At 69.6% G+C, this 54,302-nt stretch carries 59 protein-coding genes and 2 pseudogenes (1 of these 61 running past the window's edge); 33 read left to right on the top strand and 28 right to left on the bottom strand.

The window, feature by feature from the left end; all coding sequences use genetic code 11:
- Nucleotides 1-1,168: sensor histidine kinase (locus IFT89_RS05905; protein WP_202938489.1), on the bottom strand; the 1,168-nt coding region annotated here is incomplete at its 3' end.
- A gap of 166 nt (nt 1,169-1,334) precedes the next feature.
- Between IFT89_RS05905 and IFT89_RS05910 the strand changes: the two genes are divergently transcribed.
- The gene (locus IFT89_RS05910) at nt 1,335-2,042 is read left to right on the top strand and encodes an ABC transporter ATP-binding protein (protein WP_085511157.1); all 708 of its coding nucleotides are present in this window, start codon (nt 1,335-1,337) and stop codon (nt 2,040-2,042) included.
- Nucleotides 2,039-3,349, top strand: a complete 1,311-nt coding sequence (locus IFT89_RS05915; protein WP_194643299.1) for an ABC transporter permease — start codon at nt 2,039-2,041, stop codon at nt 3,347-3,349. The genes IFT89_RS05910 and IFT89_RS05915 overlap by 4 nt, the downstream gene beginning before the upstream one ends.
- 129 nt (nt 3,350-3,478) lie before the next feature.
- Here the strand turns inward: IFT89_RS05915 and IFT89_RS05920 are convergent, their stop codons facing one another.
- The gene (locus IFT89_RS05920; protein WP_202938490.1) at nt 3,479-4,822 is read right to left on the bottom strand and encodes an FAD-dependent oxidoreductase; all 1,344 of its coding nucleotides are present in this window, start codon (nt 4,820-4,822) and stop codon (nt 3,479-3,481) included.
- Between the two features lie 67 nt (nt 4,823-4,889).
- On the opposite strand from IFT89_RS05920, the gene IFT89_RS05925 reads away from it, so the two are divergent.
- The 3 genes from IFT89_RS05925 (at nt 4,890) to IFT89_RS05935 (ending at nt 8,032) form a co-directional block, all read left to right on the top strand.
- Entirely contained in the window at nt 4,890-5,486 is a 597-nt protein-coding gene (locus tag IFT89_RS05925; RefSeq protein WP_202938491.1) for a hypothetical protein, read from the top strand.
- A gap of 445 nt (nt 5,487-5,931) precedes the next feature.
- Nucleotides 5,932-7,200, top strand: coding sequence for an HNH endonuclease signature motif containing protein (locus IFT89_RS05930; protein WP_202938492.1), 1,269 nt, complete (start codon nt 5,932-5,934; stop codon nt 7,198-7,200).
- 388 nt (nt 7,201-7,588) lie between these two features.
- The gene (locus tag IFT89_RS05935; protein WP_307783450.1) at nt 7,589-8,032 is read left to right on the top strand and encodes a BLUF domain-containing protein; all 444 of its coding nucleotides are present in this window, start codon (nt 7,589-7,591) and stop codon (nt 8,030-8,032) included.
- Nucleotides 8,033-8,063: 31 nt separating this feature from the next.
- Here the strand turns inward: IFT89_RS05935 and IFT89_RS05940 are convergent, their stop codons facing one another.
- Together IFT89_RS05940 and IFT89_RS05945 are read right to left on the bottom strand one after the other, a co-directional pair.
- A complete protein-coding gene (locus tag IFT89_RS05940; RefSeq protein WP_202938493.1) occupies nt 8,064-8,777 on the bottom strand; it encodes an HAD family hydrolase in 714 nt (237 codons plus the stop codon).
- 90 nt (nt 8,778-8,867) lie between these two features.
- Entirely contained in the window at nt 8,868-9,422 is a 555-nt protein-coding gene (locus IFT89_RS05945) for a hypothetical protein (protein WP_202938494.1), read from the bottom strand.
- A 99-nt stretch (nt 9,423-9,521) separates the two neighbouring features.
- Between IFT89_RS05945 and IFT89_RS05950 the strand changes: the two genes are divergently transcribed.
- From IFT89_RS05950 to IFT89_RS05970, 5 genes are all read left to right on the top strand, one after another.
- A complete protein-coding gene (locus IFT89_RS05950) occupies nt 9,522-10,268 on the top strand; it encodes an ABC transporter ATP-binding protein (RefSeq protein ID WP_202938495.1) in 747 nt (248 codons plus the stop codon).
- Nucleotides 10,268-11,092: a hypothetical protein gene (locus IFT89_RS05955; RefSeq protein ID WP_137242640.1), complete on the top strand. Its 825-nt coding sequence runs from the start codon at nt 10,268-10,270 to the stop codon at nt 11,090-11,092. The genes IFT89_RS05950 and IFT89_RS05955 overlap by 1 nt, the downstream gene beginning before the upstream one ends.
- A gap of 14 nt (nt 11,093-11,106) precedes the next feature.
- Entirely contained in the window at nt 11,107-12,333 is a 1,227-nt protein-coding gene (locus tag IFT89_RS05960) for a serine hydrolase domain-containing protein (RefSeq protein ID WP_137242639.1), read from the top strand.
- A gap of 68 nt (nt 12,334-12,401) precedes the next feature.
- On the top strand, nt 12,402-13,673 hold the full coding sequence (locus tag IFT89_RS05965) for a sensor histidine kinase (RefSeq protein ID WP_202938496.1): 1,272 nt from the start codon (nt 12,402-12,404) through the stop codon (nt 13,671-13,673).
- Complete coding sequence (locus IFT89_RS05970; protein ID WP_202938497.1) at nt 13,670-14,332, top strand: response regulator; 663 nt, start codon at nt 13,670-13,672, stop codon at nt 14,330-14,332. Before IFT89_RS05965 ends, IFT89_RS05970 begins: the two co-directional genes overlap by 4 nt.
- A 350-nt stretch (nt 14,333-14,682) precedes the next feature.
- Here the strand turns inward: IFT89_RS05970 and IFT89_RS05975 are convergent, their stop codons facing one another.
- Nucleotides 14,683-15,528 carry an NmrA family NAD(P)-binding protein gene (locus IFT89_RS05975; RefSeq protein ID WP_137242636.1) on the bottom strand — a complete coding sequence of 282 codons (846 nt, stop codon included), beginning with the start codon at nt 15,526-15,528 and terminating at the stop codon, nt 14,683-14,685.
- A gap of 55 nt (nt 15,529-15,583) precedes the next feature.
- On the opposite strand from IFT89_RS05975, the gene IFT89_RS05980 reads away from it, so the two are divergent.
- Nucleotides 15,584-15,979: a winged helix-turn-helix transcriptional regulator gene (locus IFT89_RS05980; protein WP_137242635.1), complete on the top strand. Its 396-nt coding sequence runs from the start codon at nt 15,584-15,586 to the stop codon at nt 15,977-15,979.
- A 126-nt stretch (nt 15,980-16,105) separates the two neighbouring features.
- On the opposite strand, the gene IFT89_RS05985 is transcribed toward IFT89_RS05980, so the two are convergent.
- Nucleotides 16,106-17,101, bottom strand: a complete 996-nt coding sequence (locus IFT89_RS05985) for a bile acid:sodium symporter (RefSeq protein ID WP_307783452.1) — start codon at nt 17,099-17,101, stop codon at nt 16,106-16,108.
- Nucleotides 17,102-17,168: 67 nt separating this feature from the next.
- Between IFT89_RS05985 and IFT89_RS05990 the strand changes: the two genes are divergently transcribed.
- Nucleotides 17,169-17,615: a MerR family transcriptional regulator gene (locus tag IFT89_RS05990; protein WP_202938499.1), complete on the top strand. Its 447-nt coding sequence runs from the start codon at nt 17,169-17,171 to the stop codon at nt 17,613-17,615.
- Nucleotides 17,616-17,646: 31 nt separating this feature from the next.
- Here the strand turns inward: IFT89_RS05990 and IFT89_RS20910 are convergent.
- Nucleotides 17,647-17,748: pseudogene (locus IFT89_RS20910) on the bottom strand (recombinase family protein); the annotation flags it as partial.
- 16 nt (nt 17,749-17,764) lie between these two features.
- The gene (locus tag IFT89_RS05995) at nt 17,765-18,493 is read right to left on the bottom strand and encodes a potassium channel family protein (RefSeq protein WP_137242632.1); all 729 of its coding nucleotides are present in this window, start codon (nt 18,491-18,493) and stop codon (nt 17,765-17,767) included.
- A gap of 235 nt (nt 18,494-18,728) precedes the next feature.
- Here IFT89_RS05995 and IFT89_RS06000 point away from each other — a divergent pair, with 235 nt between their 5' ends.
- The 5 genes and pseudogenes from IFT89_RS06000 (at nt 18,729) to IFT89_RS06015 (ending at nt 22,014) form a co-directional block, all read left to right on the top strand.
- Nucleotides 18,729-18,950, top strand: a complete 222-nt coding sequence (locus IFT89_RS06000) for a hypothetical protein (protein WP_137242631.1) — start codon at nt 18,729-18,731, stop codon at nt 18,948-18,950.
- Nucleotides 18,951-19,107: 157 nt separating this feature from the next.
- Nucleotides 19,108-19,716 (top strand): ABC transporter substrate-binding protein, encoded by a 609-nt coding sequence (locus tag IFT89_RS20720; RefSeq protein WP_307783453.1) that lies wholly within the window; start codon nt 19,108-19,110, stop codon nt 19,714-19,716.
- A pseudogene (locus IFT89_RS20500) lies at nt 19,713-20,003 on the top strand (ABC transporter substrate-binding protein); the annotation flags it as partial. The gene IFT89_RS20720 and the pseudogene IFT89_RS20500, both read left to right, overlap by 4 nt.
- A gap of 197 nt (nt 20,004-20,200) precedes the next feature.
- Nucleotides 20,201-21,256: a FecCD family ABC transporter permease gene (locus IFT89_RS06010; RefSeq protein ID WP_202938534.1), complete on the top strand. Its 1,056-nt coding sequence runs from the start codon at nt 20,201-20,203 to the stop codon at nt 21,254-21,256.
- Nucleotides 21,253-22,014, top strand: a complete 762-nt coding sequence (locus tag IFT89_RS06015) for an ABC transporter ATP-binding protein (protein WP_202938500.1) — start codon at nt 21,253-21,255, stop codon at nt 22,012-22,014. Before IFT89_RS06010 ends, IFT89_RS06015 begins: the two co-directional genes overlap by 4 nt.
- A gap of 46 nt (nt 22,015-22,060) precedes the next feature.
- Here the strand turns inward: IFT89_RS06015 and IFT89_RS06020 are convergent, their stop codons facing one another.
- Together IFT89_RS06020 and IFT89_RS06025 are read right to left on the bottom strand one after the other, a co-directional pair.
- Nucleotides 22,061-22,504 carry an META domain-containing protein gene (locus IFT89_RS06020; RefSeq protein WP_202938501.1) on the bottom strand — a complete coding sequence of 148 codons (444 nt, stop codon included), beginning with the start codon at nt 22,502-22,504 and terminating at the stop codon, nt 22,061-22,063.
- A gap of 47 nt (nt 22,505-22,551) precedes the next feature.
- On the bottom strand, nt 22,552-23,469 hold the full coding sequence (locus tag IFT89_RS06025) for a PhzF family phenazine biosynthesis protein (protein ID WP_086472807.1): 918 nt from the start codon (nt 23,467-23,469) through the stop codon (nt 22,552-22,554).
- 64 nt (nt 23,470-23,533) lie between these two features.
- On the opposite strand from IFT89_RS06025, the gene IFT89_RS06030 reads away from it, so the two are divergent.
- Entirely contained in the window at nt 23,534-23,878 is a 345-nt protein-coding gene (locus tag IFT89_RS06030) for a cupin domain-containing protein (RefSeq protein ID WP_086472808.1), read from the top strand.
- A 62-nt stretch (nt 23,879-23,940) separates the two neighbouring features.
- Here the strand turns inward: IFT89_RS06030 and IFT89_RS06035 are convergent, their stop codons facing one another.
- Together IFT89_RS06035 and IFT89_RS06040 are read right to left on the bottom strand one after the other, a co-directional pair.
- Nucleotides 23,941-26,793, bottom strand: coding sequence for a hypothetical protein (locus tag IFT89_RS06035; protein WP_202938502.1), 2,853 nt, complete (start codon nt 26,791-26,793; stop codon nt 23,941-23,943).
- A gap of 67 nt (nt 26,794-26,860) precedes the next feature.
- Nucleotides 26,861-28,354 (bottom strand): purine-cytosine permease family protein, encoded by a 1,494-nt coding sequence (locus IFT89_RS06040; RefSeq protein ID WP_202938503.1) that lies wholly within the window; start codon nt 28,352-28,354, stop codon nt 26,861-26,863.
- Between the two features lie 186 nt (nt 28,355-28,540).
- On the opposite strand from IFT89_RS06040, the gene IFT89_RS06045 reads away from it, so the two are divergent.
- The 3 genes from IFT89_RS06045 (at nt 28,541) to hisD (ending at nt 31,767) form a co-directional block, all read left to right on the top strand.
- Entirely contained in the window at nt 28,541-29,419 is an 879-nt protein-coding gene (locus tag IFT89_RS06045; RefSeq protein WP_202938504.1) for a nitrilase-related carbon-nitrogen hydrolase, read from the top strand.
- Nucleotides 29,420-29,423: 4 nt separating this feature from the next.
- Nucleotides 29,424-30,356: a LysR family transcriptional regulator gene (locus tag IFT89_RS06050; RefSeq protein ID WP_079704685.1), complete on the top strand. Its 933-nt coding sequence runs from the start codon at nt 29,424-29,426 to the stop codon at nt 30,354-30,356.
- A gap of 94 nt (nt 30,357-30,450) precedes the next feature.
- Nucleotides 30,451-31,767 (top strand): histidinol dehydrogenase, encoded by a 1,317-nt coding sequence (gene hisD / locus IFT89_RS06055; protein ID WP_202938505.1) that lies wholly within the window; start codon nt 30,451-30,453, stop codon nt 31,765-31,767.
- A gap of 75 nt (nt 31,768-31,842) precedes the next feature.
- On the opposite strand, the gene IFT89_RS06060 is transcribed toward hisD, so the two are convergent.
- Nucleotides 31,843-32,502 (bottom strand): HEAT repeat domain-containing protein, encoded by a 660-nt coding sequence (locus IFT89_RS06060; protein ID WP_202938506.1) that lies wholly within the window; start codon nt 32,500-32,502, stop codon nt 31,843-31,845.
- A 106-nt stretch (nt 32,503-32,608) separates the two neighbouring features.
- Between IFT89_RS06060 and IFT89_RS06065 the strand changes: the two genes are divergently transcribed.
- Both IFT89_RS06065 and IFT89_RS06070 read left to right on the top strand, forming a co-directional pair.
- The gene (locus tag IFT89_RS06065; protein WP_137242618.1) at nt 32,609-32,941 is read left to right on the top strand and encodes an NIPSNAP family protein; all 333 of its coding nucleotides are present in this window, start codon (nt 32,609-32,611) and stop codon (nt 32,939-32,941) included.
- Nucleotides 32,938-33,513: a GNAT family N-acetyltransferase gene (locus IFT89_RS06070; RefSeq protein ID WP_137242617.1), complete on the top strand. Its 576-nt coding sequence runs from the start codon at nt 32,938-32,940 to the stop codon at nt 33,511-33,513. Before IFT89_RS06065 ends, IFT89_RS06070 begins: the two co-directional genes overlap by 4 nt.
- Before the next feature lie 18 nt (nt 33,514-33,531).
- Here IFT89_RS06070 and IFT89_RS20505 read toward each other — a convergent pair whose 3' ends face one another.
- Both IFT89_RS20505 and IFT89_RS06080 read right to left on the bottom strand, forming a co-directional pair.
- Entirely contained in the window at nt 33,532-34,614 is a 1,083-nt protein-coding gene (locus IFT89_RS20505; RefSeq protein WP_202938507.1) for a sensor histidine kinase, read from the bottom strand.
- Nucleotides 34,611-35,267 (bottom strand): response regulator, encoded by a 657-nt coding sequence (locus IFT89_RS06080; RefSeq protein ID WP_124768339.1) that lies wholly within the window; start codon nt 35,265-35,267, stop codon nt 34,611-34,613. Before IFT89_RS06080 ends, IFT89_RS20505 begins: the two co-directional genes overlap by 4 nt.
- 236 nt (nt 35,268-35,503) lie before the next feature.
- Here IFT89_RS06080 and rffA point away from each other — a divergent pair, with 236 nt between their 5' ends.
- Nucleotides 35,504-36,718 carry a dTDP-4-amino-4,6-dideoxygalactose transaminase gene (gene rffA, locus IFT89_RS06085; RefSeq protein ID WP_202938508.1) on the top strand — a complete coding sequence of 405 codons (1,215 nt, stop codon included), beginning with the start codon at nt 35,504-35,506 and terminating at the stop codon, nt 36,716-36,718.
- Nucleotides 36,715-37,941 (top strand): rhamnosyltransferase WsaF family glycosyltransferase, encoded by a 1,227-nt coding sequence (locus IFT89_RS06090; RefSeq protein WP_213014185.1) that lies wholly within the window; start codon nt 36,715-36,717, stop codon nt 37,939-37,941. The genes rffA and IFT89_RS06090 overlap by 4 nt, the downstream gene beginning before the upstream one ends.
- Nucleotides 37,942-37,974: 33 nt before the next feature.
- Here IFT89_RS06090 and IFT89_RS06095 read toward each other — a convergent pair whose 3' ends face one another.
- The 4 genes from IFT89_RS06095 to IFT89_RS06110 all read right to left on the bottom strand — a co-directional run bounded on the left by IFT89_RS06095 (nt 37,975) and on the right by IFT89_RS06110 (nt 42,005).
- The gene (locus tag IFT89_RS06095) at nt 37,975-38,481 is read right to left on the bottom strand and encodes a hypothetical protein (protein WP_124768347.1); all 507 of its coding nucleotides are present in this window, start codon (nt 38,479-38,481) and stop codon (nt 37,975-37,977) included.
- Nucleotides 38,482-38,608: 127 nt separating this feature from the next.
- On the bottom strand, nt 38,609-39,937 hold the full coding sequence (locus IFT89_RS06100) for an MFS transporter (RefSeq protein ID WP_159877108.1): 1,329 nt from the start codon (nt 39,935-39,937) through the stop codon (nt 38,609-38,611).
- A complete protein-coding gene (locus IFT89_RS06105; protein WP_202938510.1) occupies nt 39,937-40,959 on the bottom strand; it encodes an alpha/beta hydrolase in 1,023 nt (340 codons plus the stop codon). The genes IFT89_RS06100 and IFT89_RS06105 overlap by 1 nt, the downstream gene beginning before the upstream one ends.
- On the bottom strand, nt 40,959-42,005 hold the full coding sequence (locus IFT89_RS06110; RefSeq protein ID WP_202938511.1) for an alpha/beta hydrolase: 1,047 nt from the start codon (nt 42,003-42,005) through the stop codon (nt 40,959-40,961). Before IFT89_RS06110 ends, IFT89_RS06105 begins: the two co-directional genes overlap by 1 nt.
- A 110-nt stretch (nt 42,006-42,115) precedes the next feature.
- Here IFT89_RS06110 and IFT89_RS06115 point away from each other — a divergent pair, with 110 nt between their 5' ends.
- The 3 genes from IFT89_RS06115 to IFT89_RS06125 all read left to right on the top strand — a co-directional run bounded on the left by IFT89_RS06115 (nt 42,116) and on the right by IFT89_RS06125 (nt 45,713).
- On the top strand, nt 42,116-43,123 hold the full coding sequence (locus IFT89_RS06115) for a LacI family DNA-binding transcriptional regulator (protein ID WP_202938512.1): 1,008 nt from the start codon (nt 42,116-42,118) through the stop codon (nt 43,121-43,123).
- Nucleotides 43,124-43,200: 77 nt separating this feature from the next.
- Entirely contained in the window at nt 43,201-45,522 is a 2,322-nt protein-coding gene (locus tag IFT89_RS06120) for a carbon starvation CstA family protein (RefSeq protein WP_202938513.1), read from the top strand.
- Complete coding sequence (locus IFT89_RS06125) at nt 45,522-45,713, top strand: YbdD/YjiX family protein (protein WP_202938514.1); 192 nt, start codon at nt 45,522-45,524, stop codon at nt 45,711-45,713. Before IFT89_RS06120 ends, IFT89_RS06125 begins: the two co-directional genes overlap by 1 nt.
- Before the next feature lie 28 nt (nt 45,714-45,741).
- On the opposite strand, the gene IFT89_RS06130 is transcribed toward IFT89_RS06125, so the two are convergent.
- Nucleotides 45,742-46,038: a hypothetical protein gene (locus tag IFT89_RS06130; RefSeq protein ID WP_079704698.1), complete on the bottom strand. Its 297-nt coding sequence runs from the start codon at nt 46,036-46,038 to the stop codon at nt 45,742-45,744.
- 143 nt (nt 46,039-46,181) lie between these two features.
- Complete coding sequence (locus tag IFT89_RS06135) at nt 46,182-46,850, bottom strand: NYN domain-containing protein (protein WP_124768354.1); 669 nt, start codon at nt 46,848-46,850, stop codon at nt 46,182-46,184.
- Nucleotides 46,851-47,032: 182 nt separating this feature from the next.
- Here IFT89_RS06135 and soxR point away from each other — a divergent pair, with 182 nt between their 5' ends.
- Nucleotides 47,033-47,476 carry a redox-sensitive transcriptional activator SoxR gene (gene soxR / locus IFT89_RS06140; RefSeq protein ID WP_255377972.1) on the top strand — a complete coding sequence of 148 codons (444 nt, stop codon included), beginning with the start codon at nt 47,033-47,035 and terminating at the stop codon, nt 47,474-47,476.
- A 20-nt stretch (nt 47,477-47,496) separates the two neighbouring features.
- Here the strand turns inward: soxR and IFT89_RS06145 are convergent, their stop codons facing one another.
- From IFT89_RS06145 to IFT89_RS06160, 4 genes are all read right to left on the bottom strand, one after another.
- On the bottom strand, nt 47,497-47,886 hold the full coding sequence (locus IFT89_RS06145; RefSeq protein ID WP_202938515.1) for an MmcQ/YjbR family DNA-binding protein: 390 nt from the start codon (nt 47,884-47,886) through the stop codon (nt 47,497-47,499).
- Between the two features lie 23 nt (nt 47,887-47,909).
- Nucleotides 47,910-48,446, bottom strand: coding sequence for a hypothetical protein (locus tag IFT89_RS06150; protein WP_244650624.1), 537 nt, complete (start codon nt 48,444-48,446; stop codon nt 47,910-47,912).
- Nucleotides 48,447-48,526: 80 nt separating this feature from the next.
- A complete protein-coding gene (locus IFT89_RS06155) occupies nt 48,527-49,312 on the bottom strand; it encodes an MBL fold metallo-hydrolase (protein WP_202938516.1) in 786 nt (261 codons plus the stop codon).
- Between the two features lie 59 nt (nt 49,313-49,371).
- Nucleotides 49,372-50,022 (bottom strand): TetR/AcrR family transcriptional regulator, encoded by a 651-nt coding sequence (locus tag IFT89_RS06160; RefSeq protein WP_064295974.1) that lies wholly within the window; start codon nt 50,020-50,022, stop codon nt 49,372-49,374.
- A 190-nt stretch (nt 50,023-50,212) separates the two neighbouring features.
- Between IFT89_RS06160 and IFT89_RS06165 the strand changes: the two genes are divergently transcribed.
- The 3 genes from IFT89_RS06165 (at nt 50,213) to IFT89_RS06175 (ending at nt 51,663) form a co-directional block, all read left to right on the top strand.
- The gene (locus tag IFT89_RS06165) at nt 50,213-50,419 is read left to right on the top strand and encodes a type II toxin-antitoxin system HicA family toxin (protein WP_124768358.1); all 207 of its coding nucleotides are present in this window, start codon (nt 50,213-50,215) and stop codon (nt 50,417-50,419) included.
- Nucleotides 50,416-50,784 carry an antitoxin HicB gene (locus IFT89_RS06170; RefSeq protein ID WP_192019714.1) on the top strand — a complete coding sequence of 123 codons (369 nt, stop codon included), beginning with the start codon at nt 50,416-50,418 and terminating at the stop codon, nt 50,782-50,784. The genes IFT89_RS06165 and IFT89_RS06170 overlap by 4 nt, the downstream gene beginning before the upstream one ends.
- Nucleotides 50,785-50,883: 99 nt before the next feature.
- Nucleotides 50,884-51,663 carry a CPBP family intramembrane glutamic endopeptidase gene (locus IFT89_RS06175; RefSeq protein ID WP_199862355.1) on the top strand — a complete coding sequence of 260 codons (780 nt, stop codon included), beginning with the start codon at nt 50,884-50,886 and terminating at the stop codon, nt 51,661-51,663.
- A 3-nt stretch (nt 51,664-51,666) separates the two neighbouring features.
- Here the strand turns inward: IFT89_RS06175 and IFT89_RS06180 are convergent, their stop codons facing one another.
- The 3 genes from IFT89_RS06180 to IFT89_RS06190 all read right to left on the bottom strand — a co-directional run bounded on the left by IFT89_RS06180 (nt 51,667) and on the right by IFT89_RS06190 (nt 53,316).
- Entirely contained in the window at nt 51,667-52,356 is a 690-nt protein-coding gene (locus IFT89_RS06180; protein ID WP_202938517.1) for an SOS response-associated peptidase, read from the bottom strand.
- Between the two features lie 91 nt (nt 52,357-52,447).
- Nucleotides 52,448-52,972: a GNAT family N-acetyltransferase gene (locus tag IFT89_RS06185; protein ID WP_202938518.1), complete on the bottom strand. Its 525-nt coding sequence runs from the start codon at nt 52,970-52,972 to the stop codon at nt 52,448-52,450.
- Nucleotides 52,969-53,316 (bottom strand): ArsR/SmtB family transcription factor, encoded by a 348-nt coding sequence (locus IFT89_RS06190; protein WP_202938519.1) that lies wholly within the window; start codon nt 53,314-53,316, stop codon nt 52,969-52,971. The genes IFT89_RS06185 and IFT89_RS06190 overlap by 4 nt, the downstream gene beginning before the upstream one ends.
- A gap of 84 nt (nt 53,317-53,400) precedes the next feature.
- On the opposite strand from IFT89_RS06190, the gene IFT89_RS06195 reads away from it, so the two are divergent.
- Nucleotides 53,401-54,302, top strand: partial view of an NAD(P)-binding domain-containing protein gene (locus tag IFT89_RS06195; protein WP_202938520.1) — the 5' portion only. Its footprint extends 418 nt past the window's final position; the window shows 902 of its 1,320 coding nt (coding positions 1-902); the start codon lies at nt 53,401-53,403; its stop codon lies beyond the right edge, outside the window.

Here is a 54,302-nt window from a genome sequence, read left to right on the forward strand (position 1 = left end):
ACAGCCGCCAGCCGCCCGGGGTCGCGCCGACGTCGACGGTCCCGCGAACGGCGGCGACGCGCTCGCGGATACCGAGGAGTCCGTGCCCGGTGGTCGGCGCCGCGTCGGCCTGCTCACGCGGGACCCCGGGTGTCGTCGGGTTGCTCACGCTGACGACGATCCTCCCGTTCTCGCCCTCCACGAGCACGTGCGCACGACGCTCAGGACCGTGCTTCAGCGCGTTCGTCAGCCCCTCCTGGAGGACGCGGTACGCGACCATGTCTGTGGCGGTCGACAGCTCCGGTGCGTCGGGGTCGATCCGTGTCGTGATGTCGAGGCCTGCGGCGGTGAACTCGGCGATCAATGCGTCGAGTCGGTCGAGTCCCGGCTGCGGCAGCGTTCCCCGGGAGCCTGCGCCAGCGCCGTCGCTGTCGCTGCGCAGGACCTCGAGCAGATCACCGATCTCGCCGAGCACCGTCCGGGACGCCCGGCGGATCGAGACGAGCGCCTCCTTCGCCTTCTCCGGCCGCGACTCCAGGGAGCTCGACGCCACCCCGGCGTTCAGGCTGATCACCGAGATCTGATGGGCGACGGTGTCGTGGAGGTCGCGCGCGATCCGGAGCCGCTCCTCGGTCACCCGACGCCTCGCCTCGGCCTCGCGGGTCTGTTCGGCCCGCTCCGCGCGCTCGGTGATCGCCAGGATGTACGCGCGGCGTGATCGTGTCCCGTCACCGGCTGCGGCGGCGAACGCGATCATCACCGCGAACTGGACCGTCCGCGGATCGAAGCTGCCGATCGACGCGAGCAGGCTGAGGAGGGCGACCGCGACCATCGTCGCGACGGCCGTGATGAGGGTCGTCCGCCGCGCGGAGCGCACGGCCACCCCGAACATCGCGATGGCGGCCGCGATCACGACACCGGGAGCGAGGGTCCCCGTGATCGCCGCCGCACCGTAACAGGCGATGACGGCAGCGAGCACCGGGATGGGCCAGCGCCGACGGAGCGGGAGGAGGAGCGCGGGCGCGACGACCAGGGCGACGACGAGCGGGCTGCCCGGCCGGAACTCCGCGTTGGGGAACGGGATGAACGCCGAGGCGATGATGAGGACCGCGGCGACCACATCGCCCACCCACGCCGGGGGTCTCGGATGCGGATCGCGCACCCGGTGATCCTGCGTCGCGGAGGTCATGGGCCCAGTCTGCCGGGAACCGGCGCCCGGCGACTCCTCCGCACGTGGCATTCCGCGGTACCACGGACGCGGTACACGGGTGTCCGCCGGAGGGGGACGCGTCGGACGGGCGTCGCGGCGAGTCTGGAGTGGTGCCGGAGCACCCGGCCCCAGACGAGGAGACACCATGCAGAGCACCACAGCGCCGCCGATCATCTCGGTCCGGGACGTCCGGCGTTCCTACGGTCGCGGTCAGAACCGGTTCGATGCACTGAAGGGGGTGAGCTTCGACATCCACGCCGGCGAGAGCGTCGCGATCGTCGGGAAGAGCGGCTCCGGCAAGTCCACGCTCATGCACGTGCTCGCGCTCCTCGACGCACCGAGTTCCGGCACCGTCGAGCTCGAGGGCGTCGACACGAGCACCCTCCGCGGTCGCCGCCTCAACACGACCAGGAACAAGACCTTCGGGTTCGTGTTCCAACAGTTCTTCCTCACCGCCAACGCGACGGTGCTCGAGAACGTCCTGCTCCCCATGAAGATCGCCGGCGTCCGCCGTGGTGACCGACGTCGCCGGGCGCTCGCCGCACTCGCGCAGCTCCAGCTCGAGGACAAGGCGCGGAACCGCGCGGTGAACCTCTCCGGCGGGCAGAAGCAGCGGACGGTGATCGCCCGCGCGCTCGTCAACAACCCGCGGATCATCTTCGCCGACGAACCGACCGGCAACCTCGACACGGCGACCGGCGCCGTCGTGGAGGACATCCTGTTCTCCCTCAACCGGGAGAGCGGCATCACCCTCATCGTCGTCACACACGACGAGGAGCTGGCGGCACGCTGCGATCGGCGGATCCTCATCCGCGACGGACTGCTCGTCGAGGACGAGGCGGTGGCCGCATGAGAACCGTCGACCTCATCGGGACCGCCGTCGCGAACACGTTCCGGTCCAAGACCCGGACCATCCTGACCATCCTGGCGATCTTCGTCGGAGCGTTCACCCTCACCCTCACCAACGGGCTCGGCACCGGCATCAACGCCTACATCGACGACACGGTCTCGAGCGTCGGCGCGTCCGACACGATGACCGTCACCAAGACGGCCGACACCGGCGGCGGGTTGGGTGCGGCGACGAGCGGACCGAAGGAGTACGACCCGGACGCGGTCGCCTCCACCGGTGCCGGCGCGCCGGGATCGACCGTCGTCGCACTGACACCGACCGATCTCGACGAGCTCGGCGGGATCGACGGGGTCCTCGACGTGCAGGCCGTGAAGTCGATCTCGACCGACTACATCGAGGCGGGCGGCGGCACGAAGTACGTCGTCGGTGTCGGTGGACTCATCTCCGGGCAGAGCGTCACGCTGCTGGACGGTGCACAGCCCGACGACGACACCGACACACTCCAGCTCGTGCTCCCCACGTCCTATGTGGAGCCGCTCGGCTTCGGAAGCGACGCCGACGCGGTCGGGCAGACGGTCACGGTCGCGATCACGGATGCGCAGCGCACGCAGCACACCGTGGACGCGACCGTCGTCGGAGTCGCCGAGGAGAGCCTCGCCTCGCCCACCGGTGCCTCGATCGTGCCGAACGCCGCGCTCACCGACCTCCTCTACGAGACCCAGAACATCGGCGTCCCGTCCGACCAGGTCGAGCGGTACGCGCAGGCGTCCATCCGGTTCGGCGCGGACGCCACCGACGAGCAGGTCACGGCGTTGAAAGACCGACTGGCCGACGCGGGCTACACCGGCACGACCGTCGCGGACCAGCTCGGCACCATCAAGACGGTGATCGACGGGATCGTCCTCGTCCTCAACGCCTTCGCGATCATCGCCCTCCTCGCGGCCAGCTTCGGAATCGTGAACACCCTCCTCATGTCCGTGCAGGAGCGCACCCGCGAGATCGGGTTGATGAAGGCCATGGGGATGGGGAGCGGGAAGGTCTTCGGGTTGTTCAGCCTCGAGGCCGCGTTCATCGGCTTCCTCGGCAGTGCGATCGGCGTCGGCATCGCGGTGCTCGCCGGTACCGGCATCAGTGCCGCGCTGTCCGGATCGCTCCTCGCCGACCTGCCGGGCCTCGACCTCATCGCGTTCGACCCGGTGTCACTCGGGATCATCGTCCTGGTCGTCATGGTGATCGCATTCCTCGCCGGAACGCTGCCCGCCGCCCGTGCCGCCAAGGCCGATCCGGTGGAGTCGCTCCGCTACGAGTGAGGTGCAGCGTTCGGGAATGCCGGGTGGCGGCTGTGGGGCGTGGCGGAAGCGGCGCCCCACAGCCGCGCCGGCGCCAGGTTGAGGAGCAGCGCCGGCGCAGACGCTCAGGTCGCGTCTGCGGCGTCCACGTTACGACAAGCGGCCGTCCCGTCGTCGGAGGTTGAGGCTCCGTGCCCGCTTCTTCTCCGCTTCGCGCCGTGGGGTGGTGACGTGCTCGGGTCTGAGCCCGATCCCGATGAACCTCGCTGCAAGCGGTCGGACGAGGGAGCTGGCGAGCCGCATCAGCCGGATCACCCACCGCGGCGCGATGTGGGCGCCCGTGGTCGTGCGGGAGATCACCCGATGCCCCGCCCGCTGGATGCGCTGCATGATCCTGACCGGCTGCTCGCGTCGACGCTGGACGGCCGCGAGGACCTCGGACGGTGCGTCTCCCGCGGCGAGCTCGCCGGCGATCGCGTTGGACAGGGCGACCGCATCCTGGATCGCGTAGTTGACCCCGACACCGAACATCGGTGACATCGCGTGCGCGGCGTCGCCGATGGCGATGAAGCCCGGGCGGTACCAGCGGTCGAGGCGGTTGAGCTGGACCGAGAGGAGCTTGACCTGGTCCCAGTCCGTCAGGGTGTCGACCACCGGACGCAGGACGGGTGCGGCATCGACGATCCGCTGCCGGAGCGACGGCAGGCCTTCGGCTCGGAGCAATTCCGCGCCGCCCTTCCGGATGACCATGCCGGACTGGTATCGGTCACCCCGGTCGATCGTGAGCACCACGCCGCGCGGCGAGAGGTAGGCGAGGGTCGGCGGCGGTGGGTCGGCGGGCTTCGGCAGGCTGAACCATAGGACGTCGATCGGGACGCCGCTCTCGTCGGGGATGAGTCCGGCCGCGTCGCGGAGCGTCGAGGTGCGTCCGTCCGCCGCGACCGTGAGGGTGGCTCGGATCTCGATGTCGGTGGAGGTGCTGGTCGCTGGGTCGGTTTCGGTCGCTGGGGCGTCGGCGGTCGTCGTGGTCGCGCGCAGGCCGCGGACCCGGCCCTGCTCCACGATCAGGCCGGTCGCCTCGGTGCGGAGGCGGAGCTCGAAGTTCGGCAGTGCGGCGGCCTCCTCAGCGAGGAAGTTCAGGAAGTCCCATTGCGGCGCGAGGACGAGGAACCGGTCGGGTGCTGGCAGGGTGCGGAAGTCGACCATGGTCATCCGCAGGCCGTCGATCACGGCGTCCATCGTCTGCAACCGGTTGAGCGGCAGCCGCAGGAACCGCTCGCGCAGGCCGAGCTCGCCGAGCAACGTGATGGTCGACGGGTGGATCGTGTCGCCGCGGAAGTCGCGGAAGAAGTCGGCGTGTTTCTCGAGCACGGTCACGCGGAGGCCGGCCCGGGCGAGAAGGTAGCCGAGCACCATGCCGGCCGGGCCGCCACCTGCGATGACGCAGTCGCGATCGGTGGTGTGGTCGCCGTGATCACTGTCGGTGCGGGTCATCGGTTTCATCGCGCTGCTCCCCTCGGTCTCTTCCGGACACTACTCCGGAACCCATATCGTCGACATCATGCGTGTGTTGCAGCGGGCAGGACTGCCGCTTCTCGTGTCCGGAACGATCGTGCTCGCGCTGACGGCGTGTACTGGTGGGAGTGGGCCCGGTGGTGGCTCCGCCGGCAGTGCGTCGCCCGCTGCGTCGGTGCCGGCGGAGTCGTCGAGCGGGGGCTCGGGAGACGGATCGTCCGTGCAGGTCGACTGCGCGGCGGTGGAGGCGGCCGTCGCGCCGTACATCGAGGGGCTCGTCGCGCGGGAGGACAACGGGGCGGACGAGTACGGGACCATCTGCGGCTGGGAGGCGCCGGAGGGGACGATCGATGCGGCGGACATCCGGTCGGTGGAGGTCGTCGTCTCGCCCGAATCGAGCGAGGCGCTGTCGGCCGATGAGCTCGCCGCCGCCGGGCTCACGCCGATCCCGGATACGACCATCGAGGCTGCCGGAGGGACCGCTTACAGTGCGACGGTCGAGACCGGAGTCGCCGCGGTGATCGTCACGACGGTGGTGCTGCCGGAGACGGAGATATCCGTCACCGGTGGGCAGTGGGCGGGTCATCCGTCGCTCGACGGGCCTGCCGCGATCGCGGTCGTGAAGGCGCTCATGGGCCAGTGAACGCCCTGGGCGCCGCGGAGTCCCTCCGGTCCCCGAGCAACCCTCGCCCGTCCCTGAGCAACCCTCGCCGATCCCTGAGCAACCCTCGCCGGTCCCTGAGCCTGTCGAAGGGTACTCGCAGGCACTTCGACAAGCTCAGTGACCGGGAGAGGTGCACCCGCACTCACTCCGGTCCCCGAGCAACCCCATCCGGTCCCTGAGCTTGTCGAAGGGCGCACGAGGAAGCGTCCAAGACCAGCGACACCCATCCGGTCCCTGAGCCTGTCGAAGGGCACTCGTAGGCACTTCGACAAGCTCAGTGACCGGGAGAGGTGCACCCGCACTCACTCCGGTCCCCGAGCAACCCCATCCGGTCCCTGAGCCTGTCGAAGGGCACGCGAGGAGACTTCCACATCCGAGACCACTCAGCATCTAGAATGTCAGTGGTTCATGGTGGACTTGTTCCATGACCGAGACCACCACCGCGATCCGCGCGAGCGACGAGTACGCCGCGCGCCTCGCGGAGTTCTCGGACCACTACGCGGACATCCAGCGGCGTCGTGCCAACCTGGACGCCGAGCAGGCCCGCCTGCTCGCTCGATCTGCCGCTTACGCGGACGCCTTCGCAGACGTCACGGTTCCGGCGATCTTCCCTCCGGCGGAACGGCAGGCCCTCTCCCGCCGGTCGACCTGTGCAGTGCTTGCGATGGCGACGCGCACGCCTGAGCGGACGGTTCAGCGTGCGACCAACGATGCCGAACTGCTCGTGAACGAAGCGCCGGCTGTGCTTGCCTCACTTGAGGCCGGTCGTATCTCCGCCCGGCATGCGCAGACCATCACGGACCAGCTCTGCGACGTCCCGACCGCAGGGCGAGCGGTGTTCCTCGCCGAGGTCCTGCCGGTCGCCGAACAATCCACCAATGCGTACCTCCGGAAGCGTGCCCGCGTTCTGCGCGAGCGCCTCCACCCGGAATCGATCACCGCACGCGCAACCCGTTCGGAGGCTGACCGTCGGGTCGAGTTCGAACCTGCCGCAGACGGCATGGCGTGGGTGCACCTGTTCACGACGGCACCGATCGCGCAAGGCATCATCGAGCGCGTCGAGACGGCAGCTGCGGAATCGCGCAAGGCCGGCGACACCCGCACCTGCGCACAGCTCCAGGCCGACGCCCTCGCAGCCCTCGCACTCACCGGCGTCACACCCGACGACGTCATGTCCAGCGCGGTCCTCCCGCACCCGATCGAGGTGCAAGAACACATCAAGCCGACCGTGCAGATCACGGTCCCGGCGCTCACGATGGCCGGCGTGAGCGATGCCCCGGCGACGCTCGACGGCTACGGACCCATCGACCCGGAGACCGCCGCACGTATCGCCGTGAACGCACCAAGCTTCACTCGGATCCTCGTACAACCGGAAACCGGCGCGGTCCTTTCCGTCGGCCGCAATCAGTACCGGGTTCCAGCCGACCTGCAACGCGCGGTGCGGCTTCGGGACGGCACCTGTCGGGCACCGGGCTGCGGCAGGCGAGCCAGAGCGTGCGATCTCGACCATTCGGTCGCGTGGGAGGACGGCGGGACAACGGATGTCGGCAATCTGGCCTGCCTGTGTCGACATCACCACCGGATGAAGCATCTGTCCGGGTGGAACCTCGACGACGGTCCCGGCGGGGTCCTCGACTGGACGACACCTGACGGCAAACACCATCGCACTGAACCGGACCCCGCGCCGTTCTGACCTGCCTCGGCGTACTCGGATCGAAGGGGTCCTCGTGGGCACTTCGACAAGCTCAGTGACCGGAAGAGGTTCACCGTGAACGTTTCGGTCCCTGAGCTTGTCGAAGGGCACTCGGGTTGCGCTGCCTCAGTGACCGGGGAGAGGTGTGCCCGGAACGTTGAGGGGTCCTTGTGGGCACTTCGACAAGCTCAGCGACCGGGAGGGGTGTGCCCGGAACGTTGAGGGGTCCTGGTGGGCACTTCGACAGGCTCAGTGACCGGGGAGAACAGGCTCAGTGACCGGGAGAGGTGTGCTCGGATGCATTTCGGTCCCTGAGCCTGTCGAAGGGCAGGCAGCCCCGGAGCTGCTTCCGGGACCACCTCCGCACCCCGCCGGGTAGGCTCCAAACGTGGGCACCGACGAAGACCAGATGCTGTCACTCGTGTACGCGAGCACGGCGACACAGCCGTTCAGCGACGACGACCTCACCGCCTTGCTCGCCGTCTCCCGCGAGAACAACGCCCGCGCACAGCTCACCGGCATGCTCGTCCACCGTGACGGACGGTTCCTCCAGGTCCTCGAGGGCCCCGAGGCCGCCGTCCGCGAGCTGATGGTCACCCTCGCCGCCGATCCCCGTCACACCGGCATCCGCGTGATGTTCGAGGAGCCCATCCGCGAACGCCAGTTCGCCGCCTGGACCATGGGCTTCGAACGCGCCGACACCGGCTCCACCGCAGAGCTCGACGGCTACCGCGACACCTTCGACGACCTCGACCGCGACGACCCGACCGCCACCATGCGCGCCCTGCAGGAACTCGCCCGCTGGTTCCGCAGCCGCGCCACGCGGAGCTGAGCGGCGCTCAAGCCCTCGCTCACACCCGTAGTCAGCCCGCGAGCTTGCCGATCGGGCTGTCGCCGAGGTTCGCGAGCAGCTCGGCGACATCACCGTAGACCGCGACCGCACCCGCGTCACGGAGCTCCTGCTCGCCGAACCCGCCGCTGCGCACGCCGATGCACTCCACACCGGCCCGCGCGGCCGCCTCGATGTCCCAGACGGCATCGCCGACCATGACCGCTCGCGAGGCCGGCACGCCCGCACGATCGAGCGCGACCTCGACGATGTCGGGCTCCGGCTTGGCGGTCTCGACGTCACCGGACGAGGTCGCCGCGAAGATCGCATCGTCGACGTCAAGCAGCTCCCGCAGGATCTCGAGCTCGTTCTCCGGAGCCGAGGTCGCCAGCACGACTGCGATCCCGCGGCCTGCCAACTCGCCGAGCAGCTCGCGCGCACCGCCGATCACCCGCAGCCGGGAGGTGTTCTGAAGGTAGTACTCGCTGTGCAACTCCTTCGCCCGATCGCCGTACTGCTCGACCTCGTCGGACCCGTCGAGGAGCGATTCGAGCAGCTGACCGCCGTCCTTGCCGATCGAGCGATGGATCCGCCACGCGTCGACCGGCCTGCCGGCATCGGCGAACGCGCGATCCCACGCGTCGACGTGCAGGTAGTTCGAGTCGACGAGCGTCCCGTCGATGTCGAAGAGCACCGCGATGCGGTCGTCGGAGTTCTCGGGGACGGTGGTGTCAGCTGGTTCGGACATGCGTCCAGTCAAACCCGCGAGCCCGCGATTGTGAAGCGGTGGTCATTCGCCGCAGAACGTGCGAGCCCGCGGACGCCGCAGCGCCGCCCGCTACTGGAACCGACTCGTGAGGATCACCGAGCTGGTCGCATCGTCGAGGAACACCTGCGTCGAGCGGCCGTCCTGCGAGAAGGCGTCGTCGAGAGCGGACGAACGCACGAACGGTCCTGGCGGCAGCGCGTCGTCGAGTCCGGGATCGAGGTCCGGGAGCTCCGCCTCCGCGTCCGAGCCCGCCTCACCGGGTGCGAGCGCCCGCAGTTCCGCGTAGCCGGCCTCATCCAGGACGACGACCGCATCGATCCAGTACGTGCTCGGGCCCGGAACCCGCTCGTCGCCCATGGTCCCCGACATCCAGGTCGCCGAGAGCGCGGTGGCGAGTTGCGGGAAGCGGTCGGTGAGCGGGCCGAGCTCGTGCCGGATCTCACCGGTGCCCGAGCGGGTGGCGGAGTCCGATGCCGATGCGGATGCCGCCGTCGTCCGGTCCGGCGACGGTGACGACGCGCAGCCGGCGAGCAGACCGGCGACCACGACGACCACCGTGGCCACGACAGTCGCGCGCGGCGCGAGACGGTGACGTCGATCATGCATCCGAGCAGTCGTGTCCATGCCAGCAGCCTAGAGGTCGTCGATCACTGTCCGTTCGGCCAGCCCGGGACTGTGCGGCAGGCGGGGGTGCCCGGAACGGCTTGCGCCGAGGCTGGAGCCATGAACCTCTCCACTCATCCCATCGAGGCTCGCGGGCTCCGCAAGACCTTCCACGGTCGCCCGCGCGTCGATGACGTGTCCTTCACCGTCGACCCTGGCCGGGTCGTCGGACTCCTCGGCCCCAACGGTGCCGGGAAGACCACCACCATCCGTCTCCTGCTCGGACTGGCCCGTCCCGACGCCGGAGATGGCCTGATCCTCGGTCGCCCCTACCGAGAGCTCGATCAGCCGGCGCGCACCGTCGGCGCCGTCCTCGACGCGGGCGGACTCCACCCGGCGCGCACCGGTCGGCAGCACCTGCGCATCGCCGCCGCACGGATCGGGGTCGACGCCTCCCGCATCGACGCGGTCCTCACCGAAGTAGGGATGGCACGCGACGCCGACCGCCCCGCCGGCGGGTACTCGCTCGGGATGCGTCAGCGCATCGCGATCGCCGCAGCCCTCCTCGGCGAGCCGGCCGTGCTCATCCTCGACGAGCCGTCGAACGGCCTGGACCCTGCGGGCATGCAGTGGTTGCGACTCCGGCTGCGTGGGTTCGCCGACGCGGGTGGGACGGTCCTGCTCTCGTCCCACCTCCTGTCCGACGTCCAGGACATCGCAGACGACGTGGTCGTCATCACCGACGGGCGCGTCGTGGCCCAGTCGTCGATGGGTGACATCCTCGCCGCATCGGGCGGTGACCTCGAGGCGTACTACCTCCAGGTCACCGGAACGACCCAGCTCACCGAGAACGGGCAGGTGCGCTGATGTTCCGCGCTGAACTCATCGGTCTCGTCACCACGACCGCGACGAAGGTCACCGCGGCGGTCGCCGTCGTGGGACTCATCGTCACGCAACTCGCCTTCGTCACCCTCATGCCCGCCCTCGCCGACGGCGACATCGGCCCTGGCCTCGACGCCCTCGGGAGCGACTTCCCCGTCCTGGACCTCGCCTCCCGCGCCGTCCAACTCGACGCGCTCAACCCCCTCGGTGCGTCGATGGGCAGCGGCTCCATCGGCGTCGCACTCCTGGCGATCACCCTGCTCGGTGTGCTCGCCGGCACGAGTGACGACCGCTACGGCGGCATCGTCGGTGCCGCCCTCGCCTCGCCGAAGCGGTTCCGCATCGTCGCAGCCAAGGCGGGCGCGGTCGCACTCGTCGGCGCCGCTCTCGGTGTCGTGCTCGCCCTCGTCAGCCTGGTCACGCTCGTGATCACCCTGGGCGCGACCGGGACGCCGTTCGTCCTCGGTCTCCCGGACCTCGCAGCCCGGTTCGGGCTCGGTGTCCTCGCCGTCACCGCCCTGTCGGTCATCGGACTGGCGGTCGGACTCATCGTCCGCACCCAGCTCGCCGGCGTTCTGACGATGATCGCGATCCTCATCCTCGAACCGGTCGTCGTCTCCTCGATCCAGCTGGTCACCGGGGGCACCGTGCCGGCCTGGACCCAGTTCCTGCCCGTCGCCCTCGCCCAGGGCGTCATCCACGGCGGAACGAACGGGCTCGGACCGTCCGTCGTCATCCTCGCCCTCGTGGCCCTCACCGCCGCCCTCACTGCGGCCGCCTCCGCTGCGCTCTCGCGCCGCGACATCTGAAAGGAATCACCCACATGAACGACCAGAACCAGACCAAAACGCAGCACCAGACGCAGCACCAGACCCGTCACCGCACGATCATCGCCGTCTCGGCCGCCGCCGCACTGCTCGCCGGAACCGTCTCCCTCAGCGCCTGCTCGAGCGCCACGGAGCAGACCGCCGGCACCGGCTCCGCATCCGGGCCGCTGCAGGACCGGATGCAGTCGCTCGTCGACGCCGGTTACCCCGCCGCACTCGCCTCGGTGATCGGTCCGGACGGGGAGGCGATCGACGTCGCTGCTGGCATCGGCGACCTCGCGACCGACGAGCCGGCTCCGGTCGACGGCGAGGTGCGGATCGCGAGCAACACGAAGATGTTCGTCTCGACCGTCGTCCTGCAGCTCGTCGAGGAGGGCAAGGTCGCGCTCGACGCCCCGATCGACTCCTACCTCCCTGGGCTCATCACCGGCGACGGCATCGACGGCACCCGCATCTCGGTCCGTCAGCTGCTCCAGCACACGGCGGGGCTCCCCGAGTACGCCGACCAGATCGCCGCCGACGCGTTCGCGGCACAGGAGCGGTACACCTCGCCCCGCGACATGCTCGACATCGCCCTCGCCAAGCCGGCCGTGTTCGCGCCGGGGGAGCGGTGGGCGTACAGCAACACGAACTACCTCGTGCTGGGGCTCATGGTCGAGAGTGTCACCGATCGGGCACTCACCCAGCAGATCGACGAGCGCATCGTCAAGCCGCTCGACCTCGAGCACACGTACTTCCCGGCGCCGGGCGAACGCGAGCTGCGCGGTGAACACCCGCACGGGTACCACGCGAAGACCGTCGGCGACCTCGTGGACTTCACGGCCCTCGACACCTCGTTCGCCTGGTCCGCCGGTGCGCTCGTCTCGACGCCGCACGAGCTCAACGTCTTCATGAAGGCCCTGCTCGACGGTGAACTCCTGAACGAGGAGACCCTCGCCGAGATGCAGACCACGGTCCCGGCGGGTGACGAGCTGTGGCCGGGAGCGGGCTACGGGCTCGGCCTGCAGAGCTACCCGCTGAGTTGCGGCGGCGTGGCTTGGGGCCATGGCGGCGACATCCCCGGAACCCAGACGCGCAACGCGGTCGGTCCCGACGGCACGGCCGTCACCATCGCCGTCACGTCGCTGCCGTGGGCGGTCGTCTCGCCCGACGACAACGAGCGGTTGATGAAGCAGTACCGGATCGTCGTCGACGCCCTCGACGCGACCCTCTGCGAGCGATGATCGGTTCCCACCGGACGCCGAGCGCCAGCCCCCATCGGGGTCGGCGCTCGGCGTGGTTGACTCGACCCATGACCTCTCCCGCGCGGCCCGCCCCTGTCGCGGCCCGTCTGCGCTCGGTGCTCCCGCCGGTCCTGGTCCTCGCCGGTGCGGTGGGGTACCTCGGGGTCGTGCCGTGGGTCGACGAGCTGCACGCCGTGCCGGGTCAGGTGTCACCGTGGGCGCACGCGGCCCTGGTCGTGCTCCAGGCCATCGCCCTGCTCTTCCGGCGTCGGCACCCTGTCGCGGTGTTCGGCGTGGCGGTCCTCCTCGACCTCGTGGTCCTCGGGTCCAGTGGTGGCGAACTCGGGATCGGCTCGTTCGGCGTGATCCTCGCCACCTATGCGCTCGCTCGTCGCGCGGAGCGGCGGACGGTCATCCGCGCGCTGGTGGCCGGTGCGGTCGCGACGACGGTGGTCGGCGGCATCGCGATGATCTTCGGGTCGTCCGAGGAGCCGCTCATCCTCGTGTTCGCGGCCGTTGCGCGCATCGTGTTGCAGTACGTGCTCCCGGCCGGTGTCGCCGAGTACGCCAGGGGTCGCGAGCGCCTGCTGTCGGCGATCGAGGACCAGGCACGCATGGCCGAGAACGAGCGTCGCATCAGCGTGCAGAACGACCTCCGCGCTGAGCGCACCGCCCTCGCGCGGGAGCTGCACGACATCGCCGGGCACCACCTGTCGGGGATCATCGTCAGTGCGCAGGCGGCCAGCGCTCTGGTCGAGCGCGACCCGGAACGCGCTCGGGAGATGCTCCAGACGGTGCAGTCCGATGCCCGCACCACGCTCGTGGACCTGCGGCGGACGGTCGGCCTGCTGCGCAGCGACGACGCGGACGCCCAGGGAGGCGGAGACGGATCGACCCTCGGCCCGGCGACCACTCCGACGATCGCGGCGATCCCGGAACTCGTCGAGGCGGCGCGGTCGCGGGGGCAGCACGTCGCCTACGCCGTGACCGGCGAGCCTCGTGTGCTGGGGCCGCTTGCGGAGACGGCCGCGTACCGGACCGTCCAGGAATCGCTCGCGAACGCCGCCCGCCATGCGCCCGGAGCCGTCTGCCGTGTGGCGGTGCGGTTCGAGGCGGACGCGATCGAGCTCACCGTGACCAACGCAGCGTCGTCGCAGCGGCCCGCTTCGCCGTCGCGCGACGGCTACGGTCTCTGGGGCATGCGCGAGCGTGCCGAGCTCATCGGAGCGCGATTGACCTCAGCACCGACGGACGAGGGTGGGTGGCGAAACCGCCTCACCATTCCTGACGAACACCGTCCCGACCAGCAGGGTCCCGACCAGCATCGGAGTGACGCATGATCCGCCTCCTCATCGCCGACGACCAGGCGGTCGTCCGCGCCGGCCTGTCGGTGATCCTCGGCGCCGAGCCCGACATCGAGGTCGTCGGTGAGGCGATCGACGGTGCCGACGCGGTGCGGTTGGCGAAGGAACTGCGTCCGGACCTGATCTGCATGGACATCCGGATGCCGGGTACGGACGGGATCGCGGCGACCCGCACGATCACGGCGGATCCGGAACTCGACGCCGACGTCCTCATCCTCACGACCTTCGACGTCGATGCGGATGTGTTCGCCGCCCTCGAGGCCGGTGCGGCCGGCTTCCTGCTGAAGGGCGCCGATGAGGCGACGCTGCTCGCCGCGATCCGGTCCGTTGCAGCGGGGGAGGGCACGCTCGACCAACGCCTCACCCGTCGCATCCTGCGCGAGTTCTCGGAGCGCCGGCGCGAGGCGCCCGCGGCCACAATGGCACCGGCGGAGTCGCCGCTCACCGAACGCGAGTTCGAGGTCCTCGACCTCCTGGCGCAGGGACTCTCCAACGCGGAGATCGCCGACCGCCTGTTCGTCGAACCCACGACGGTGAAGTACCACCTCGCCGGGCTGCTACAGAAGACGGGAGCGCGTGACCGCCTGCAGGCCGTGTTGTGGGGGATCCGTGCGGGACTCGTCGATCCGCGCTGAGCTACGGCTAACGAGCCGTGAAGACATAATAATCATTATCAGTCTTATTCCCGAGGAGTTATACACAGGCGGGAGGCTTCCGAACCGGTCCGTTTCGCGCACCGAAACCTGCCCAGCGTGAAACATGCCGGGTGGAGACACTGCGGTGTCACACGTGCGTATGTGGAGCCGGTCCCGATGAACTCGGCACGGTGGCGGTGACGGTTCGAGTGGAGAAGGCGTCGAGATTCGGCAGAGCGTGCTCTGCTCGATGTTCTGCCTTGAGTGCGACGGCTTCGGCATGGCTCAGGCGACCAGGCGCGAACGCGGCGCCGGACCCCGGGCCCGACGCCGTCGCTCGTGCTGGGGTTTTAGATCCCCGTGTCGCGAAGCCACTGTGCAACAGAACGAGGAGAGATGCCGAGCAGCGTCTGCGCGGACCGGGACTCGTCGATGCGCTCGTCGGGCATCGACCATCGTGCGTGGTACGACGCGATGACGGGCTCAACGCCCGCGGCTCCGAAGAGTGGGGTGATCAACTTCCCGTAGTCGTCGGGGTTCTGGCTCTCGAAGGTGACCGGCGTGTTCAGGTGTGCCGAGAATCCTTCAGCGAGGTCGTCGCCGAGCAGGGCCGGCAGTGCGCCTGCGGTGACAACGCCCTGCACGTCGACGTTGTCGGTGAGGAGCTGCACTGCGATGTCAGCCATGTCCAGGTGGGAGATCCACGAGATGGCGTAGTCCTCACGGATCGGGTAGCGAAGCTTCCCCTCTATGCGGGCGGGGTCGAGGGTGACCGGCAACAGCAGGTTCTCGAGGAACGTCTTCGGAGCGATGACGGCGTAAGCCACTCCTGACTTCTCCAGTCTGTCGTGGAGGATGCCGTGCGCAGTGCTGGTGCCATCGGGCAGGGTCAGCGGGTAGCCGCTGGTCGAGAACACGACTCGCTTGGGGCGCGCCTTCGCGACCGCGTCGCCGATCGCCGTCGCGAACGTTACCTGCTGGTCCGGGCTTCCCAGGGGCAGGTGAACGAAGACACCGTCTGCGCCTTGGTACGCCTCGGCGAGGGACGCCGCCGAATCGAAGTCGACGGAGATAGCCTTCCCGTCGACCTTCGCCGTGTTGCGCACCGCCGCAATGGCGTCGTGGCCTGCCGCGTGCAGGAGGGAGAAGATGGGGGCGCCCTGGGCACCCGTTGCACCATGAATGATAAATGTCATGACACCATTAGTGCATACGATGCACTAGTTACTTCAAGTGCACTAAGGAGGCATCATGGGATTCACAGCACAGACCTGGCCAGAGTGCGGGATCGCTCGATTCCTGTCGCTTCTGGAGGGTCCGTGGGCGACCTTGATCGTTCGAGAGCTGCTGAACGGACCTCACCGTTTTGGCCGGTTGAAGGACGCACTGCCAGGGATCAGTGCTCACACGTTGACGGATCGGCTGCGTCGCTTCGAGACCTATGGAATCGTCACCCGAACCTCGCACCCGGAAATCCCTCCCCGAGTGGAGTACGAGCTCACCGAACTGGGCCAGGGCCTACGGCCCGTCCTTGACGCCATGAACGCCTGGGCACTGACCGTTCCAGCCGCGGCAGACGAAGAAGATGCTGTCGCGCTCCCGACATCGTGCACTGGTGTGGTTTACCAGCCGACCACGCACTCCTGACGCAGGGCGTAGCGGTCAGCTGGAAACGATTGTTTCGGAGCACTCGCCTGTTGGTCCGGTGCGGTTGGCGAGGTCCCACACACGTCGGGTGCTCAGAACTTGTTGTCCAAACCCAACCTGCGAGGTTCAGCTGACCGGTGTTCGTTCCCGAACCAGCCGTGGGACGAGCCGCACGAACACGACCATGCCGACCAGCTCGACGAGCGTCTGCGTAACGACCACCAGGGGCGCGAGCGCCAGAGACGGGGGCAGCGCGAGCGCGAGCGGCAGGACCACGAGACTGTTCCGGGTGGCACCGCTGAACACCAGGGCACGGGTCGCCGGGACGTCGAGGCGGAACAGGCGCCCGGCACCCGTGCCGACGAACGCCATGACGACGAGGAACGCCGCATACAGCGGCACGAGCACGAGCAATTGCCGGGCCGCGGTGCTCACGGCCCCCGCCTGCGAGGCAATGACCGTGAACAGGGTCGCGACCATCAGCGGCACCATGAGCGCCAGCATGGTGCGTTCGATCCCGCGCCCGATCCGGTGCCGCTTGGCGAGCCGCTGGGTCGCCGCGGCCGCGGTCAGTGGCAGCACGATGAGCAGCAGGAACGCGCGCACGAACGGGCCGAGCTCGACGGCCGCGACACCGCTGGGACCGATGAACAGCAGCAGGTAGAGCGGCAGTAAGAGGATCTGCGCGAGCATCAGCAGCGGAGCAGCCGCGAGCAGGCGCTCCGCGGCTCCTCCGGCGAGGCCGGCGAACACGATCACGTAGTCGATGCATGGCGTCAGCAGCACCAGGAGCACCCCGAACAGCAGGGCCGGTTGATCCGCGACGAACCGCGACAGTCCGTAGGCGACGAGCGGCACGATGACGAAGTTCACCACCGCGACCGCGGCGAGGAACCGGACGTCGCGGAGCGAGCGGCCGATCGCGGCGAACGGGACCCCGAGGAACGTCGCGAACAGCAGCAGCGCGAGCACCGGCTCGATCGCCACTTCCAGATGATGCGCGCCAGGCAGCATCAGACCGAAGACACCACCCACAGCGATCGCCGAGAGGTAGAGGACGATCTGGTGACGTTCCAGCCACGGGACGACCGCCGCCACGAGGGACCGAGCGTTGAGGGGCACGAGGCTCAACCGTAAACGTTCGAGCCACTGGAAGGTCAAGCCGGGTTCCCAGCCGTAGGATCGGCGCATGCGCATCTCGGAGGTCAGCAAACGCACCGGCGTCGCACCGACCGCACTGCGCTATTACGAGAGCATCGGGCTCATTGCCCCCGGCCGCACCCGCAACGGTTACCGCGACTATGACCCCGCCGTGCTCGGGCGGCTCGACCTGATCGAAGCGAGCAAAGAACTCGGCCTGCCACTCGCTGACATCGGTCGGCATCTCCGGTCGCTGGAGGACGACTCCTGCACCGACGTTCGCGACCAGCTCCGCCCGCTCCTGGCGGAACGGGTCCGCCAGATCGACGAGAAACGCGCCCGCCTCGACGAACTCCGAGCCCGCCTCGACCAGGCCGACATGGGACTCGCGAACTGTCCAGATCGAGCCGAACACTGCTCAACCGAATGCGTGTTTCACCCGGCCGAGCGATCAGCCTCGACCCACACTTCCGGTGTGCCCCAGGAGCTCGATTGACTTGAGCATGCGTGTAACCTGCCTTGGAGTGTCACGGTGTTCGTGTCGTGGTGTCGGTCTGGTGTCTGTAGAGCGTCGCCCTGCTCCAGCCGACGAGTGCGGCGGCTTCTGCTGCGGTGCGCCCGCGATCGCGGGTCCTGGGTCCGCAATCACCTCGACGAAGCACCGTCCGGAAGCGTCTCGATCACTTTCCCTTCGATGAGCTGCCGAAGCGACGCGATCTCGGTCGTGAGTGCTTCGATGTGCGCACTGGTGATCGCTTCGGATACGGACTCCCTTTGCTCGACGCGTTCGACGATCCATGAGGCAAGGGTGGCAGTGACGACACCGATGAGGGCGATCCCGCCGATCATGACTCCGACGGCAACGAGCTGTCCGGTGTACGTCACTGGGAAGTAGTCGCCGTAGCCGACGGTGGTGATGGTGACGAATGCCCACCAGAGGGCTTGGCCAAGTGTCTGGATCGAGCCGTCGCCGCCGCGTTCAGCATCGAGGACCGCAAGACCTGCGACGTACACCAGGAGGGTGGATGCGCCGGCGGAATAGATGATGACCCGTCCCCGGAAGGCGGCGCCGGCGGTCCGGTTCAGGATCGCCAGGAGCGTGACGAGCCGGAGCAGGCGCAGCGGCCGGAGCATCGGGAGGACGACGATAGCGAGATCGAGAAGGTGCGTGTAGAACCAACGCCATCGCGGTTTCGCGAGCACCAGATTGACGACGTAGTCGGCCACGAAGACCACCCACGTCGCCGCGATGATGACCTCGGCGACGCTTCCGCCGGGTTCGGCGATCACCTCGTATGAGTACGCCGCGAGGAAGACGACCGCAGCGATCGCGAGGGGCCATTCAGTGAGCTTCTGCCAACGTGCCTGGGTCATGCCGCGAGCGTATCTGGAGGAGCCGTCCGCGTTGACGTGTCCGGCGGACTGTTCCTGTGGTTGATCGGCGGGTCGGACTACCGAGCTAGAAAGTCGGGAACCTTGCGTTCGGTCATCCTCGCTGGCCAAGTTCAAGATCCGTGTGTCCGTAGCCGGGTTCCGTCTTCAGGGGGATGTGTCGTCGTGACGTGTTTGGTGCAGTTGGATCATGGAGTTGATGCTTCGAGGAGGAGATGTGGAAGTTCGGCGGCTACGGCTGGCACTGCGGCTCGTCAGCGTCGTTGCCGTCATCGGCGCGGCGGCCGCCGTCGTCTGGTTCGGGTTCGCGGTCGCCGATGCGTCCGGTGCTCAGATGACCGCGGCGAGCGCGATGTTCGCGGCAGTCGCGAGCGGGTGGTCGGGTGCTTTCGCGGGTATCAGGGCGAAGTTGAAGTCGGGCGAGGAAGCTCAGGTCTGACTTCGTGTGTTGGCCCGGGCCACGACGCCGCGGTTGAGGGCGGCGGCGCAGTAGACGATGGCGTGCTTGCCTCGTGGGTCGCGCGGCGGCGATTCGCGCAGCCCGGTCAGGTAAGGCTATCCTTCCTAGGTCCCACCCCTCGAATGAAGGAGACGACGTGCACCAGCGCGCCGCCATCAGCCTCGTCCTCGCCGCGGCACTCGCCGTCGGACTGTCCGCCTGCGGCGCGTCCGAAGCGGTCGAGCCCGAATCGACCGCAGCCGCAGGGCAGGGCGCGACCGACTACCCGCTCACGCTCGACAACTGCGGCACCGAGGTCACGATCGACGCCGCGCCCCAGCGGGTCGTCTCCCTCGACCAGAACTCGACCGAGATCCTGCTGTCCCTCGGTCTCGAAGACCGCATGGTCGGCACCGCCTCCTGGACGGACCCCGTCCTCGACTCCCTCGCCGACGCGAACGCCGACGTCCCGCGCCTGGCCGACAACGCCCCCACCTACGAGGTCGTCCTCGGTGCCGACCCGGACTTCGTCACCGCGTCCTTCGGCCGCCACTTCAACGAGGGCGGCGTCGCACCACGCGAGCGGTTCGCCGAGACCGGTGTCGCCAGCTACCTCTCGCCCACCGACTGCGACAACGGCACGAGCATCAACGGCGGCGGGACGCGCACGACGCCGCTCACCATCGACGCGCTGTACCAGGAGATCACCGAGATGGGCGAGGTCTCGACGTCTCCGACCGTGCTGCCGCGCTCGTCGCCGACCTGAAGGCCCGTGCCGCGAAGGCGACCGAGGGTGTCGACTTCGATGGCACGACCGTCGCGTTCTGGTTCGCAGACACGAAGACCCCGTACGTCGGCGGTGGGCTCGGATCCGCCGCGCTGCTCGCCTCGACCACCGGGCTCGACAACGTCTTCGGGGAACTCGAGGACGACTGGCCGGCCACCACCTGGGAAGACCTCGTCGACCGCGACCCGCAGGTCCTCGTCCTCGGCGACCTGCAGCGCGACCGGTTCCCTGGCGACCGCCTCGACGACAAAGTCGCCTTCCTGGAGTCCGACCCGCTCACGAAGACCATGGACGCGGTGCGCAACCAGCGGTACATCGCCCTGCACGGCGCCGAGCTGAACCCGTCCATCCGCTTCGTCGACGGCCTCGAGAAGATCAAGGCGTGGTGGGTCGAGCACGAGGACGAGCTCTGAACCCGGAGACGGTGACGAGCGGCGAACCGGTGACGAGCGGCGACACGCTGATGAACAGCGACACGGCACGGCGACCGGCCTCGCGCGCACGCCGCGCGACGATCACCGGCCTGCTCGTCCTCGCCGGCGTGGTCCTCCTCCTCGTCTCGGTCGGCATGGCGATCACGCTCGGACCGGCGGACATCCTGCTCGTGAACGTGCGGGACATCGTCGCGAACCACCTCGGCTTCACCGACATCCCGGTGAAGCTGTCGAAGGACGCGATCGTCTGGGAGGAGCGGTTGCCGCGAGCCTTCGTCGCGGCAGCCTGCGGAGCCGGGCTCGGGCTCTGCGGCGTCATCATGCAGTCGCTCCTCCGCAACCCGCTGGCCGACCCGTTCATCCTCGGCATCTCCTCCGGGGCGTCGACCGGGGCGGTCGCGATCGGGATCCTCGGACTCGGCGGGGCGTCGATCGGCCTCTCCGGCGGCGCGTTCATCGGCGCGCTCGTCGCCTTCGGACTCGTGCTCCTGCTCTCCCGCCTGTCGGGCGGCGGGACTGACCGGGTCGTGCTCGCGGGCGTTGCCAGCACGCAACTCTTCTCCGCACTGACGTCGCTGATCATCTTCGCGTTCGCCGACTCGGACGAGACGCGCGGCGTGATGTTCTGGCTGCTCGGCTCGCTCGAGGGCGTGCGCTGGGACGACGTGGCGCTCTGCGCGATCGTCGTCGTCGCCGGGTCGCTCCTGTGCCTGCGGTACGCCCATGCACTCGACGCGTTCGCCTTCGGTGAGGACGTCGCGGCATCGCTCGGCATCCACGTCGCGAGGACGCGGGCGATCCTGCTCATCGCGACGGCGCTCATCACGGCGACCCTGGTGAGCGTCGCGGGGGCGATCGGCTTCGTCGGACTCGTCCTGCCCCACGCCGCCCGCCTGCTCGTCGGACCCCGTCACGGTCGCCTCATCCCGGCCACGGCGATCATCGGTGCGATCTTCATGGTCTGGGTGGATGCCGGCTCGCGCGTTGCGTTCTCACCGACGCCGCTGCCGGTCGGCGTCGGGACCGCGCTCGTCGGGGTGCCGGTCTTCATCGCCCTGCTGGCGCGGAGACGGAGGCGCGGATGACCCTGCATGCAGAGCACGTCTCTTGGAACCGCGGCGGCGCGCTCGTCGTCGACGGCGTGACCCTGCACCCGGAGCCGGGACAGACCGTCGGCCTCCTCGGACCGAACGGGTCGGGCAAGTCGTCGCTCCTGCGGGTGCTCCACGGCCTCGTGAAGCCGACCGCCGGACTCGTGACGCTCGACGGTGTCGACCTGGCGTCGGTCGGTCGACGGCGCATCGCGCGCTCGGTCGCCTCGGTGACGCAGCACGCCGACACCGACGTCGACATCACGGTTCGCGACATCGCACGACTCGGTCGGATCCCGCACCGCTCGGGGCTTGGCGGTGACACCGCAGCCGACGAGACCGCCGTCGAACGCGCGCTCGCCCACGTGGGCCTGCTCGACCAGGCCGGCCGCCTCTGGCACACCCTGTCCGGAGGCGAACGCCAGCGGGCACAGATCGCGCGGGCACTCGCTCAGGAGCCACGCGAGCTCCTCCTCGACGAACCGACCAACCACCTCGACATCCGACACCAGCTGGAGCTGCTCGACCTCGTCTGCGCGCTCCCGGTCACGACCGTGATCGCCATCCACGACCTCAATCTCGCCGCGATGTACTGCGACACGGTCGTCGTGCTGCGGGCCGGCCAGGTGGTCGCTGCCGGGGCACCGGGCGAGGTGCTGACCGCGGCGCTGATCGCGGACGTCTACGGCGTGGTGGCCGAGGTGACGCTGGACCCCCGCCGAGGCCACCCCGTCGTCACGTTCACGCGATGATCCCACCCGCTCTGGGCACCAGATGGCCCGAGCACCGTAGGCTCGCTCACTCCGAGCGCTCGAGCGTGCCGATCTCCGTGCCGCTCTCGTCGAGGACGACGAGGCTCGTGTCGGTCCAGGTGCCGGACGCTCCGCCCGACAACCAGGTGTCGACTCCCTCACAGGCCATCCGTGTGGACACCAGCGGCGCGAACTCGACCGTGTCGCCGTCGGCAGTCCACGAGCCCATGAGGCGGTTGCAGCCGTCGGTCCCCGTGACCTTGCCGTCCTCCGCGAACACCAGCGATGGGGTGTTCTGCGCGTCGGGGTCTCCCCAGACGCCGACGACACCGACAGCGTCGCCCGACTCGGCGGCAGGCGGTGTGGTCGAGGCGTCGGCGCCGCCCTCGGCTCCGGATGCGCATCCCGCGAGGGCGAACCCGAGCACTGCTGCGCCGATGACACCGAGGACTGCGGCGCGCCCCCGGTTCGACCTGGTGCCTGTGAACATGTCCATCCCCTCCAGCGGGTGGCCGCCCGACCGCGACTGGCTCGATGCTAGCGCGTCGACTCGTCGCAGCCCGCGATCGGCTGCGCCGTCCCCGTCACGGTGATGCCGCCGGTGACCGGGACGTCGACCGTCAGCAGACTGGGCGCGCCGACGTGGTGGCCCTGGCGGATGAGGATCCGAGCCGGCGGGGTGAGGAGGCCGAGCGCCCGCAGGTAGCCACCGAAGGAGGCGGCTGCGGAACCGGTCGCCGGATCCTCGGTGATGGCTCCGACCGGGAAGAGGTTGCGGGCCTCGACGAGCAGCTGGCCGTCCGCGTCGATCCCGTGATCGTGTACGACCGTCACCGTCCCGGCCCAACCCTGCTCATCCATCAGCGTGCGCAGGGCGGTCGGGTCGAAGGTGAAGGCGTCGAAGACCTGTTGCTCGCGGACCGCGACGACCGGGTGCCGGTTGCCGGCGAACGACTCGCGGAGCGGCCACCGCTCGTCGAGGTCGGAGCGTTCGAGCCCGAGCAGTGACAGCAGACGATCGGCGACCCCGGCGTCGAGATCGCGCACGGTGGGTTCGACGCTCGTGAACGACGCGGTGATCGAGCTGGCGTCGCCGTTCGTGTCGGCGTCGGATGCGGTCTCGACGACGAGGGGTCCGACGTTCGTCTCCAGCGTGAAGCGTCCGACGCCACGGCGCTCAGCCAGGGCGACGGCGGTGGCGATGGTCGCGTGCCCACAGAACGGCACCTCGGCACCGGGGGAGAAGTAGCGCATGCGCAGGTGGCGGTCGTCACCGTCGATACCCGGGTCGACGACGAACGCCGTCTCCGGATACGCGACCTCGGTGGCGATCGCCTGCATCTCGGCGTCGGTGAGCACCGAGGCGTCGAGGACGACACCCGCGGGATTGCCGCCACCGGGTTCGGCGGCGAAGGCCGTGAGGCGGAGGATCTCGGGCGGTCGCGTGGTCGACATCCGACGATGCTACCCGCTCGAAAAACCGGTGTCGCAGCGCGCCGGAGCGGCGTACCGTTCAGCCATGATCAACGACGATCCGACGGTGAGTAATCCCGACAACTACACGACCCTGTGGGAGAACGACTTCGTGCGTGTCCTGGACTACCAGGACACGCCGGGCACGCAGACCGTGCCCCACCGACATCCGAACAGCGTCATGATCACGCTGACCGACTTCCACCGCCGACTGCACTCGGGCGAGCGGGTGTTCGACACGGAGCTCCACGCCGGCAACGCGGTCTGGCTGCCCGCGCAGCGGCACTCCGGTGAGAACACCGGCACGACCCCGACGCACATCATCCTGGTCGAGCTGAAGGGCGCATCGGCCGGCGAGGTGTCGGAGGCCGTTCTCGGACCTGCTCGATGAGCGGTCGCGACGCTACCTGACCTGACAGGGCCTGACCCGCCGTGTCGCGCGGGTCGTGGCGGTCAGGCGCGCGGCCTGGCCCACATCACGACGCTGTACCAGGCGATGACCGCCACGACGCCGGCGATCAGCCCGCCGAGGACGAGGTCGCCGAACGGGTCGTCTCCCGCGACGCCGTTCAGGGTCCAGACGCCCAGGATCACCGCCGCGGCGAGGGCCGACGGGGTCAGCCAGCGCACTGCGTCGCGGAGGAGACCCGGTTTCGGAGCCCGGCGCCGGGCCGACCCGAGGGCGCCGATGACGGAACCGAGGATGGCAAGCCCGGCGAGGACCACCGTGAGGAGCCCAGGTGCCAGCGCCGCCGTCCGGGCCCAGGCCGCGGCATCGGCGTCGGCACCGGCGACCGTCCCAGCCGGGAGGTCGAGGACCACGCCGAGGTCGTCGCCACGGACGTCGAGCGGCCATCCGCCGTCGTCGTCAGGCGTGAGCTCGATGGTCGCCGTCTCGCGGCCGGAACCACCCTCGGACGCCGCCGGTCGCCAAGTCCCTGCCTCGGTGGGGGTCCACCCGGCATCGACGGCGTCGTCGAGGAGTTCGTCGTCGGCGGTGAAGCTGAGCCGGAACGGCCCCTGCGCGACGTCCTCGTCCCAGGCGACGCCGCTCGTCCAGCCGTCGAGGAACCCGACCCAGCTGACCCGGTCGACGTCCCGTCCATCGACAGTCGCGGAGACGGCCGGCCTCGTGGCGGTCGTCTGGATCACGACGTCGTGCAGGCCGGTGCGCACGTCGGCGAAGGTCGTGCGGAGCAGCAGCCGGCCCTCCGCCCGTTCCGTCGTGAAGGGCGCATCATCGCCGTCGACCGTCACCCGGTCGACCGTGAGGCCGAGGTCCTGGCCGTCGACGACGGCGGGCCATTCGCGCACCACCTGTGCGGGCACCGAGCCCTCGTCGGAGAAGTCCACACCGAGCCGTTCGGTGACGCGTAGTCGCGCACCGTCGCCGTCGGTCCGCGTGAGCTCCGCGTCGAGGTCGGCTGTCGCGATCGTCGTGAGGGTCGATCCGGGGATGTCGCCCGTGTAGGAACGGGGTGTCTCGGACTCCAGCGACGGCGCCGGGAGGACGTTCACAGCGACGATCGCGCCGACGACGAGCAGCACGGCGAGCACCCGGACGGCGATGCGCGGTCCGGTCAGGAAGCCCGCTCTCGACCCGTCGGCGCGCGAGGCGCGATCGGCCGCGGCCGCCGGCATCGTGATCTCCGGGGCGATCAGCGCGGCGACCCGTCTGCCCGTCACCCGAGGCGGAGCGCCGAGCACGGCGTAGGGCAGGAGGCGGTCGCGCAGGGTCGCGCGATCGAGCAGCTGCGTCCGCTCGGCGTAGACACGAATGCCGAGGAGGTGCTGCTTCACGAGCGCACCCCTGCGGGTCAGCGGCCGGGCAGTCAGGGCGATCGCGAGGACGATGACGGCGAAGACGGTCGAGATGGCGACGAAGGCGAGCGGCCACCACACCACCGCGAGCACGGTCTGATGGGAGAGCTGCCGGACGATGCCCCACTGGAGAAGCGTCAGCGCGATCGGTGCGGCGATGAACCAGTCACGCACGAAGCCCTTCGGCACCCGGCGGAGACCCGCCTGGACCTGCCCGGCGCGTTCCGGCCCGGTGAGGTACCGACGCAGGGCACGGGGTCGGTCGCCCAAGCGGCCGGCCCGCTTGGCGGCACCGGCCGCCGCGATGAGGCGCGCCTGTCGTTTGGCCTGCTGCTTCGTGCCGCTCACCGCGGCGTCCTTCAGTTTTTCGGCGAGCTCCATCGTCGCGGGCGACCGGAGGAGGTGCGCGGCGATGCGCGGCGAGATGCCCTCCGGCGGTTCCGACTGCGCGAGGTACCACGGACGTCCGCGGGCGTCACCCCACGCGACCGCACGGGCCGCGAACGACAGCAGGAGCGTCGCAGCGAGGACGAGCATCGGCAGGACAGGTCCGAAGGTCTGGACCCAGAAGATCCAGGACTGCGGGGGCATCGTGATCGAGCCGGCCTCGAACGGCATGGTGAACCGCGCCTGCGCGTGCGGTGGGGCCGCGTCGTCGCTCGTGAACGCGTAGGCCACCTCGCCGGGTGGGGCGTCTGGCTCCGGGGTCAGCCACTGCCCGGCACCCACGAGGGTCCATGCGAGGGAGCCGCGCGGTTGCCGGACGAGACGGTCGTCGAGCTCCTGTGGGATGGTCACCCGCACATCGAGCTTCGCCACGGCCTGCTGCAGGTCGGGGCCGAACACGTCCCACCGGAGCAGGTCGACGGGCTGCCCGGTGGCGGGGTCCGGAGCGACGTAGGCGAGATCGGAGAGCTGGTACCGGATGACGAGCTCGTGGTCGCCCGTGAGCTGCTCACCGGGGTCGACGACGAGCCGGAGGAAGACCGCTGCCCGCTCCCGGGTCACGTCCTGCTTCACGCCGTCCAACGTCACCGTGATCGCTGACGGGTCGAGGGCGTGACCCTGATACTCGGTCGCGAGCACGCGTTCGATCGTGCGGTCGTCGACGTCCTTCGGGAAGAACGCGTCGATGCGCTCCTCGACGTCGGTGACGAGTCGGCCGTCCTCGTCTGTCGTCACGCGGTAGTCGGCGCTGAAGGAGCGGGCGATCCAGGTGTCGGTGACGTCGGATGCCTCGTCGGTGAGGTCGTCGAGAGTGAGCGGCGGATTGATGACCGGGCCGACGAGGAGGATGATCCCTCCGATGGCGACGAGTCCCCAGAGCTGGCGCAGCCCGCTGCGGAGGCGGGAGCCGCCACGAGACTGCAACCAACGCTCGACGCGCAGGAGCCAGGCGGAGAGGACGGTCCACAGTGGCGTGTGCCGTGGCGCGGGATCCGGGATGCGGGTGTCGGGTTCGCCCACGCCGTCCGGTTCCGTCACGTCGTCGAGTGTAATCCCGTGGCGTCGCGCGCCCTGACGCCAGCCGTCGCTCGGCGACGCCGGGAGCTCAGCGACGCCGGGACGTGAAGGCGACCGCCTGGTGACCCGTCTCGGTGACGTCGCGCTCGGCCGCCGCACGCTCGCGCCCGAGGTCGAGCGACCGGGAGAGGAGCACATAGGCGATCGCGGAGGCGGCGAGACCGATGAACAGCGCGAGGTCGGCACCGCCGAGCGCCTGCGCGATCGGACCGGTGAACCACACCGTGACGACGAACGGGATCATCGCGACGATGCCGATCGCGTAGGCGAGGAGGCCACGCCAGCCCCAGGCGCCGTAGACGCCGTTCGGGGTGAAGATGTCACGGACGACGTAGTGACCCTTCCGCACGAGGTAGTAGTCGACGAGGTTGATCGACGTCCACGGCACGAGGACGTAGAGCAGGACGACGAGGAAGCTGCTGAAGTTCGCGAGGAACTCGCCGGTGCTCAGCAACGAGCCGATGACGGCGGCCGAAGCGATCGCGAGACACGTGACGACCCGCAGGGTGCGCGTCGGCCGGACCGGTCGGATGGAGTCGATGATCGTGATGGTCTCGATCGACGCCGCGTAGATGTTGACCGTGATGACGCTGATCAACCCGGGCAGCGCGGCCACGAGCAGCCAGGTCCCGGAACCCGGCAGGATGGCGTCGGCGGCGTCACGCACCCCTTCGAGCGGGTCGGCGCCCTGGAACGCGCTGGCGACGAACGCACCGAGCCCCATCAGCCAGACCGCGCCGACGAACACGCCGCCGTAGGTGTAGAACAAGGCCCGCCCGGGGTTCGTCTGCGGCGGGAGGTAGCGCGAGTAGTCGGAGACGTACGGTGCCCAACCGAGCGCGTAGGCCGCGGCGCCGCCGAACTGCACGAGGAATGCGACCCAGCTGAAGTTCGCGAGCGACAGCGCGTCGGCCGGCAGCGGCACGACGAAGGGGACGACGACGGTGAACAGCCCGAAGGTGATGAGGAACAGTGCGGTGAGCCACGACTGCGTCCGGTGGATCCAGGAGTAGCCGAAGATCGCGAGGAGGACGGCGACGCCGCTGATGAGCACGTACCAACCCGCACCGGCGTCGACACCGGTCGTCATGGTGAGGACGTCCGCGCCGAGCATCTGGTTGAACATGTTGAAGCCGACGAGGCTGAAGACGACGATCGCGCAGATGAGGACGACGCCGCGGTAGCCGAACTGCGCGCGCGACTGGATCATCTGCGGGAGTCCCAGCTGCGGCCCCTGTGCGGAGTGGAAGGCCGTGAACACGGTGCCGACGGCCACGCCGAGGACGATCGCGAGGAGGGACGTCGCGAGGTTCGCTCCGAGCGCGGCGCCGAGCATGCCGGTCGCCAGGGTCGTCACCTGCGCGTTCGACATGAACCAGAGCGAGAACAGCGAGCGCGGGCGACCGTGGCGCTCATCGAGCGGGATCCAGTCGATGGAGCGGGATTCGACGAGGGACGGCTGGGCGTCACCCGCTCCGGCGGCGGAACCGGGCGTGGACGAGGGGGCGGCGGGTGTCGCCATGGCTGGCCTCCAGGGCTCGGGCGGTCGAGGAGTGCGACGGGCAGCGGGGGTCTGCCTCGGGTCGGGGACTCGCTCGTGCCGACGACGGTATCCGCAGCTCACGGACGGGCACAATCGGCCATGCCCCGATCCCAACCATCGGGGAACACGATGGTCCCGTCCGCGAGGGCTTCGTATGATCGCTGGATGACCAGCACCGACCCCACGGGGGCAACCGACCACAGCGACCCCGACGCGCGGAGCATCCGGGTCCGTGCCCAGGAACTCGCCCCCGTCCTCGGCGACCTCGACGGCAACCTGCGCACGATCGAGGCGGCCATGCGGGACGCCGTCGCCGACGGGGTGCAGCTCCTCGTGCTGCCCGAGCTCGCGACGAGCGGCTACTACCTGGGCAGCCCGGAGGCGGCCCGCGCGGTCGCGCTCCCGAGCGACGCGTCGGTGTTCACCGAGTGGGCGTCGCTGCTCCCCGAGGACGCCGTGGTGGTCGTCGGGTTCTGCGAGCTGGACGGCGAGGAGATCCGCAACAGCGCCCTGGTCCTCGGCGCCTCGGGTGTGCTCGGTGTCTACCGGAAGGTGCACCTGTGGGACGAGGAGCAGTCCGTGTTCGTGGCGGGTCGCGAGACCCAGCCGGTGGTCGAGACGCCGCTCGGCCGGCTCGGCGTCCTCGTCTGTTACGACCTCGAGTTCCCCGAGGTGCCGCGGAGTCTGGCGCTCCGGGGAGCGGACCTCCTCGTCGTCCCGACGAACTGGCCCCTGGTCGAGCGGCCGGAGGGCGAGCGGGCACCCGAGGTCGTCCAGGCGATGGCGGCGGCGCGCGCGTCCGCGATCCCGATCGTGTGCTGCGACCGCACCGGCACCGAGGCCGGCAACCCCTGGACCGAGGGCACCACGATCATCCCGGCCGACGGCTGGCCCGTCGGGCGGAAGGACGAGCGCGGGCGGGTGGACGCGACCGTCCGCATCGACCGGGGCGCGACCCGGATCGGTCCGCGCAACGACGTCCTCGCCGACCGGCGCCCCGAGCTGTACGGCGCAGTGACGGGAGAACGCTCCTCGCTAGGCTGACCGCATGACCCTCGCGCAACTCCGCGCCTTCCTCGCCGCCTACGAGAGCGGCTCCTTCACCGCCGCAGCCGCCGAGCTCGACAGCAGTCAGGCCTCCGTGTCGGAGCTCGTCAGCCGCCTCGAGCGCGAGATCGGCCTGCAGTTGTTCGCCCGCGGTGCGCGTCGGCTCGTCCCGACGGCGGCCGCCGAGGAGCTGCGCGAACACGCCAGACGCGCGGTCGCCGCGATCGACGGCGGACTCGACGCGCTCTCGGCGATCACCTCCCTCGACGGTGGCGTGTGCACCTTCGGCGTCCTGCGCAACGCCGCCTACTACGAGCTGTCCGACCTGGTGCAGCGCTTCCACCAGCGCTACCCCAACGTGCGCGTGCGACTCGTGGGGTTGAACTCGGCACTCGTCGCGGACTCCGTGGCGAGCGGCGAGATCGAGGCCGGGCTCGTCGTCCTCCCGGTGCCCGTCGCGGGCCTCGCCATCCGGCCCCTCTTCCGCGACGAGGTCTTCTACGCCTCCACCACGAGGGATCCCGCGGCGGGCCCGGTCGGGATCGACGAGTTCGCCGACGCCAAGCTCGTGCTCTACGACGCCTACGCCGGGTGGCGGGACCCCACGCGTCTCCAACTGCTGGAGCGCGCTCGCCTGCAGGGGCGGTCGATCGAACCGGCCGTCGAGGTCGAGCACGTGGAGACCGCCCTGAGCCTCGCCGCGACCGGGGCCGCGGACACGATCGTCTCCGGCACGGTCGCCCGCACCGGCGGATTCCCGGAGCAGTTGACGCTCACCCCCTTCGCCGAGCCGCTCTACGACACGATCGCGCTCGTCCAGCGCGAGGGCGCCTACCTGTCGCCGGCCACCGCGCGGATCGCCGAACTCGCCGAGCACACCCTGCTCGCGGCGGCGGAGCCCGACCAGGTGATCGCGACCACCCCGAGACGCTGAGCGTCGCCCGCGGACCGGCGTATCGGGTGACCCGATGGCTCGCGCAGGTACGTCCCCCGTTGTCGCCCCCGCGCCGCGTTCGTACGCTCGCACCATGCGATTCAGCCCTCCCGTGCTCCAGTCCCTCGACGGCTCCTTCCGTCACCTCAAGACCCCGCTCGTCGACGCTCCTCCGGCGCAGCGCGACCCGGCCGTCATCGAGACCGTCTCCGCGATGCTCCTCGACATCGAGCGGCGCGGCATGGACGCCGTGCTCGACGCCGCGCGACGGCTCGACCGGTACGAGGGCGGCGACGTCGAGCTGACGCCCGAGCAGATCGCGACCAGCGGCGACCGCCTCCCCGCGGACCTCCGCGCAGCCATCGACCTCGGTGGCGAGCGCACCCGTGCTTTCGCCCAGGAGCAGCGCTCCCACCTGCAGGACTTCGAGACCGAGCTCGTGCCCGGACTCGTCACGGGCGTGAAGTACGTCCCCGTCTCCCGGGTGGGTGCCTACCTCCCGGCCGGCCGGTTCCCGCTCACCGCCAGTGCGTTCATGACGGTCGGCGTCGCCAAGCAGGCCGGTGTGCCGACGGTCATCGCCTGCACCCCGCCACAGCCGAACGGCGGCGCGAACGACGCCGTGGTCTACGCCGCGCACGTCTCCGGTGTCGACCGGGTCTTCGTCCTCGGGGGCGTCCAGGCGCTCGCCGCCATGGCCTACGGTCTACTCGGCGAGCTGCCGATCGACATGCTCGTCGGTGCGGGCAACGCCTTCGTCGCCGAGGCGAAGCGACAGCTGTTCGGCACGGTCGCGATCGACCTCCTCGCCGGTCCGTCCGAGGTGGCCGTACTCGCGGACGAGACCGCGGACCCGATCCTGGTGGCCGCGGACCTGCTCGGCCAGGCCGAGCACGGACCGAACTCACCGGCCGCGCTCGTGACGACGTCGGAGGAGCTCGGCCGCGCGGTCATCGCCGAGGTCGAACGCCAACTCCCGACGCTCTCCACCGAGTCGATCTGCGGGCCCGCCTGGCGAGACTACGGCTCCGTGACCGTGGCCGACGACCGCGAGACCGCCGCGGCGCTCATGGACGACCTCGCCCCGGAACACCTCGAGGTCATCACGGCCGACGACGTCTGGTACCACGAGCGGTTGCTCAACTACGGATCGATCTTCCTCGGCGCGTGGAGCACCGTCGCCTACTCGGACAAGGGCATGGCCGGCACGAACCACGTGCTCCCGACCGCCGGCGGCGCCAAGCACAGTGCCGGGCTCTCGGTGTCGCGGTTCCTGAAGCCGCTCACCTACCAGCGGATCGCCGAGGCGGCGACACCCGAGCTCGCCGACGCGGTGCAGGTCATCTCCGATTCGGAGGGCATGGCGGCGCACAGCGCGACCGCGACGCTCCGCACGGCCCGGCTCAGCTGAGGCAGGCCCGGCCCCCCTCCGGTCCCTGAGCTTGTCGAAGGGCATTTCGACAGGCTCAATGACCGGGATGATGGCTCAGTCACTCTGGCGAAGCGCGTGCTGGGCCTCCTGCATCGCCTCGTCGAAGTCCAACTCGGGGTCGTGGAGGATCCGGGCGGTCGCGCGAGCGTGCGCACGGGCCTCTCGCTCGAACGCCTCGGATGAGGCCGTCTGTTCGACGGGTTCGATCGAAGGCTCGCCGATCGTGGCGAACGCACGGGTGAGGCTGAGCTGCACCTCGCGGTCGCCGCGGCCGAACTGCCTCGCCAGCAGCTCGGCGAGAGCCGACGCCTCCCGCTCCGGGGCGACCCCTGCGGCGGTGCGCCAGGCGGCTCGGGCGACCTGATCCTCCTCGTCCTCCAGCAGTGCGAGGGTGATGGCCGACCAGGTGCGTGGGTCTCCGGTCTTCGAGAGGGTGTGCAGCGCCTGGCTGCGTGCCTGTGGGAAGACCGACCCGAGTTCCTCCATCAGGCGAGGAACGGTCACCTCGGGGTCGTGCCGCACGAGTGCCCAGGTCAACATGTCGCGCACGAAGAAGTCGGGCTCCACGGCGCAGCGGTCGACGAGGACCTCGATATAGGCGGTCCTCGGGGTGGTGCCCGCAGCGAGTGCAGCCTGGAGCCGGTCTGAAGAGGCCGGCACGCGGAGGGCGCGGGCGAGCCCGTTCGCGGCGGCGTCGTCGTATTCCGAGGACATCTCGACCACCTTCCGGGGTGTGGGGACGGGTTTCCAGCGTAGGTGTCCGGTGACGCCGACGGCCCCCTATGACGGCGCTCGTCGTGCGGACAGCCAGACTGGACCCATGATCACCATCCACCTCCGCTACCAGATCGACCCCGAGCAGCTCGACACCTTCACCGAGTACGGGCGGCGCTGGATCCGCCTCGTGAACCGGCTCGGTGGCGACCACCACGGCTACTTCCTCCCAGCGGAGGGCGACAACGACGAGGCGTTCGCGCTGTTCAGCTTCCCCTCGCTCGCCGCGTACGAGCAGTACCGCATCGCCGCGACGACGGATCCGGAGTGCATCGAGGCCTACGAGCTCGTGCGGGGCACCGGCTGCATCGTGCGCTTCGAGCGTCGCTTCCAGACACCGCTCTTCGGCGACGAGATCGCCGGGGAGGGGGCAGCGTGACCGTCCCGACCGTCGACACGTCGAAGCTCGCGGAACTCGACACCATCCTGACGCCGAGACTCCGCCTGGTGCCGCTCGGCCCCGCCCACTTGGAACCGACGCTCCGCGGACTCGCCGACCCGGAGACCCTGCGCCTCACCGGTACCCATGGCCCGATCCCGCGCCAGGCGATCGAGCGACACCTCGCGACCGTCGGTGGTCAGGACGATCGAGCGGACTGGGCCGTGACCGCGATCGATTCGGGCGAGTACCTCGGTGAGGTGGTGCTGAACGAGCTCGACGAGGACAACGCGTCGATGAACTTCAGGATCGCGTTGGCTCCCGGGCGGACCGGACAAGGCTTCGGGACGGAGGCGACGACGGCTGTGCTCGATCATGCGTTCTCCGTGCTGGGACTGCACCGGGTCGTCCTCGACGTCTACTCGTTCAATCCGCGGGCGGAACGCTCCTACGTCAAGGCCGGCTTCGTGGTCGAAGGACGACAGCGTCACACGCTCTGCTGGGACGGCGAATGGGTCGACTCGATCCTGATGTCGGTCCTCGCCACCGACGAGCGACCGGCCGCCGGCTGACCTCGCCGTCCAGACGGCTCAGGAGGGTGCGCGGAACGTCAGGGTGAACGAGGTCGGCGTGTCCTCGGTGAGCAGTGAGCCGTTCAGGAGTTCGGCGCGTTCGCTCAAGCCGACGAGGCCGTGGCCCGCGGACGACCACGAGCTGTCCGACGTGCGTGCGGGTCGGGCGTTCCGGATGACCACGGTGACCTCGTCTGCGGAGGCTTCGGCGCGCACGTCGACCGCGGCGCCCGGCGCATGCTTCCGCGCGTTCGTCAGTCCCTCCTGCACGGTCCGGTAGATCGCCCGCTGCACGGGTGCGGGGAGGCCGTCCGGCAACTCGATGGCGGAGGTGACGTCGATGCCGCTGTCCGCGATCAACCGGTCGAGGTCGTCGACCGTCGGTTGCGGGGCCAGCGGTGCATGACCGGTCTCCGCGCGCAGCAGCGTCACCATGTCCCGCAGCTCGTCGAGCGTGCGCGACGCGAGCGAACGGATCGTCACCGCCATCCGCTTCGTCCCGGGTTCCTCGGTCTGCACCTGGATCGCGCCGGCCTGGACAGCGATCAGACTGACCTGGTGGGAGACGACGTCGTGCATCTCCCGGGCGATGCGCGTGCGCTCTTCGACGAGGACGTCGGAGGCGATGCGTGCCCGCTCGCTGCGTCGGACCTGTTCGAGGTCGTGTATGCGGTCGAACAGTTCGCGGCGGGTGCGGACGAGCAGACCGAAGGCGATCGGTGCCGCGGCGTAGAGTGCGGCGTACACGATGGACAGGATCGTGTAGTTGGGCGACGTCCACCCCCACCACGGCACCGCGGCGAGGACGAAGACCACGGCGCCCGTCGTGACGAGCCGCCAGCGTCGCCGTTCCCGCACCGCGACGGAGAAGAGCGACGCCAACCCGGCCAGGGTGGCGAGGTTGAGGGTGAAGGCCGGCACGGCGAGGAGGAGCGACAGCCACGGCCAGCGTCGCCGGAAGATCAGACCGACGGCAGCGGCGATCGCCAGGCTGGACTCCCAGGGCGTCGCCCACTCGAGCGTCGTCAGGCTCTCGACGGCCGCCGCCGCGATGAGGGCGAGTTCGAGGAGGACCGACCAGAGCCGCGAGCGCCGCTTCACCGGGGGTCCGCCTCGTCGCCGCGGACCCCGGCACGCTCGGCGATGATGGCGGCTTCGAGTCGGGTCGTCACCTCGAGTTTGCCGAGGATGGCACTCACGTGGTCCTTCACGGTCGCGCGGCTGAGGTGCAGTGCCTCGCCGATCTCGGTGTTGGACGCGCCCGTCCGGAGCGCCGCGAGCACGTCCTGTTCGCGGCCGGTCAGCCCGGACAGTCGCTTCGCCGCCTCGCGGTCGGCGGTGCGGGCGAATCCGCCGACGAGCGTCCGTGACACCTGCGGCGAGAGCACGATGCCGCCCGCGGAGAGGGATCGGAGCAGCATGGGGAGCTGCTCCGGGTCCGTGTCCTTCACGAGGAACCCCGCGGCGCCGCTGCGGAGGGCGCGGGCGATGTAGTCGTCGGAGTCGAAGGTGGTGAGGATCGCGACGACGGGCGGGTCGTCCCAGGTCTGCAGCTCGTCGAGGATGTCGAGCCCGTTGCGCCCGGGCATGCGGACGTCCAGGAGGACCACGTCGGGACGGCTCGAGCGGATCGCCTCCACGGCGCCGATCCCGTCGACCGAGGCGACGACCTCGATGTCCTCGACGGCACCCAGGATGAGTTCGAATCCGGACCGCACCAACGCCTCATCGTCGACGATGGCCACTCCGATCACGGTGTCCTCCTCAGCTCGACTCTCACCCTACGAGTCCCGGGAACCGGGCGGCGACGGCCGGGAGGCTGAACCCGCCAGGTGGCGGGGGTGGAATAGCCCGCAGCAGGATGCGCGTCGCGCCGACCCGGGCGGATACTGAAGCGCCCCGGTGACGTGCGCGCCACTCGGAGCATCGACATCGAGGGTGTCGATCGAACGTCCGGGGGAACCACGATGCGAGAACAGTCATGATACGAGTGCGCGTTGAGCAGCGGATCCCGCTGTCGAAGCCCTTCCACGCCGCCGGTGAACTCGAACAGCTCGAACGCGTCCTCGCCGGAGACCACGTCCACGGCGACGGTGCCTTCACCGCGTCGGCATCCGAGCGCCTCAGGGACCTCACTGGCGCGCCGCACGTGCTCCTGACCACCTCGGGGACCCACGCGCTCGAGATGATGACCCGCCTGATCGGCGTCGGTCCCGGCGACGAGGTCATCCTGCCGACCTTCACCTTCCCGTCGGCGGCGAACGCGGTCGTCCTCGCCGGAGCGACGCCCGTCTTCGTCGACAGCGACCCGGTGACGGGCAACCTGGACCCGCAGCACGTCGCCGACGCCATCGGCCCACGCACGCGGGCGGTGTCGGTCATGCACTACGGCGGTGTCCCCGTGGACGTGCAGGCGTTCCAGCAGCTCACGGGCGAGCACGGGCTGCACCTGCTCGAGGACAACGCGCACGGCCTCGGGGTCGCCGGCGACGGTGTCCGCCTCGGCACGGTCGGAGCGATGGCGGCCCAGAGCTTCCACGACACGAAGAACGTGCACTGCGGCGAGGGCGGCGCCCTGCTCATCTCCGACGAGACCGTCCTGCTCCGCGCCGAGATCATGCGCGAGAAGGGGACCGATCGGGCCCAGTTCCTCCGCGGGCAGGTCGACAAGTACAGCTGGGCGGACCTCGGGTCGAGCTACCTGCCGAGCGAGCTCAACGCCGCCGTCCTCGACGCCCAGCTCCGCGACTTCGACCTCATCCAGGGGCATCGGCATCGCATCTGGGACCGTTATGCGGCCGAACTCGCCGAGTGGGCTCACGATCGCGGCGCGACGCTCATGGACCCGCCCGGTGGCGTGCATGCCGCGCACCTGTTCTTCCTCCTGCTGCCGGATGCGCAGGTGCAGCAGGAGTTCCTGCGCCACCTCCAGGCGCACGGTGTCGGAGCGGCCTTCCACTACGTGCCGCTGCACTCGAGCGCGGCGGGCCGGCGCTACGGCAGAGTGGTCACCGAGCCGCAGCACGCGGTCCGGTTCGCCGAGCGTCTCGTCCGGCTCCCGTTGTGGCCGGCCATGACGGACGACGAGGTGGACCGGGTCATCACGGCGGTCCGCGCGTTCGGACCCGTGACACCAGCGGCACCAGCAGCACCTGCGGCACTCGCAGCGACGGCATCGACGGGACAGGACTCCATATGGGCATGATCGGGCAGGGGCTCCGAGCCATCCGCGGCGAGGGCGTCCGATCGACGCTCTGGCGCGCCGCGCACTTCGCCGACGGACGGTTCAACCCGATGCGGCGCAAGCCGACGGACCTGTACCCGAGCGACGCCATCGCCGCAGACTGGACGGTGCCGCGGAACTTCAACGCCGTCGAGTTCCCGGAGCGCCCCTACGACGTGGCGTGGTTGATCTCGCCGCCGAGCCGGACCTCGGGCGGGCACCAGAACGCCTTCCGGTTCATGGAGTTCCTCGAGCGCGCCGGGCACCGGCTCACGATCTACCTGTACCAGGCGTCGGCCCAGCCCGCGGTCGACATCCCCGGGATCCGGGCGATGATGGCTGCGAGCAGCGCGTACCCGGAGCTGCAGGCCGACCTCGTCCGGTACGACCCGACGACCGGCATCGCGCCGGGCGCGGACGTCGTCGTGTCCTCCGACTGGCAGACGGCCTACCCCGCGTTCCGCTACGAGGGGCCGGCCAAACGGTTCTCCTTCGTGCAGGACTTCGAACCGTGGTTCTACCCGGCCAGCAGCGAGTACGTGCTCGCGGAGAACACCTACCGGTTCGGGTTCCACGGCTTCTCCGCTGGGCCGTGGCTCGCGCAGAAGGTCGCGGACGAGTACGGGATGAGCTGTGACCACTTCGACTACTCGGTCGACAAGCAGCACTACTCGCACGTGAACGACGCGCCCCGCACCGAGATCCTGTTCTACGCCCGCCCGCCGACTCCTCGACGCGGTTGGGAGATCGGCGAGCTCGCCCTGACCGAGTTCCACCGGCTGCGCCCCGACATCACGATCAACCTCGTCGGTTGGGACATGTCGGGATACGAGACCGGGTTCCCGTTCGTCAACCGGTCGGCGATGGACATCTCGGAGCTCAACGCGGTCTACAACCGGTGTGCCGCGGGTCTCGTCCTCTCGCTGACCGACATGTCGTTGCTGCCGCTCGAGATCATGTCCTCCGGCGTCGTGCCCGTCGTCAACGACAGCCCGAACACGACCGGGGTACTCGACAGCGAGCACATCGAGTACGTCCCGTTGTCGCCCGCGGCCATCGCCCGTCGCCTCGTCGACATCGTCGAACGGCCCGACGCGGTCGAGCACGCGAAGCGGATGTCGGCGTCGATCACCGCCGCGGACTGGTCCGACCCGGGCGCGCAGTTCGTGGCGCAGTTCGAACGCGCGATGCGCACGTCGATCTGACGCGCCTCCGCCGGGTCGGCCCGCTAGGACCGGTCAGCCCGCCCGCACCTGTCGGCCACGCGAGTCGATGTCGGGCACCGTGGCGGTGGTGGCCGCTTCGCGCGAGCCGAGGGCGGTGAGTGCAAGCTCGACCGCCTCCCGCACGCTCAAGCCGGTCGCCGTGAGGGTGTTCAGCTGCGCGAGGGCCTCGGGATCCACGATGACGACCGAGACGGGCGACTCGGGCCCCGCCTCGCCCACGGCGGACCCGGCGCGAGCCCGACGGGTGGTGAGCCCGCGAGCGATCCACGCCCGGTTCCGCTCGACATCGATCTTCAACAACCGTTTGTTGTTCCGGACCCGTTCGGCGACGAGTCTGCCCTCGTGGATGTCGGAGTACACCTGCCAGCGCGGGTAGAGGAGCCGGGTCGCGAGGTCGGTCGGTCGCAGGGGGACCGGGAGGTCGTCGATGAAGTCCTGCAGCACGGCGTCGGCGAGCGCCTCGCGGAGCGGTCGCCGCTGCAGGGTGTCGTCGGGCGAAGCTGGGAACGGCAGGGTCATGGGGATCCGGTGGTCAGAGGTCGGGTATGGTCCAGTGTCACTCCGGGTCCTGCGCCCCGGGTGGACTTCACCTGGAAACCACCCCGGAACCAACCCCTGCAATCCGTTGACCGTGCAAGTGCCGGTCTCATCGCACGGACCTGATCGGCAGCACGGCGAGTCCGCCCAGGACGGCGAACACGATCGCCGCGACATACAGCGCGTGATAGTTCTCCCCGCCACCGAGCGCGAGCAGGGGGACGGCGACGATCGGTACGAGCAGCTGTGGGAGCTGGTACGACAGTGAGACGATGCCGAGGTCCTTGCCGGCCTCGTCGAACGACGGCAACACCTCCGTCATGAGGGCGATGTCGACGGACACGTAGGCCCCCTGCGCCGCTCCGACGATGAAGATGCCGACGAGGAACACGGTGACGTCGGGGGAGATGATCGCGACCCCGAGTCCGACCGCGCTCAGGAGGCTGGAGACGAGCACGATCGGCTTGCGTCGCCCGGTCCGGTCGGAGATCCAACCGAACAGGACCGTCATGACGATGTTCCCGACCGTGAAGATGATGAGCGCGTTCGCCTGGACACCCGACGCCTGCTCCTTCGGGATGCCCAACTGGTCGATGATGAAGAACAACAGGTAGATCGACACCGAGACGATCGACATCGTCACGAGCAGGCGGCAGGCCCACGCCCAGAAGAAGTCGCGATAGCGCACGGGATTCAGCCAGTACGTGGACAGGATGTCGGCCACGCGCAACGGCGGAGCAGGTACCGTCCGCACGATGTCCCGGAGCCCGAACACGAGCGCGGTGCTCAGGACGCCGCCGATCAGGCCCGGCACGACGAACCAGGTCCACCGCGCGTCATTGGGGAGGGCGGCGACGATCTGCGCACCGACGATCAGGGCGAGCCCGCCCGAGACGCTGGCGGCGGCTGCGACACGCGCCCGGATCCGCGCCGGGATCTGATCGGCGAGCAGCGCGTGCACCGCCATGTTCGTCGCACCGAAGCCGAGCTGCACGATGCTCCACCCCAGGATCGTCACCGCGAGACTGTCACCCGTCGCCAGGATCGCGACCCCGCCGAGCGCCACGACCGCTCCGCCGAGCATCCACGGCCGCCGCATCCCGAAGCGCGAACGCGAACGGTCGGACAGCCGGCCGAACAGCGGCGTGATGATCATGATGACGATGCCGCCGACCGCCGCGACGATCGAGAGGTTCGTCCCCTTCGTCGCGTCGTCGAGGAACGCGAGGGCCTTCGGGATCGACGCCCCGCTGATGGTGCCGAGCGCCAACGTGACCCCGAACCACGCCAGGACGAACAGCGGCAGGAAGCCGCGCGCCTGCGGTGACCCGGGGACGGCGTCCGGATCGACCGCCGCGACGGGGACGGCGTCACCGATGCGCGGCTCCGGCTCGACGGGCCCCGTGGACGGACCGGTGGGTGGGGTGAGAGCTGACATCATCGTCTCCTCGGCTGGATCGGTTCGGGTACGAGCGGGTTCGTCCCGTAGGCCTCACGGAGCGCGGTGGCCTGGACCGCCTGCCACTCCCTCGCGCCCGCCATGACGGCCGTGAGACCACCCGACGCATGGACGTGGCCGCGCCCGATCCACGTCACCGTCGGGACCCCCGCCTCCACGAGTCGGCGTCCGTACGCCAGACCCGCGTCGCGGAGCGGGTCGTGCTCGGCGACCTGGATCAGCGTGGGCGGCAGGTCCGAGAGGTCGTCGGCCTCGAGCGGGGAGGCATAGGCGTCCGCCGCCCGCGGACCGCCGAGGTAGAGCGGCACGAGTGCCTCCGCGTCGTCCAGTCCGAACCCGCGCGCGTACCGTGTGGCGGAGTCGCCCGACGGGGTCAGCGACACCGCGGGGACCTCGAGCGCCTGATGGACGAGGGGGAGGTCACCCGAGTCACGCAGGTGGAGGACGGCGCTCGCCGCGATCCCGCCACCCGCCGAGTTGCCGGCGATGCCCAGGCGGCCCGGGTCGACGTCGAAACGGCTCGGGCCTGCTTCGGAGGTCAGGACCCGCAGGGCGTGGATGGTGTCGTCGACGGCGGCCGGATAGGGGTGCTCGGGCGCGAGCCGGTATCCGAGCGCGACGACCTGGATCCCGGCGGCGAGGGCCCGGGCTGCGAGCAGTCGGTCGTTCAGGAGCTCGTGGACGGTGCCGGACGTGAAGCCGCCGCCGTGCAGCGCGAGTTGGGTCGGCGCCGGAGACGGGAGTCCTTCCGGGCGGTACCGGCGGAGCTCGAGCGGGCCGGCGGGTCCGGCCGGTCCGTCGATCCAGCTCGTGGTGATCTCGACCGACGGTGGCGCGGGTTCGGTGAACTCCTCCGCCAGGAGGTCGGAGAGCCGCCGCGCCGCCTGCCGACGGAGGGCCACGTCCGAGGAACGGAGTGCCGGCAGCTGCTCCGCGTGCTGCTCGATCCGCCCAGCCCAGGCGAGGATGCCCGGATCCAGCCGCAGCTCCTCCACGGACATCACCGCGAGGCCTCCGCCGGCTCGCGGAGCGGCGCGCCGTAGCTCACCGGGTCCTCGTGCAGCGTCCGCAGGGTCGCGATGACGTCGCGGTGCAGGTGGTCTGCCGCCGGGACATGACCGGTCAGCCCGCCGGAGGTGTGCGTCTGCCCGATGTACCGGACGCAGCTCACCGGCACGTCGGCCTCGCTCAGCACGCGGGCGTAGGCCTCGCCGTCTCCGCGGAGCGGGTCCATCTCCGCCGTGTAGATGACGGCCGGTGGCAGATCCCGGTGGTCGGTCGCGAGGAGTGGCGACGCGTACGGTTCGTGCTGCGTCGCCCGGTCCGGCCCCAGGTACTGGAGCACGAGCTGGCGCGCGAGGCGACGCAGGATGGCACCCGGCACCTGCGTGATCCCGCGGGCGTCGAGGTGTCCGCGCGTCAGGTCGAGCGCCGGAGCCTCGAGCAGCTGCAGCCGGATCGGCCGCTTGGTGCGGTCCCGGTTCATGTGGGTCACGGCGGCGGCGAGGTTCCCGCCCGATGATGCACCGCCGATCGCGAGTCGGTCGGGGTCACCGCCGAGTGAACGCGCGTGCTCGGCCGCCCACTCGAACACGGACCAGCACTGCTCCGGTTGCGCGGGGTACCGGACCTCCGGGGCCAAGGAGTACTCGCCGGCGACAATGATGACACCGGCCTCCCTGGCGCGGCGACGGAACCCGGCGTCCCAACCGATCCAGTCGATCCCGGCGATCGTGAAGCCACCGCCGAAGAAGTACACGAGGACGGGCCGGCCACCGGATGCACCGTCGGCCAGGGCGGGGAGTCGCTGCTGGTCGGGCCAATAGACGCGGAGCCGTGCGTCCGGGTGGCTGGGCACGTGGACGGTGTGGTCCTCGGTCGCTGCCACGAGGGTCTCGGTGCCGAGCGCCTCGGAGGACACCCGGTCGAAGGCGGCCGCGTGTGCTCGCCGCCCGACGGGATCCTTCGGCTCGGGCGTCTGCAGCGCTGCCAGACGCTTCGTGATCGCCGTGACGAACGCGTCGACGGTGGGCTTGCTCCGAGCCATGGTGTTCCTCCGATCCCGGCATCGATGCCGTGTCCGGTTCGAGTATCCGCTATCGAAGAACTTCGATCAAAGAACTTTTCACGAGCTAGGATCGTCGGAGGAGGTGCGCCATGGACGAGCGACCGCAGAAGGCGACGATCTACGCGGTGGCCAAGCGTGCCGGCGTGAGCATCTCCACCGTCTCCCTGGCCATCAACCACCCGCAGCGGGTGAACGAAGCGACGCGACGATCGGTCATCGCCGCGGCGACGGAGCTCGGTTACCGCGGTGGTGCCGCCGCGAGCGGTGCCCAGCGGATCGCCGTCGCGGCGCCGTTCTCGAGTTACGCCTCCTACTACCGCCGACTGTCGGGGATCATGGAGCGCGCCGCGATGGACTCGGTCGAGATCGTCGTGCACGACCTCCCGTCGGCGGCGGGGAGCGACAGTCCCGTCCTCGACGCGCTGCCCATGCGAGCGGGGATTGACGGCATCGTGGTGATGGGCGTGCCGCTGTCACCGGCCGCGTTGGAGTCGAAGGCGCTCCCCGGCCCGCCCGTCGTCCTCGTCGACGTCCCGGACGGCGCGCAGCGGCGACTCGGCCTGCCCTCCGTCCTCATCGACGACGAACGGGGTGGCGAACTCATCGCCCGACATCTGTCGGAGCTCGGTCATGAACGGGTGGTGTTCCTCCACGAACCGCAACGCTCCGAGGAGTACGTTTCGGCCGGCATGCTGCGGGCGCGCGGCCTCGGTCACCTGCTCTCCGTCTCCGAGGCCGTGGCCGACGTCGCCGCGACAGACCTCGTCGAAGCCGTCGGTGCCGCGCTCGAGCGGGCGTTCCGGGTCGATCCGGAAGCGACCGCCGTGGTCGCCAACCACGACGAGCTGGCCGCCGCCGCGCACCGGGCGTTCCGCGTCACCGGCGCGCACCTGCCCGTGGGCCGCTCGCTCGTCGGCTACGACGACGGACCGCTGGCGTCGGCACTCGACCTCACGACGGTCCGCCAGCCGTTCGAGGAGTCCGGGTACGCCGCGCTCGATCTCCTGCTCGGCCGCCTCTCGGGTGAGCACGCCCGCGTCTCATCGGTCCAGCTCGCACCCGACCTGGTCGTCCGAGGCACCACCTTCCGCGTCTGACCCGACCCCGCGAGCGCCCGCCGCCGCGACGCTGTTAGCCTCGTCGCACGAACACCACCGTTGAGGGAGGAATCGTCATGGGCAACGACGCCGGACGACAGTACCGAGCACGCGCAGGATCGAAGCGGGACGGAGCGCTGCAGCCCGCGGGTGGCGGGGAGGTGGAACCCGTCCTGGTCCAGGATCCGGAGCTGCCGCCCACGGCGGTCGACGAGGCCGACCTCGCCCCGAGATGGACCCCGGCGAAGGTGATCCTGTGGGTCGCCATCGCCTTGCTCGGCGGTCTCGCCTGGACGATGCTCGCCCTCGTCCGCGGTGAGACGGTCAACGCGATCTGGTTCGTCTTCGCGGCGGTCTGCACCTACCTCATCGCCTACCGCTTCTACTCGAAGCTCATCGAACGCAAGCTGCTGCGCCCCGACGACCGGCGGGCCACCCCGGCCGAGTACCTCGCCAACGGCAAGGACTTCGTCCCCACCGACCGCCGGGTGCTGTACGGCCACCACTTCGCGGCGATCGCCGGAGCCGGTCCACTCGTCGGCCCGGTGCTCGCGGCACAGATGGGCTACCTGCCCGGCACCATCTGGATCATCATCGGCGTGATCCTGGCGGGTGCCGTGCAGGACTACCTCGTCCTCTTCTTCTCGATGCGCCGCGGCGGCCGCTCCCTCGGCCAGATGGCGCGCGACGAACTCGGCGTGATCGGCGGCACTGCGGCGATCATCGCGACGCTCGCGATCATGGTCATCATCGTCGCGATCCTCGCCCTCGTGGTCGTCAACGCGCTCGGCGAGAGCCCGTGGGGTGTCTTCAGCGTCTCCATGACGATCCCGATCGCACTCTTCATGGGCGTGTACCTGCGCTTCATCCGGCCGGGCAAGATCACCGAGATCTCGATCATCGGCTTCGTCCTCCTCATGTTCGCGATCGTCGCCGGCGGCTGGGTCGCCGAGACCGAGTGGGGCGCCGCGGCGTTCACCCTCGACCGCACGGTCATCGCCGTCGGGATCATCGTCTACGGCTTCGTCGCCGCGATCCTGCCGGTGTGGCTGCTCCTCGCACCACGCGACTACCTCTCCACGTTCATGAAGATCGGCACGATCGTCATGCTCGCGGGAGCGATCGTCCTCGTCCGCCCGGAGATCACGGTGCCGGCGTTCAGCGAGTTCGCCGGTGGCGACGCCGGCCCGGTCGTGAGCGGCTCGCTGTTCCCGTTCCTCTTCGTCACGATCGCGTGCGGCGCCCTCTCCGGCTTCCACGCGCTCATCGCGTCCGGCACCACGCCCAAGCTGATCGAGAAGGAGCGCCAGACCCGTTTCATCGGGTACGGCGGCATGCTCATGGAGTCGTTCGTCGCGATCATGGCCCTCGTCGCGGCACTGTCGATCGACCGCGGCATCTACTTCGCGATGAACTCCTCCGCAGCGGCCACGGGCGGCACCGTCGAGGGCGCGGTCGCCTTCGTGAACTCGCTCGGCCTCGCCGGAGTGAACCTCACGCCCGACGTGCTCACGCAGACGGCGGCGAACGTGGGGGAGGAGTCGATCGTCTCCCGCACCGGCGGTGCACCGACGCTCGCCCTCGGCCTCGCGCACATCATGCAGCAACTCATCGGCGGCACGTCGCTCATGTCGTTCTGGTACCACTTCGCGATCATGTTCGAGGCGCTGTTCATCCTCACCGCGGTCGACGCCGGGACGCGCGTGGCACGCTTCATGCTGCAGGACACCTTCGGCAACATCATCCCCAAGTTCCGCGACCCGGACTGGCGGGTCGGAGCATGGATCTGCACCGCGGTCATGGTGGCGGCGTGGGGAGCGATCCTCATCATGGGCGTCACCGATCCGCTCGGCGGCATCAACACCCTCTTCCCGCTGTTCGGCATCGCGAACCAGCTGCTCGCCGCCATCGCGCTCGCCGTCTGCATGGCGATCGTGGCGAAACGCGGGAACTTCCGCTGGCTGTGGATCGTCGCCGTCCCGCTGGCCTTCACCGCCGTGGTGACGATCACCGCGTCGATGTTCAAGATCTTCTCGCCGGTGCCTGCCGTCGGCTACTGGGCGCAGAACGCGGCGTTCCGTGAGGCGCTCGCGGCGGGCGAGGACAGCTTCGGCAATGCACCGACGCGGGCGGCGATGGAGGCGGTCGTGCGGAACACCACGGTGCAGGGGGTGCTCTCGATCCTGTTCGTGACCCTCGCGATCATCGTCATCTCCTTCGCGATCCTCCACACCGTGCGGTCGTTCCGCTCGGGTGGCGGGCCGAGTTCGGAGGATCCGGCGCTGCCGTCGCGACGGTACGCGCCGTCGGGGCTCATCGCCACGAAGGCGGAGAAGGTGCTCGAGCGCGAGTGGTCGACCGTGGACGCCGACAAGCGACCCGCGCGGTCGGGGCACTGATGGCCGGCTTGCGGCGGGGTTGGGCGTCGCTGCGGTGGTTCGTCACCTCGCTGATGGGCGACACCGCCTACGCCACGTTCGTGGACCACCAGCGTCGCGTCCATCCCGACGCACCGGTCCCCGACGAGCGCACATTCTGGCGGGAGCGCTTCGCGGAGCAGGACCGGACGCCCGGCTCGCGCTGCTGCTGAACGCGCGGGGCGCTCGTGCCGTCGCGTCCTACTGGTCCACGGCGTGGACGGAGAGGACGACCTGCTCCTCCGGCACGAGCGCCTCGAGGGCTTTGCGAGCGCTCGGGTAGTCGCGACCCTCTGCCTCGATGGTGCGGGTTGCCGTCGGTCGGAAGACCGCGGTGCCGACGAGGTCGCCGTTCACTCGACCGCCGCCGTGCAGCCCGGCGAGGGCGTGCCCGGGCGGGGTGGAGGCGAGGACGGCGGCCCGCAGGGCTGCGACGTCGGGTGCGGAGGCTTCGGTGGTGATGGTCGCGCGGTCGCGGACGGTGGCGATGAGCTTCACCCCTCCAGCCTACGGAACGTCGTGTTCCGGGCAACCCTCCACAACCTCTGCCGGAGGCGGATGCTGGAGGTATGATGGATCTACACACCCCCGGATACTTCGGTTACCGGTTAGAAGGCCCCACTCGTTGGGGCCTTCGGAATTTAAGTGGTCGACCAAGCGGGCGGGCGATGGAATCTGCCCACGGCATCGGTGAGCTGGTCGGGATACTGACAGGCGCTGAGGTCGGATTCTTCAATGGTGCCGATGACATCAGGGGCCGTCTTCACCAGTTCTTTCGAGAGGCGGGCGGTCGGCATCGGAAAGATGATGCCAGTCCGGTACCCGAGCTCGTGCTTGAGCATCGAGATCGGCCCGGCCAGGTCGGAGTCGTTCGACAGCATGACGTAGAGGTCGGCAGTGTCCGCGTGTGCGTCGGCGATCATCCTTGACGCCAGATTGACGTCCGAACCCTTCTCCTCAAGTTTGCGGACGGCGACGGTCCTGTGGCGTCCCGTCACTGGGTCGATGGTCACTGGGTGGAGGGGCATGTGACGCTTGTCGTTGCGGAACGTCCCGAGATGGACCTCGACGCGAGGGTCGGCCCGGACCGCACGCAGATACATCTGCTGACGCACAGGTGTCTGAGGATCGATTGCCATTCCCGGCCGAAGCATCGCCGTGAAGTAGCGCACCAGATCGATGTCATACCCAGGCAGGAGCCGTTCGGAGAGTTTCGGCAGGTCCAGCCACTTCAGGTGTGGTCTGCCCGTGAGCAATCGGCGGTAGAGATTGAAGCCGTCGACGTAGACGCGCGCTCTGGGTCGTGGCATGCGTTCAGGGTATGGGGCTGACGGTGAACACCCGGCGCAGGAGGCGCTTCGACGTATACAAGTTCACTCACGTCGCAGTGGGGAGCGCACCCCATCCGCCCTGACCCGCTCGTGTACCGTCGAGACGAGCGTCGGACCTGAAGGCGGCTTGAGGTCGATGCGAGGAACGAGGGTGGGATACTGTGCACAGTCCGGACGAGTTGCTCAGTGTCGGCGAGATGAGTCGTCGCACCGGCGTCGCGGTGTCGGCGCTGCACTACTACGAGCGGCTCGGCCTCATCGGTTCCGAGCGGACCGCCGGCAACCAGCGGCGATACCCCCGGCACATGCTGCGTCGCGTCGCGCTCATCTCGGTCGCGAAGCGCCTCGGTATCCCGCTCGAAGACGTGGCGGAGGCGTTCGCCGACGTGCCGCTCTCCAGCACCCCGAGTCACGAGGACTGGCAGCGTGCCTCCCGCCGCTGGCAGAAGGTCCTCGAACAGCGTCGGCGCGGGATCGAGCAACTCGAACGCGAGCTCACCGGCTGCATCGGCTGCGGCTGCCTCTCGATGAAGGCGTGCACGCTCCTCAACCCCGATGACGAGCTCGGCGACACCGGCACCGGCGCGAGGCGCATCCCGGTCTGAGCGCACTGCCTGCCCGGTGTTCAGCCGTCGTGGCGTTGTCCGAACGTGGCGGGATCGACCGGGCGCAGTCGCTTCGGCAGCCCCTCGACGACGAGCAGGTACGACTCCGTGACGAGGTCGTCGACGAACGCCGGTTCGAGCTCGCCGTCCGGCTTGAGCGAGATCCAGTGCCGTTTGTTCATGTGATATCCGGGGATGATGTCGGGGAAGGCCTCGCGCAGACTGTGGCTGTCCTCGGGCCTCGCCTTCAGGGTGACGATGGGTTCGCCCGTCGCCCCCGTCTGCAGCATGAAGACCTTGCCGCGGACCTTGTAGACGTCCCACTCCTCGCCGAACGGGTGCGTCAGCTCCGCACCGGGGAGTTCGTCGGCGCGGCGTGCCGCCCGGTCCTGCAGCTCCGAGCCGCGCATCGTGGTCCTCCTCGGAGTCGGCGTCAGCCCTGGCTGTCCGTGGGTTTGAGCCCCGCCAGGTTCTGCAGCGGGCACCAGGCGCCGAGGCGCGGGTAGTCGATGGTCACGCCGACGACCCCGTGCTCGCCGAAGGACCGGACCCAGTCGATCGCCGCAGGCATCGGGACCGCGAGCAGCGACACCGTGGCGTCCGGCGGGACCAGCCCGTTCGCGTACGCGGCCTCCTGCGCTCGCGTCCCGCTGCTGTAGATGCCGATCAGGTTCCCGGGTTGCGCTGCGAGCGCGTACGGCCGCGGGTTGTCCTCCGGACCACGGTTGATGAAGACCCACCGGTCGAGTGCGGCGACCGCCCGCCAGAGTCGGATCTGAGCGTCGATGTCGTCCGGCGCCGCCCGGCAGGCCTCGTTCAGTGCGTCGAGCTCGGCCAGCACCTCGGGAGCGGGTTCGAGGGTGCGGCCCTGGTTCGGCTGCCCCGGGGCGTCGATCTGCTCATCGACCTGGCTGTCATCGACCGGGCTGTCGTCGTTCGGGCTGCCGTCGCGGCGGAACGGGTTCTTCATGGTCACTTCCTCGTGGCTCGGGATCCGGGTTCGGGGACGTGGCCAACGCTATCGCAGGGGCCCGACGGGGAGCCGGAGGTTCAGAACGCACTCCCGAAGGCGAGGGCTTCGGCCGCTGCCTGCGCCGGCGAGCCGAAGAACGCCGGGCCGTGTCCCGGCAGCACGACGGAGGCCGGGAGTCCGGCCAGCGTCGTCAACGACTGGCGGGCGCGCTGGAGGTCGCCGTGGAACATCTCGGGGAGCAACTGCGGGCCGCCGTGCGGGCTGGTGGGGTGGGCGGTGACGAGTGCGTCGCCCGCGACGAGGACGCCGTGCTCGACGAGGAGGAATCCGAGGTGCCCCCGCGTGTGGCCGGGGAGGGGGAGCGGGCGGACCGCGACACCGAGGGTCGCGCGGAGCTCGGGCACGTCCTCGATCGCGGTGACCGACGTCGGCGGCACGACCTCGAGTCCGCCGGCCTCGACGGCGTGGTTGATCCAGGCGGCGACCCCGGGACGTTCCAGATGTGGCTGCACGTCGGCGAGTCCGACCTGCTCGAGCACCTCCCGGCGGACGTTGGGGATCTCGTCGCGGGACGCGAGGATGTCACACTCCGCCAACCCGGCGATGAACGTCGCGTTGCCGATGTGGTCGCTGTGTCCGTGAGTGAGGAGGATCGCCTGCACGTCCTCGACCGCGTAGCCGAGCGCGCCGAGGGTCGCGGTGACGGCCGCGCCGTCGCCGGGGTAGCCGGTGTCGATGAGGACCGGCCCGAGGTCGCCCTCGACGATGATCCAGTTGACGGACGGACCCTGCACGAGGTGTACCCGATCCGTGACCGTGGTGCTGCGGGTGGTGCCGTTCGGCACGGCGTCGATCTGGGACATGGGCGTCCTTCCGATTGCGGAGACGGGGTTCGGGGGAGGGGTCGGTGCTCGGGAGAGGGTCAGTGTTCGGCCGGTCCGGCGACGAGCTCATGAGCGGCCGCTGCGGCGGTCGTCGTGGCTGCAGCGCCGGCGGGATCGACGGTCGCGAGGATCGGCCGGATCAGGGTGATCAGTCGCTCGCTGAGCTCAGCCGCATCGTCGTCGCCGACCGTCGTGGTGACGAGTCCGAAGCAGGCGTCGAGCAGGACGTCTGCGACGCCGTCGAGGTCCGGGAGGTCGAGATCGTGCGCTGCGGCCTCCATGCGGAGGTTCGTGCGGGTGTACGCCCGCCAGTCGAACACCGTGTATACCGGGTCGTCCATCCGTGGCAGTTCGTGCAGGAGCCGGATGGCGCCCATCGCGATGGGGGATCGCTGCGCTTCCTGCGCGGAGGCGAGGATCATCGTCACCCACCGGAGCGCGCCGTAAGGCACGCCGATCCGTGCGTCCGCCGCCTGCCATCGTTCGTCCTGCTCCGCGATCACCGCGTGCGCGAGGCTCCGCTTCGAGGGGAACAGGTGGTACCCGATGACCGATTTCGGCTTGCCCATGACGGACGCGATGCCGGAGAACGACGTCCCGGCGTACCCGTTCCGGCCGAACTCGAGCCCGGCGGCGTCGATGATCTCGTCGCGGACCTGGTTCATCGCGTACTGGCGCAGACCGCTCACGAGCGCTCCTTCGAGGTGGAGGGCCCGTCGATCGGGCCGCTAGACGATCGTCTGAGTCAGACGCTCGTCTAGCTTAGACGAGCGTCTGTGAGGAAGCTGGGACCTGGGCAATGGCCCTGATTCGACCTCTCCGACACGTGTTGTCTAGGGGTCCTAGACATTGACGATATAGCCCCCCTAAACTACCGTGATGGTCAAGCCGATGAGGTACAAGGCGATAGTCGCTCTGCTGCGGGACGCGGGGTTCGCGCCACGACAGGGGAAGGGCGACCATGAGAACTGGTCGAACGGCCCGTTCCGTGTCACCATCACTCAGGCGAGGGACGTGTCGCCGGGTCTGGTTCGGAAGGTGTTGCAGACGATCGAGGCATCGAGGAAGGACGAGTCGAAGCGATGAACATCACAGCGATGGCGCACAAGTGGGAACACGGTTGGGAACTTCACCTCGATGGTGAGCCGGTCAGCCAGGTCGCAACGCTCGACAAGGCCGAGCAGCAGATCCGCGACTATCTCGACACCGACGACCCCGGCGTTGATCACAGCGGGTGGGTGGTGACCGTGATTCCTGAAATCGGTGCCCTCTATGACGAGGTCGTCGCCGCGCGTTCCGCTACCGAGGAAGCGACGGCAGCGTCCGCCGCGGCGGCAGCCCGCGCACGTGCAGCGGCTCGGCATCTTCGCGAAGCGGGATTCTCCGTGACGGACTCCGCCGCGATCCTCGGCGTCTCGCGAGGCCGCGTGTCTCAGCTCGTCGCACGCTGATCGGCCCGCTATCGGAAGCGCTGAGACGATCATCGATTCGAGCACTTGCGCCCGATACATTGGAGCGTCGATTCCCCGCCGATTGGAAGGCAACAGCCTATGCGCGTCACCCCTCGTGTCTGGATTGGCCTGGCGATCTACGTCGGTTACGTCGCCGTCATCTTCGTCGTATCGAAGCTCAGTGGGGTGGCGTACACCGAGATCGGGACGTCCGCAGAGTTCACGTGGCGAGGGGCGGTGCTCGACCTGGCGGTCGGTGCGGTGCTACTGACCATCACCACCTGGCTGTTGGGGTGGTGGAGGCCTGCCCTGTTCGAGCGGAGACGCTCCCACCACAAGTGGCCGATCTTCGTCCCCGCGCTCATGCTGGTCGTCGCCGTGGCGAACTTGGTCAACACCGACTGGTCGAGGTTCGACCCGTCGTTCCTCCTCTCCCTGCTCGCGCTGGGCCTGGCGGTCGGGTTCTGTGAGGAGCTGATGTCGCGCGGTCTGCTGCTGACGGCGTTCCGCTCACGTCTTTCCGAAGTGTGGGTGTGGCTGCTGACCTCCCTGCTCTTCGGAGCCATGCATCTGGTCAATGCAGCACTCGGCGCTCCATTCCTCAACACGCTCGGACAAGTGGTCCTCGCCGCGATGTCGGGCACCTGCTTTTACATCGTGCGGCGGGTGACCGGCTCCCTCATCTGGGCGATGGCGTTGCACGGCATCTGGGACGTCGCCGCGTTCTCGGTGGGCTTCGCCCCGCTCGGCACGCCCTGGGCGGCCTATCTGACGCCGGTCATCGGTATCCTCGCCGTCGCGGTCGTGTACTGGGTGATCAAGGGGACAGACGAGCGGCAGGCCGGATCCCGAACGGACGCGACACCCGCCCTGAGCTGACACTCAGGCCGGGAGCGGTTCGATGAGGCGCGGGCCTGTATTGCGGACGTTGTTCACGTCGCGCGTGACCTCGTAGTGGGTCAGGTCGTGGGCGACCGCGAAGGACTCCCGGTCGAGCAGCTGCAACAGCTGGTCGGTGTCGAGGTGGTCGCCGAGCCAGTCGTCGTAGCCGTCGGGGGTGAGGCAGGCGGGCATGCGGTCGTGGACCTCGCCCGGTGAGACGTGCGCGTCCCGCGTGATGATCGCCATCGACAGACGCCACTTGTCCGGGTCGCCCTCAGGTTTGCTGGGGTCGGGCCAGGCACTGATGATGCCCGCCATCGCGAGCGCGGCCTCGGGGTCGTGGATGAAGTGGGGCTGCTTGCCGGTCTCGGTGACGACCCACTCGTAGTACCCGCTGGCCGGGACGATGCACCGTGCCGAGGCGAAGGCCTTGCGGAACATGGAGGCGGTCGCGACCGTCTCCATGCGCGCGTTGATGGGTTGCGGGCGCTGCTTCGCGAAGTCCTTGGCCCAGCCGGGGACGAAGCCCCAACGGGCGCTGGTCGCGGTCCGTTCCTCGTGCCGGGTGCGGACCACCGTCACCTCGGTGGTGGGCGCGACGTTGTAGTCGGGCGCAGGCGCCTCGAACTCGGCCACGAGGTCCGCGAGGAGAGTGGACGTGGAATCGGTGACGACGAAGCGACCGCACATGCGCTCAGCTTAGAAGCGGGGAACCGTGAGGTCGAGGCCTCCCCGGCAGCGGGCGACTATTCGGCCGAGGGGCACCAGGTTACGAGAGTTCTCACACGTCAAGCGGAGGTGAAGGGGCCCGCCGCTCGAGGAGTACCGTGTCACGCCAGCGTCCGGCGTAGGGTCCATAACTCATGCGGGCGATCCGCTCGCGATGCCCGATCGTGCGGAACCCGACTCGTTCGTGCAGGACCAGGCTCGGGATGTTCTCGGGGAAGATGCTCGATTGGATCGTCCAGATCCCGGCGTCATCAGCGGCCGCGATGAGTGCCGAGAGCAGCCGTGTTCCGACGCCGCGTCCTGCCGCTGCCGCGGCGACGTACACCGAGTGCTCGACCACGCCGCGGTACGCCTCGCGCGCAGAGACCGGCGATGCGGCGACCCACCCGACGACCGAACCCAAATCATCAACGGCGACGAGTCGGCCGATGGTCAGCTTGCCTGCGTCGAACTGTTCCCAGCTCGGTGGGTCGGCCTCGAAGGTGGCGTTGCCGGTGGCGATGCCCGCGCGGTAGATGGTCTCGACCGCAGCCCAGTCGGCGGCGTCGAGCTCACGGACCGTTACTGCGTCGGTCACGGGCGGATCGCCTGGGAAGCGCGTTCGAGCCCGTCAGCAATGACGCGGAAGTACGCCCAGCGGCCGCGCTGTTCGCGGGTGGCGAGTCCCGCGTCGACGAGGATCCTCATGTGGTGCGACACGGTGGGCTGTGAGAGTCCGACGGGCTCGGTGAGGTCGCAGATGCACGCCTCACCGCCCTCGCTCGCTGCGATCAGCGACAGCAGCCGGACACGGGTCGGGTCACCGAGCGCTTTGAAGGTGTGCGCGATCCGCTCGGCTTCGTCGAGCGCGAGCACCCCGCCGGTCACGGGGGTGCAGCACGCTGTGGCGTCGGCTTCCAGGAGGGGCAGTTCGATCGGCATGGACACATTCTGACACGTCGTATTGACATCTGTCGATGTATGGATCAGTCTCGTCGTATTGATCGTTGTCGATTGGAGTTGCTGATGGTGAACGAGCTGCCCGTGATCGTGATTGGCGCAGGCCCGCAGGGGCTGGCCGCTGCAGCGCACCTGGTGGAGCGCGACGTTCCGGTACTGGTGCTCGAGGCCGGGTCCTCGGCGGCCGCGGCGGTGGCCGAGTGGGGTCATGTGCGGTTGTTCTCCGACTGGTCTGAGCTGGTCGACGCGGCGTCCGCTCGCTTGCTCGCGCCGACTGGGTGGACGGCGCTGACGACGGGGTACCCGACCGGCGCTCAGTGGATCAGTTCCTACCTCGCACCCCTCGCGGATGCTCTCGGAGAGCGGGTGCGGTTCGGTTCCCGCGTCGTCGGCGTGTCCCGCCGTGGCCGCGATCGCCTGGTCGATGCCGGCCGGGCAGAGCAGCCGTTCACGGTGCACGTGGAGTCCGCGGACGGCGAGTACCGCCTCGACGCTCGGGCGGTCATCGACGCCTCGGGCACCTGGTCGACGCCCAACCCGGCTGGGGCGGACGGTCTGCCGGCACTCGGGGAGCGGGCCGCGTCCGAGAGGCTCAGCTACCGGATCCCGGACTTCCGGGATCGGGCCGGGTTCGAGGGCAAGCACACCGTCGTCGTGGGGTCCGGGCACTCCGCGGTCACCGCGGTCATCGCGCTCGCGCGGATCGTACGCCGCAACCCGGACACCACGGTCACCTGGGTGCTGCGCCGCGGCACGGTCGGGAACACCTTCGGCGGCGGCGACGCTGACGAGCTGCCCGCCCGCGGAGCGCTGGGTGTGAAGGCGAAGGAACTCGTCGACGGTGGCCTCATCAACCTGGTGACGGGCTTCCGCGTCGAGCGCGTGACGCGCGACGGCGATCAGACCGTGTTGGTGTCGGAGGACGGCCGCGAGCTGCCCGGCGCTGATCGGGTGATCGTGCTGACCGG

Source organism: Plantibacter sp. CFBP 13570 (assembly GCF_014841395.1).
Lineage (GTDB): Bacteria > Actinomycetota > Actinomycetes > Actinomycetales > Microbacteriaceae > Plantibacter > Plantibacter auratus.

Excerpts from the sequence above, each read along its gene's own strand:
- IFT89_RS06010 (WP_202938534.1), top strand. The coding sequence starts at position 20,201 with ATGAACAGCGACACGGCACGGCGACCGGCCTCGCGCGCACGCCGCGCG.
- IFT89_RS05970 (WP_202938497.1), top strand. The coding sequence starts at position 13,670 with ATGATCCGCCTCCTCATCGCCGACGACCAGGCGGTCGTCCGCGCCGGC.
- IFT89_RS05920 (WP_202938490.1), bottom strand. The coding sequence starts at position 4,822 with ATGACCCGCACCGACAGTGATCACGGCGACCACACCACCGATCGCGAC.
- IFT89_RS06025 (WP_086472807.1), bottom strand. The coding sequence starts at position 23,469 with ATGTCGACCACGCGACCGCCCGAGATCCTCCGCCTCACGGCCTTCGCC.
- IFT89_RS05990 (WP_202938499.1), top strand. The coding sequence starts at position 17,169 with ATGCGCATCTCGGAGGTCAGCAAACGCACCGGCGTCGCACCGACCGCA.
- IFT89_RS06100 (WP_159877108.1), bottom strand. The coding sequence starts at position 39,937 with ATGTCAGCTCTCACCCCACCCACCGGTCCGTCCACGGGGCCCGTCGAG.
- IFT89_RS06120 (WP_202938513.1), top strand. The coding sequence starts at position 43,201 with ATGGGCAACGACGCCGGACGACAGTACCGAGCACGCGCAGGATCGAAG.
- IFT89_RS06045 (WP_202938504.1), top strand. The coding sequence starts at position 28,541 with ATGACCAGCACCGACCCCACGGGGGCAACCGACCACAGCGACCCCGAC.
- IFT89_RS06060 (WP_202938506.1), bottom strand. The coding sequence starts at position 32,502 with ATGTCCTCGGAATACGACGACGCCGCCGCGAACGGGCTCGCCCGCGCC.
- IFT89_RS06180 (WP_202938517.1), bottom strand. The coding sequence starts at position 52,356 with ATGTGCGGTCGCTTCGTCGTCACCGATTCCACGTCCACTCTCCTCGCG.
- IFT89_RS06135 (WP_124768354.1), bottom strand. The coding sequence starts at position 46,850 with ATGCCACGACCCAGAGCGCGCGTCTACGTCGACGGCTTCAATCTCTAC.
- IFT89_RS06165 (WP_124768358.1), top strand. The coding sequence starts at position 50,213 with ATGGTCAAGCCGATGAGGTACAAGGCGATAGTCGCTCTGCTGCGGGAC.
- IFT89_RS06170 (WP_192019714.1), top strand. The coding sequence starts at position 50,416 with ATGAACATCACAGCGATGGCGCACAAGTGGGAACACGGTTGGGAACTT.
- IFT89_RS06050 (WP_079704685.1), top strand. The coding sequence starts at position 29,424 with ATGACCCTCGCGCAACTCCGCGCCTTCCTCGCCGCCTACGAGAGCGGC.
- IFT89_RS05940 (WP_202938493.1), bottom strand. The coding sequence starts at position 8,777 with ATGTCCGAACCAGCTGACACCACCGTCCCCGAGAACTCCGACGACCGC.
- IFT89_RS05975 (WP_137242636.1), bottom strand. The coding sequence starts at position 15,528 with ATGACATTTATCATTCATGGTGCAACGGGTGCCCAGGGCGCCCCCATC.
- IFT89_RS05925 (WP_202938491.1), top strand. The coding sequence starts at position 4,890 with ATGCGTGTGTTGCAGCGGGCAGGACTGCCGCTTCTCGTGTCCGGAACG.
- IFT89_RS06065 (WP_137242618.1), top strand. The coding sequence starts at position 32,609 with ATGATCACCATCCACCTCCGCTACCAGATCGACCCCGAGCAGCTCGAC.
- IFT89_RS06125 (WP_202938514.1), top strand. The coding sequence starts at position 45,522 with ATGGCCGGCTTGCGGCGGGGTTGGGCGTCGCTGCGGTGGTTCGTCACC.
- IFT89_RS05910 (WP_085511157.1), top strand. The coding sequence starts at position 1,335 with ATGCAGAGCACCACAGCGCCGCCGATCATCTCGGTCCGGGACGTCCGG.
- hisD (WP_202938505.1), top strand. The coding sequence starts at position 30,451 with ATGCGATTCAGCCCTCCCGTGCTCCAGTCCCTCGACGGCTCCTTCCGT.
- IFT89_RS06015 (WP_202938500.1), top strand. The coding sequence starts at position 21,253 with ATGACCCTGCATGCAGAGCACGTCTCTTGGAACCGCGGCGGCGCGCTC.
- IFT89_RS06175 (WP_199862355.1), top strand. The coding sequence starts at position 50,884 with ATGCGCGTCACCCCTCGTGTCTGGATTGGCCTGGCGATCTACGTCGGT.
- IFT89_RS05980 (WP_137242635.1), top strand. The coding sequence starts at position 15,584 with ATGGGATTCACAGCACAGACCTGGCCAGAGTGCGGGATCGCTCGATTC.
- IFT89_RS05930 (WP_202938492.1), top strand. The coding sequence starts at position 5,932 with ATGACCGAGACCACCACCGCGATCCGCGCGAGCGACGAGTACGCCGCG.
- IFT89_RS06020 (WP_202938501.1), bottom strand. The coding sequence starts at position 22,504 with ATGTTCACAGGCACCAGGTCGAACCGGGGGCGCGCCGCAGTCCTCGGT.
- IFT89_RS06115 (WP_202938512.1), top strand. The coding sequence starts at position 42,116 with ATGGACGAGCGACCGCAGAAGGCGACGATCTACGCGGTGGCCAAGCGT.
- IFT89_RS05955 (WP_137242640.1), top strand. The coding sequence starts at position 10,268 with ATGTTCCGCGCTGAACTCATCGGTCTCGTCACCACGACCGCGACGAAG.
- IFT89_RS05960 (WP_137242639.1), top strand. The coding sequence starts at position 11,107 with ATGAACGACCAGAACCAGACCAAAACGCAGCACCAGACGCAGCACCAG.
- IFT89_RS06190 (WP_202938519.1), bottom strand. The coding sequence starts at position 53,316 with ATGCCGATCGAACTGCCCCTCCTGGAAGCCGACGCCACAGCGTGCTGC.
- IFT89_RS06145 (WP_202938515.1), bottom strand. The coding sequence starts at position 47,886 with ATGCGCGGCTCGGAGCTGCAGGACCGGGCGGCACGCCGCGCCGACGAA.
- IFT89_RS05950 (WP_202938495.1), top strand. The coding sequence starts at position 9,522 with ATGAACCTCTCCACTCATCCCATCGAGGCTCGCGGGCTCCGCAAGACC.
- IFT89_RS06150 (WP_244650624.1), bottom strand. The coding sequence starts at position 48,446 with ATGAAGAACCCGTTCCGCCGCGACGGCAGCCCGAACGACGACAGCCCG.
- IFT89_RS06040 (WP_202938503.1), bottom strand. The coding sequence starts at position 28,354 with ATGGCGACACCCGCCGCCCCCTCGTCCACGCCCGGTTCCGCCGCCGGA.
- IFT89_RS06155 (WP_202938516.1), bottom strand. The coding sequence starts at position 49,312 with ATGTCCCAGATCGACGCCGTGCCGAACGGCACCACCCGCAGCACCACG.
- IFT89_RS05965 (WP_202938496.1), top strand. The coding sequence starts at position 12,402 with ATGACCTCTCCCGCGCGGCCCGCCCCTGTCGCGGCCCGTCTGCGCTCG.
- IFT89_RS05915 (WP_194643299.1), top strand. The coding sequence starts at position 2,039 with ATGAGAACCGTCGACCTCATCGGGACCGCCGTCGCGAACACGTTCCGG.
- IFT89_RS06105 (WP_202938510.1), bottom strand. The coding sequence starts at position 40,959 with ATGTCCGTGGAGGAGCTGCGGCTGGATCCGGGCATCCTCGCCTGGGCT.
- IFT89_RS06095 (WP_124768347.1), bottom strand. The coding sequence starts at position 38,481 with ATGACCCTGCCGTTCCCAGCTTCGCCCGACGACACCCTGCAGCGGCGA.
- IFT89_RS06090 (WP_213014185.1), top strand. The coding sequence starts at position 36,715 with ATGATCGGGCAGGGGCTCCGAGCCATCCGCGGCGAGGGCGTCCGATCG.
- IFT89_RS06030 (WP_086472808.1), top strand. The coding sequence starts at position 23,534 with ATGATCAACGACGATCCGACGGTGAGTAATCCCGACAACTACACGACC.
- IFT89_RS05945 (WP_202938494.1), bottom strand. The coding sequence starts at position 9,422 with ATGGACACGACTGCTCGGATGCATGATCGACGTCACCGTCTCGCGCCG.
- IFT89_RS05995 (WP_137242632.1), bottom strand. The coding sequence starts at position 18,493 with ATGACCCAGGCACGTTGGCAGAAGCTCACTGAATGGCCCCTCGCGATC.
- IFT89_RS06110 (WP_202938511.1), bottom strand. The coding sequence starts at position 42,005 with ATGGCTCGGAGCAAGCCCACCGTCGACGCGTTCGTCACGGCGATCACG.